This is a genomic window from Candidatus Bathyarchaeota archaeon (genome assembly GCA_023131225.1).
In the GTDB taxonomy this organism is placed as follows: Archaea; Thermoproteota; Bathyarchaeia; order Bathyarchaeales; family SOJC01; genus JAGLZW01.
On record JAGLZW010000010.1, the window covers coordinates 1 to 57,671 of the forward strand.

Below are 57,671 nucleotides of genomic sequence, written 5' to 3' on the forward strand. Positions count from 1 at the left end.
GGCAAATCCAGCATACTTTACGCTATCGATTTCGCTTTGTTTGGCGACCCTTTGACGAGAAGCTATCATTATCTTTTACGTGAAGGGGAAAGTGCGGGAAAGGTGGCTGTCGAGTTTCTATTGAATGGTAGAACCTACCGCATTGAAAGGGGATTGAAGAGACGTGGAAAGGGGATAGGCCAAGACGTGGAGCACCTGAAGTTTTACGAAGAAGACGATTTAATCGCCAGCATGAGAAATGAAGCTGTTGCGGAGCAGTTGAAAAGCATAACGGGGCTAGATAAGGAAATTTTCCGTGAAGTTGTGTGGGTTAGGCAGGAGCATCTTAAGGAATTATTGGATATAGCTCCTCGAGAACGGCAGAAACGGTTAGATCAGCTGTTTGGATTAAGCGACTACGAGGTGGCGTGGAACAACATACGTGGAATCCAAAGAGAATACGAGAGTGAAAAGAAGGCTTACGAGAAGGACTTTGACGTTCTAGGAATAGAGAAGCTTGAGGCTGAGTATCATAAAGCTGTTGAAGAATTCTCAAATCTTGAAAATGAAATTCTTAACTTGACTAACGGGCTGCAAGAAGCAGAAATGGCTTTGCAAGCCGCATCTGTCCAACTTCAGAACCTCGAACAACTTAGAAAACAAACTGAGGAATTATTAAAGAAAGAGGCTGAGCTTCAAACAAACACCGTAAACACCGAAGACATGTGTGCAAGGCTTGCAAATCAGATTCAAAGAAAAATAACGACTATTGGCGAATTGGAGCAGCGTTTGGAAACTTTCAAAGCAAAGCTGAACTTGCAGAGAAAAAAGCTGCAAGAAATCGGTCTGGCTTCAGATTTGACAATTGAAGAACTAAAACACCAACTAACTTCCTTTGATGAGCAGATGACAAGCATAAGAGCTGAACAGGAAGCGGCAAGAAAAGAAAACCAAGTCTCCAAGCAACGAGTCTCCAACCTCGCAGCCGAAAGCAAGTGCCCACTCTGTCTACAGCCTCTTCCAGAAAACTACAAAGCACACATGCTAAAACATATCGAAGAAGAGAAGGCGGAAAGAGAAGGAAAACTCGTAGAACTGCAGAAAAACATTCAAGAACTGGAAAAACTAAGAGACGTTGCAAACAAAGCAGTTTTAGACTTTCAATCATATACTCCCAGAATCCAAGACATAAAAACGCGTGTTCTTGAAGAGATTGAGTCCAAGGAGAAACTGGAAAAAGAATTTGAAGAACACCAATTGCGAGAAAAAATGTTTAGGACCCAGCTTGAAGAAGCCCGCAAAGAAATCGAAAAATTCGACATATCAGAACTGGAAAATGCACGGAACCTCCATGAAACCACATCTGAGCAATATCATACAATCAAAACAAGGCTCGAATTCAGTGAAAGCCGGAAAAAGGATATCTCCTTTAGGATTGAAGAGTTTCGCGAACGGGTTATGCACGCTCAGCAAAAGATTGAAAGAGTGAAAAAAATAGAGAAACTGTTGGAAATCCTTGATGGAATTCGCGATGCTTATAGAGGCATACAGCCCCAGCTGCGAACGGAGTTTGTCAGAATCCTGGAACGAGTGGTTCAGCAAGTGTTAGACAGTCTTGTAGGCGAAGAAGACATTGCGTTGATCGCACGCATTGACGAAACCTACACTCCCTCTATTAAAAGCCAAGAAGGCCATGAACGGGAAGTCTCTTATCTTTCCGGTGGAGAACGCACCCTTCTAGCATTCGCCTACAGGTTTGCTCTGGGTCAGCTTATTATGCAGGCACGAACAGGACACGGCTTGCAAATGCTCTTGTTGGACGAACCCACAGAAAGTCTCGGTAGGGAAGACCGTTCCGTTGACCGCTTAGCGGAAGCAATCGCACGTCTCAAAGCTATAGAGCAGATAATCGCAGTCACCCACAATGAAGCTTTTGCAGAAAAAGCTGAGCACATAATAAGGTTGGAAAAGGAAGCTGATGTAAGCAAAGTTGTCGCTTAAGAATAATCATGGCGTTGTCATATGGTAAAAAGAGGTAGACAACTAGCCCTGTTAGAAGGCATTACAGCAGGCACACTTTTCGGCACGGGGGCAATATTCATCCGCCTTTTAACTAACATCAACGTTTTTTCAATAGCTCTTTGGCGGCTGATGATAGCCTCAGCAGCACTAGCTTTCATAATATTAGCGTTTAGGAGAAAACTCGACACCAGCCTAGTTCGGAAGAACCTTAAACATTTTCTTGTACTCGGGCTGCTGCTGGGCGTTCATTTCATCCTTTTCGTTTCGGCCGTGAAAAATACAACCATCTTGAATGCAACGGTACTTGTGAATACAACGCCTATTTTTTCCATGATAATATCCACATTCCTTTACCGCATAAAACCGTCAAAACTGGCTCTGGCAGGTGTAATATTCTCGTTCATCGGGGCAGGGTTCATAGCTTATAGAGATGCTATGGCAGGAGATACTGCTAGTTTGATAGGAGATTTAGAAGCCACTTTGGCAGCCGTTGCAGAAGGTTTCTACCTTAACTATGGCAGAGAAAAACGCAGAAAGCTTCCACTCTTGCCAACCATGCTCTTCATATACTTGGCAGCAGCTCTTACCGTCGGCGCAACAACACTCTTGACTGGAACAACTTTTGAAGTCTCAGACAGCTTAGGAATGCTTCTACTACTAGTAGGCTTTGGCATCTTCCCAACTGCAGTAGCTCACACCCTCTATTTCTCTTCACTATCCAACCTCAAGTCTTTCGAAACTGCCACTATGGCACTTCTTGAACCCTTAGGCGCAGTTCTTCTAGGTATCGCAATCTTTGCAGAATTCCCCACGCCAGTTTTCGTCTTAGGCGCAGTTCTGGTGCTTGTGGGAATTCTCTCAGTAGTAGCAGGAGAATAACTAAAAGAATAAGATGAAGCTACTCTTCGATGCGCAGCTTCTTCTCTTTGATAACAAAAGCATTTTCTTTTCCAGCAATTACCCGAAATTCTTTCAATTCTGCCTTGTGTAGAAACTTACGAAGAAGAGTTCGCAGATAGGACCGCGAAAACGGCTTCTCTTCCGCTTCATAGCTCAAGATTATTTCGCTGCCAGTCATATCAACTTCTATCTCTTCTAGCTTTTCTTCAAGGAAGTCGGCTAGTTCTTTCACCGTGTCGCCATCGACACTCTTGCGCAACTCCGAGATTTCAATAGGAATTTTCGTCATATTTTTCTCCCTCCTGTCAACGTCTAACAATAATAATTCTAATTTGATCGCAAGCATCTTCGCAAGAATCAGCCGCAGTTTCAATTGCTTCGAAGAGTTGGCTTGCTAAAACGGCTATTCCCGCTTTCAGTTTTGCCTCTTCAACGAGCAGTTGACGAGCATTCTCATGTAGATCATCAACTTTCTCTTCTTGTCGTTCTACTTCATCAGCTGCCTTCAAAGCATCTTCTGGCTTAATGACCATTTTATTCATGCTTCTTTGAAGCGATAAAGCGCACTCCTTAAGACCGTTAGCCATTTCTATAAAGGCTTTCTTCAAACTTTGTTGAACCTCCTTCATTGGAAGTACATTTAGCAACCTTGTAGCTTCTCTACACCAATCTACTACCATATCCACTCGCTTCATCAGATGCATCAAGTCTTCCCTGTCTGAAGAGGATAACTCGCCCTGAGCCAACTCGTCCATAAAGTTCCTCCTTAGAGTATCTGCTTCTCTTTCAGCGCTTGTAATATTGTCAATAAGCGATTTTGATTCTTTTGTCTTGTTCAAGACAGCTGCTTCCACTGCTTTTTCCAAGTCGTCTACAATGGACATTGTTGTTGTAAGGTGGCGCCGCATTGTATTTAATGCATGAGTCTCTCGGCGTTTTTTGAACCAGTCTAGTAATTCACTCATTAGCAAGCAATCCTAGACGCTTTTTGCAATCTCTGAACTATTTCAGCCAGTCCTTATTAACACTTTTTTATTCACAACTGGCTAGTGGCAAAAAATTCGTGTTAGATCGTCCGTCGAGAGCTTTATCACAGCAATGCTCATATGACTCTCTTGCTCATCATCCATAGGCAATGAGGTGTTTTCAAGCTTAAGGATTTTGCGCTCTGAACTCCAATCGTTCCACGCCTTTTCCCTTGGAAGAACGCCCCAGAATCTTTATGAAGTCAAGCTCACCAGTGGTTCTAACATGTGTTCCACCGCAAGCACACGCATGTAAACCCTTAACCTCAACAACCCGCACTTGTGAAATGTTGGATGGAAGTGTTTTCAAGTTTTCATGAAATTTCTCAACGTATTTTTCGGCTTCATCACGATTCATAATAATTATTTCGACGGCTCTATTTTCTCTAACCATGCTGTTGGCAACGTCTTCAATTTTTTGAAACATTGGCCTTAACGAACTTGCTAAAGCTAGGTCTAGACGCGCTTTGTCGACATCAAGTCCTGAACCTACGATTTCTACAGGACTGCTAAGAACACGTCTTACTGCTTCTGCCATTAAATGAGCTGCGGTGTGGTTTTTCATCAAAGAATACCGACGGTTCCAGTCAATGACCCCTTTAATCACTTCACCTTGCTTAATCTCACCAACCACGTTGTCCGCTAGATGCAAAATCCGACCTCTATTCCATTGAACTTCTGCAACGTCAGCCCTGCAATTTTCTCCTTCAATCATGCCCTTGTCTGAAGGTTGACCCCCACCAGTCGGATAAAAGGTCGTATTGTCAAAAATTATACCTACCGATCCATCGTCTCTGGCAACTTGAAGAATTTTGGCTTCGAACTCACGCAAATAAGCATCACCATAGTAAAGAAGCTTTGTTACTGGAATCTTTCCCATCCGATTTCACCACAAGATTCTCATTTCATTTAGAAAGTAAAATATTCTCCAACTTATATAACATATTCACTCAACTCCAGCGAGGAAAAAACATGGAGCTTATGAAAACCCTGGCAAAGGGACTAGATGAAACATTTGGAGACCTTCCTGCAAAAACCATCATTTTAATTATGGGTGAACCCACGCGCGCTAGTTGTCAAGACAGCCATAAGAATATAGCTTGGCACCGAGGCTGAAAATGATGGATGTGTTCAAGGCCATAAGAAACAGAAGAAGCATCCGCGCTTTTGAAAGAAAAATAGTATCCAAAGAAAAAATTGAATGGCTTATTGACGCTGCAAGACATGCACCTTCAGCAGGCAACATTCAACCCTGGGAATTCGTTATAGTGAGAAACCTTAAAATAAAGAAGCAGCTCTCAGCCGCCGCTTTAAACCAAACTTTCATTGAAGAAGCCCCAGTTGTAATAGTGGTTTGTGCAAATGAAGTGCGTTCTAGCCAAGGTTATGGACAACGCGGGGCAAACCTTTACTGCATACAAGACACCGCTGCAGCTACAGAAAACCTGTTATTAGCAGCTTATGCCATGGGACTTGGTGCTTGTTGGGTTGGGGCTTTTCGAGAAGAAAACGTAAGAAAAGCTTTAAACACCCCTGACCACGTGAGACCAGTTGCAATAATTCCAATTGGACACCCCTCAGAAAAACCGACACCTCGGAGAAGAAGGCATATCCAAGAGATTGTTCATCTAGAAACGTTTTGAACTGGTCAACTGTGTTTATAGCGTGCATCGTACAGAATGGTTTAGATTTAATAGCTTGCCTTGTGAAGTTAACCTGAGGAAGTCTATTTGAAGTTCTCTCAGATAGCGGATTGCTATGAAAAAATTGATGCCACAACCAAAAGACTTGAGATGACTGATTATCTGGTGGAACTTCTTAAGCTCACCTCGAAAGACATTATAGACAAAGTTGTTTACCTTACACAGGGAAAATTATACCCTGACTTTGTTGACATTCAGATAGGCATAGCTGAAAAGCTGGCTATTCAAGCTGTTGCAAAGGCGACAGGCAAAAGTGAGAAAGAAACCGGGGAAGACCTTGCGAAAACAGGAGACATAGGTGAAACTGCCCAAAAATTTCTTGCAAAAAAAACTCAAGCAACACTCTTCAAAGGAACGCCCTTAACAGTTGAAGAAGTCTACGATACACTCGACAAGATGGCGAGGGCGTCCGGCACAGGTTCAATGGACAGAAAGCTGAGCCTTCTCGCAGGCCTGTTGACAAGTGCTACTCCAAAAGAGGCAAAATACATCATAAGGACAGTGACCGGAAGCCTCAGATTAGGAATCGCTGACATGACGGTTTTAGACGCATTGGCAATCGCATATGGAGGCGGTAAGGAGGCAAGAGACGCATTAGAGAGAGCCTACAACATTTCTCCAGATCTTGGAAAGGTAGCCAAGATAGTTGCAAAGAAAGGGATGAAGGACATTGAAAAAATTAAGGTGTCGCTCGGAAAACCTATACGCCCAATGCTCGCAGAACGACTGGGTTCACCTGAAGAAATCTTAGAGAAGCTTAACGGCAAATGTATGGCAGAGTTCAAGTATGACGGGGAACGCGTGCAAGCTCACAAACAAGGAGAGCAAGTTACTTTATTTTCACGACGCCTAGATAACATCACAAATCAGTATCCCGATGCTGTAGAGCTTTTCAAGAAATATGTCAAGGCAAAAAACGCTATCATTGAGGCGGAATGTGTTGCCGTGGACTCAGACACTGGCGAAATGAAGCCCTTCCAGGAATTGATGCATCGCAGACGGAAATATGGCATCAAAGAGGCAATGGAAGAATATCCTGTCTCGCTTTTCATGTTTGACATGTTATATGCCGACGGAGAAGACTATACTTTGAAACCTTATTTAGCCAGGCACAGAAAACTTGAGCAGATAATCAAAGAGAACACCCGCGCGAAAACTGCAGAGTCTCTCATCGTAGACAACGCTGAAGATATGGAAAAGTTCTTTGAAAAAGCCGTGGAAAGTGGTTGCGAAGGGCTCATGTGTAAATCAATAGCCAAAGACTCGATCTATCAGGCGGGTGCGAGAGGGTGGATGTGGATAAAATACAAGCGGGATTACAAAAGCGAAATGACCGACACCGTGGACCTAGTAGTCGTAGCAGCTTTTCACGGTAGAGGAAAACGTGCAGGAACATATGGAGCATTACTCTTAGCGGCTTATAACCCTGACAAAGACACGTTTGAAACAGTAACAAAATGCGGAACCGGCTTTACCGATGAAGACTTGAAGAGACTACCGAAAATAATGGAGAAGCATAAGATTCCTCACAAGCATCCGAGGGTGCAGTCGATGCTTGAAGCAGATGTATGGTTTGAACCCGCTGTTGTGATTGAGGTTCTCGGAGCAGAAATCACGTTAAGCCCAGTTCACACATGTGCGATAGATGCGATTCGTAAAGAAAGCGGGTTGGCTATAAGATTTCCCCGATTCACCGGAAACTACAGATTTGACAAGTCCGCAGAAGATGCGACAACAGATAAGGAAATAGTGAAAACTTATAGAAACCAGTTAAAGAAACTGGGTGAAAGCTAAAATTTCTATGCGCGTTGGCGAAAGTTAAAGAATTTCGAAAGATATATGATACCTTAGATACTTACCTTTAATTAAGCTGTGGTGTCAATGGCAAATAGACACAATCACAAGACAGGTAAAAAGGGTTTAAACAGAAAACTATTAACCGGTGTTGTTCTGATCACTACTATTCTTTTGGCTATTTTTGTCGGATATTACCTATTTTTTCAGCATCACACAGAAAATTGGACGGCCGCCATAATAGACCAACTAGTTGTGCAAGAAGAACTGGAAAACCCAATTTTTAATGCTAATTGCACTTCAATACTGAACGCTTCAGGGTTTGATGTGAAATACTATTCCGGTAGCGATGTCAATGTGACGTTTTACAAAGATCTTCCTTCTAAAGGCGGCAAAATAACAATTCTGAGGGCTCACTCAGCAGTAAGAGATAACACAGATTGGGTTGATCTGTTCACGTGTGAAAGTTTTAAGGAAGGACAATATACTGACTTGGCACATGATAGGCAGATCAGTAAGGCTCAGATGTATTCGTCTGATGAATGGTATTTTGCCATTGGTCCTACGTTTATAGATCTAAGCACGACCGGATTGTTTGACAGCAATTGTGTAATTATTTTGATGGGATGCAATAGTCTTAACGAGACGACTATGGCAGAAGCATTAGTCGGAAGAGGCGCTAAAGTTGTTATAGGGTGGACTAGTTGGGTGGAAGCGAGCTATACTGACTCCTTTACTATACAACTGCTTCAACGTTTACTCGCTGAGGATCCCGAGACCATTAAAGGTGCCGTAAGCAAGATAAATCACCAAATAGAACTCTATCATCCAAATCCTTACAACACAACACTGACTTACTATCCAACATCAGATGAAGCTGCGAGCCACATTATTCCAACGAGAAACAATGAAATATCTCCGGGCTTTATAGGAGAATTATTCCAAATTTTGCTCTTTACTACTTTGGCAAAACGGAAATGTGACGTGCAGATGGCCTCTTTAGTTGAGGCGAAGTGATCTGTTTATTCTTTGACTCGAGTCTCTACAGTTCCTTGCGATTGCGTTTTCCCGAATATTATTCGAGTGGGTTTAGGTTTCGTGAAGGTTGCTGGAGTTGAAGGTGGATGTGGGCTTTTGAGGTTTTCGCAATGCTTTGAGACAATTAGGTAAAGTCGGTCTCTGAGGTCTATTCCTATTGGTTTTAATTCTTTGAGTTGTTTGATTTTGCTGGCTAAATTGTTGTCTTCTAGTGTTTCAGTAATCCACTTTTCAAAATCCTTTCTGTAAAGGTGAAACTCCAAAGATTTGATGTCTATATCTAGAATTTTCTTGACAAACTCTTCTAAAGACGCGGCACTTTCTCCAGTATAGTTTCCTATTGAGGTGAAGAAGTAAAAGGCCTTATCTCTGGGAAGGGGTCTTAGAATTCTGGATGTTTTGGGTTCATTCAACATAATTTTTCACCATTAATTATTCTACTCTATTTATAGATGGGTTTCAAGATTTAAAACTTAGGTTTGCGAAAAGCCGTAACTGCTTATTTTTGAGTCAAAATGTGTTTGTCGTTCTTTTGGAACGGTATTGTCACAAGTGTGTATGTGCGATGTTTCTAGTGCTCCAGATTTCATTTTACTCCAAACAGGCAACTAATACACTCCAGATATGAATTGATGATATTTAATGCTAGAATTAAAGGTGATTAAGGGTTGTAATAGGAGAATTTGTGACATTTATTGAAGGTTATTGGAGATTAGAACGATGGTGGTTCTTGGTTTGTACGTATTTTGCTTATTCGGAAGGCGTAAGTTTTATTAAGTATTGCGACAGACGATAATTTGGAGCCGTGTTAAAGAAAATGGGCAGTACTTCAGAACGAGAATACAAAAAGAAAATGAACAAAATACAAGAAAAACTGAACAAACGAGCAAAAGACGTCCGCAACAACGTTAGCAAAATTGAAAAAATCAAACTAGATGCTCTCAAGAAAGCAGAAGAAATGAGACACTCTATAGACAAGGAAATAGACAAAATAGAAAGAGACATCGTAAAATCGAAAGATTTGGCACCAGAATCCAAACAAAGATTACACTCAGAAATAGTTCTGCTAAAAAATAAAACTAAAGACAACTACGCCAAACTGAGAAGGAAAATCGCTGAACCCATAGTACCTATCGTGGCATAATATTGCCAAATATACCTTCATAAAACAATACTACAATTGCTGTACAAGACAAAACTGTGTCAAGAGGTTTTAGAGGATCTTATTTCGTCAAGTAGCTTATCCAAGCGTCTGGGTTTTGATATTTTACTTGCAAGTGGTTTTTCCAGAATGCCCTTGCCAAAGTAATGAAATCTTTCGATGATAACTTGTTGCTCATATCTTGACACTGGATAAATAATACAATTTTTAGAATTTAAGTCAAGTTGTTGTTTTGCTAATATTACGAAAACTGAAATATGTTGGGGCCAGAACCCGAAAGCAACGAAATGAATAACAGAGAATTCTTATGGAAAAATGTTTCATGAAGCCTTTATGTATCATTTGATAATTTCGCAGCACACCACCCCAAAGAAAGGATGTCAGAGGTATTACGTCAATGAAGACAAACTTCTACAAATTCTAGGCAAGGAACACACTCCGTGCAATGCAGTTAGAGCATTCGAAACAGAACTCGAAGTTAACTGGTTTTGAATATGTCGTCAATTCTAAAGAATACAAACTCTTTAGAAAACGGAAGTAAGCCGTTACCCCTAATTGCGGAAAAGTTGATGTAATTCCTTTAATAGGAGAAAATGTGTTCTACTACTGCTACAAGAAGGCCCACAACAATGTTAATTCATGAAGTAATCCTCGAAAACTTCATGTCCTACGAATACGCCAGAATACCCCTTAAATCAGGCGTAAACGTGATTTGTGGGCCAAATGGCGCAGGAAAGTCATCCATACTCTTAGGCATCTCAATAGCATTAGGTCAATCTTACACTGAACGCTCGAGAAAACTAAGCAACCTCATAAGATGGGGAAAAGATCAGGCACGAGTAACAATTGTCTTAGATAATTCTCTGAGAAAAGGCAAGCGCCCAGTTAAGAGATTTAACAAAGACCAAATCTTCCTAACTCGCGGATTAAGGCGTGATGGAAAGTATTGGTTTGAACTCGATAATCGTGCTGCAACAAAGAAAGAAGTTGAAAGACTGCTGGCGAAATTCAATGTAGAACCCGACAACCTCTTGATTATTATGCATCAAAACATGACTGAACAGTTTACAGTTCTCTCCCCTCAGGAAAAACTTGGAATAGTTGAAGCAGCTGTTGGCTTAGAACTTTACCGAAGAAACGTCTGGCAAGCAAGAAAAAAGTTAAGCCACATATTAAGCGAAGAAGAGTCGGTAAGCAAGCTCCTCGAATCGGCTGAACAAACGCTGAACTACTGGCGCGAACAATATGATCGCTACCAGCAAAAAAAACAACTGCAGATAAAAAGGCGATTTCTTGAAAGGGAACTTGCATGGACAGAAGCCTTGAAAAAAGAGACGTCCATGGACGAACTGGAAAATCTGCTTAAAACAGAGGAAAGAGAACTCCAGCAAATCGAAAACAAAACAGAAACATTGCAGATTACACTTGACGAGCTGCAATTAAAGCTGGAACAATCAAAATCACAGTGGCAAAAACTCTTTCAGGAACGCCTATCAATAGAAACAGAAAAAGTGAAAAACGAAGCTTTCATTTCGTTAAGAACTCAAGCCCTAGAAGAAATGAGCCAACTATTGGAAAACAACTGCGAAAAAATAAGCGAATGCATAGCCATGGTTGAGCAGCTGGAAACATCAATCAGCACACAACAAAATCCAAACGACTACATGAAAAAACTTGCAGAGATAAAAATAATATACAAAAATCTTGAAAACATGTGGATCCAACAACATAGTCAAAAGAGCGAAAACCTGAAAGCACAAAAGGAAATCTACGATGAACAGCTTGAAAAAACCGACAAACATCTTTTAGAAACACGAATGAAGACAGAATTTGCTACAAAAGAAATTGAACACCTCACTAACCAAATCATAGACTCGAAAATTGACGCTGCCCTATTAAACTACAGGAAACGAAACATCGAAAAACATCTTCAAAAACTTCGCAGAGAATTGAAAACCAAAACAAGGGAATATAAAGAAGCTGTAGAAAAAGCAAAAAAAACTGGTTCCAGAATAGCGTCAACAAAACATGTTAATGAAATTCTAGACGAAATTCGGTTGACTGATGGTTATCTTGTAGCCCTTGGAGACGTTTCAGAAGACATCGAACGCATGTATGAGTCCTACTCCAAACTCTACCTCGACCTAAAAGAAAAAGCACGAACAGTAGCAGAAAACAGAGAAAAAACCTTGGAAGAAGTTAATACTCGAATGGAAGCATGGCACACAGTCATGCAAAATCTCCTTGACCACGTAGGTCTTCAGTACCAGAGAATTTTGTCGCAAGCTCAGGCTACAAGTGAGATTCATTTGATCAATGGGCATGATATAGAAGCCGCTGGGCTAGAAGTGCTTGTAGGCTTTAGAGGCGCCCAACCAGTCCCCTTAGATGCCTACACCCAGAGCGGAGGGGAAAGAAGCATGGCTACCATGAGCTTTCTCTTAGCTTTACAGCAGCATGTGCAATCTCCTTTCCGCGCAATTGACGAATATGACGTCCACATGGACCCGAAAAACCGTGAAACAATAGCTAATCTTCTCATAGAATCAGTCAAGGGCTTAAACTCGCAGTATTTAATAATAACGCCAAGCCAAATCACCTTTGCAAAACAAGACATCCACATCATAACTGTGCAGAATGTTGAAGGCGCATCTAGAGTGAAAGAGGCTGTCTAGTTGTCAACAAAAAGGCAAAAGAAACGGCTGGGCAGAGAGCATCTTCAACGCATCATCGATTCATGCCGCTCAGTTGAAGAGAGGGGTCTAGACCCATTTCTAGTGGACGTGGACCACATACTTACAATCATCCACGAGTATTTTCCAGAATGGGAAAACCCAGAAGAACTCTGCCTAGACGCAGAGGCTATACACGAATTAGCCTCGGCCATTAAGCATCAAAGCGAATGGATTAAACACCGCTCAACATCACTTTACACAGACCCCTTCCTAATAGAAGAAAAGCTTCGAAAACTGTCAAAAGAAGAAATTGGCACAATATTCCTCAAAAGTTGGCATCCAATAGTGGAACTCGAACAAATTTCGCCCCACAGCCTAATGGAGGCAACCAAATACTGGCAAAATCTAATTCCACTTAACGAAAGATGGCAAGAAACAGCAGGGCTACAGGCAGAAACTGGAACCACAACACACGAAGAACTGCTGAAACAGCAGATCATAACTGAAAAAGAGTTTTCCAAAGAACTGGAAATGTTCTGGCAAGAACTCAAACAAAGAACGATGAGTGAAGAGAAAATGGATTACTGGGATTTTATAGGCGCCAAAACCTATGAAGAAACAGTCAGACGTGCATACATGACAAGTTTTCTCGTTACATATGGTTACGCAACGCTGGAGGTAGACAGGTTAGAAGAAATGGTATACATTAGGTCCTACAAAACTCCCATTCCTACAGTGGGCAATAAGCAGGCGATTTCTCTGCCTATCCCAGTAAGCGTTGAAGACTGGAAAAATTGGATGGAAGGTGTGAAAGATTGAAGAAGAAAACGTATTACGCCACCAAAGTAAAACAAGCTACTCACCTGCTTTTTTTTAAACGTCACAGAAAGCCCGGAGTAAAAGGCTGGGAGTTAAGGAAAAGATTAGGAGTAGGCTATCCAAAAATCATGGCTTTACTAAATAGCCATCTTGAAAATCTAGACCTGCAGGTGAAGACTGTTTTCGAAGAAACAAAGCCACCAGAGAAACCAACTAGGACGCAGTTGGATGGAGCACGATTTTACATAACTCTGCGCGGAGGGCTTACTCCAAAGGAGACAAAGATGATGGGGTGGCGCATTGATGACATAGCAGGCTTGGCTGTAACTATTTCCACAATAATATCGAAGAAAGGGAAGGCCTCCAGAGAGGAGGTGGAGCAGCTTCTACGGGATAAACTGCCAGGTTGGAGAGTTAATGCTAACATAGACCGTTATATGCGAGCAGGCTACGTAGACCAAGACGAGAAGGGACAGCTTTACCTAGATTGGCGGACTAGAGCAGAAATAGACGAGAAAACTTTGATAGATTTGCTAATTGCGAAATAAAGTTCTTCTACGCACAATTGAGTTCCATACTATAAAAAAATGTATAGGTGTTCCTAGAAACAAAGTAGGTTTATTGACGGAAAAGAAAGTTGATAGACTCAAAATCACTAATAAAAGTCAAACCTTTTGGAGTTGTTTTGTATACTCCATTATCGTTAACAATCATGCCACTTCTGTTTAGAAGCTCCAAATAAAGCTTTAGTTGAGAATGGCTCAGCCTTGCTTTATACATTATATGTGTTTTCTTCTCGCCTTCCATAGCAGTCTTCAGAATCTCCGCGATTATATCGTGACGATCTCTTCTAAGCGACAGTTCAAGTGGTCTCGCTCCAAAATTTTCTGAAATTAAAGCTTCGTTTTTTCCTCGAAGTTCTTCGACGATGGAGACAACCTCCTTTCTCTACCACAATTCAGTTTAATGTTCCCAAAAAAAAAATCCGCCGAGTGTGTAATAAGGCTTCGTGTCAACTAGTCAAGGTCATCCGTTGAACTGACTATAACTTACGAATTTCCTATGTATTATTAATACATACATGAAAGTGCGAAAGCAGCTACGATTCTTCCAGAAATGACATCAATAGGAACGCACACTGCGTTAGATTGAGCCTAGCAATCCTGTCTTATATGCGCGTACAGGAATAGAAACAAGAACTTAAAATCCCAAACCAAAGGATTGCTAGGAGAAGAATCCTTCGATGAGTCTCAGCAATTGATATCCAAATAATATTGCAACAAAATAAGTTGGCCACAACATTATTGGCCAATTTCCAGGGATGTAATGCCAAAGATTCAATGATACAGCGAAGATTTCCATGAGTAATAAAGTAAACAAACCAGCTAAAGCCAAAACGAGCTGCTCTTTGACCTCCTTTCTACCTTTAGAACTTTTTCTAAAAATCAATAGAATTAACCATGACAATAGGAAAGCAGAGAACAACACGTACCAATTTTGATTAAACTGCAGGACGATATCCATGCAAATGAACGTATCTTATTTGCCTTAAAAACATATGCACGCACACGCCATTTTAAAAGGAAATTGCATATGTTTAAACTTGCAAGAAACTGTGCAACCGAAAACAACTGCTCAAAATTCAATTTACCAAACTAAACATACCTTTTCTAATTGCATGGATTTTAGCACACAAAGGAAAAAGGGAAGGTTACCGATTCTTCTTTTCCGCCCAAAACGGTTTAGTCCGTAAATACTGGATTTTCGCCTTCAGAAGGTCCATGTAAAATTCGTCTTCAATTCGCATTCTCGCCTCTCTGGACAATGAACCATGATGCACCGCAATATCATCTGTAAGCAAACTAAACCTATGTCCTAACATTTCAGCGTTGGTTCGACTGTTTACGAAGATAAGTGTCGATGAATGTTTTCTAACTAGGTCAAGCATATGTCTAATTCTTGCAGCGGCTTCAGGTGCGGTTCTCAATTTCTGAGCAGAATCATAATCTACATCTGTAGGAGTTGGGTATTCAACAGTGTATATATAGCCTTTAGGTAGCGAAATGCCAAGAACCTTAATAGGTCTGCCAGTGCCTGCGACGAATTTAGCAGCTTTTTCAGGACTTTCTACAGTTGCTGACAAGCCTATCCGCTGAAAATTCCTTCCAGCGAGCTCAGCAAGTCTTTCAAGACCTACCGAAAGTTGTGTTCCATGCTTACTTGTTGCTAGCTCGTGTACCTCATCAATTATTATGCAACGTATATGGCTAAGATGTTTTTGCATTCGTGAACCAGGTAATATCGCTTGAAGAGTTTCAGGAGTGGTAACCTGAATGTCTGGTGGCTGAATTGCTTGTTTTCTTCGAATTTTGGTTTCGGTGTCGCCGTGGCGAACTTGTACGGAAAGGTTGAGTTTTAATGCCCAATAAGACAAGCGTTTTATCATGTCACGATTTAGGGCACGAAGGGGAGTAATGTAGAGAACTGAAATTCCCTGTCTTTTTGGCTGTTCGAGAATTTTTGAGAATAAGGGAAGAAGAACAGCTTCTGTTTTGCCACTTCCAGTTGGTGCGACTAGGAGGATATTTTTACCTTTCAAAACAAAGGGAATAGCTTTGACCTGCGGTTCTGTGGGTTCAGAAAGCCCTAGCTTTTCTAAAATATCTTGAATAGGCTTGGCTAGCAGTTTGAAAACTTGAGCTTCTTCCTTCAAACTAAAACCTAACACTAAAAATTAACATACTTGTTCATAATCTTTTGGCAAGGTAAAAGCTGTTTAAATAGCGAGTCTCTAAGATAAGTTGGAGAAGGAAAATCTCCAAGTTACGGTCTGAGTTGCGTTTAAGGTTCCGAAGGAGCAGTTACATAAGCCCAAACCGTTACTAATATAACTGTCAGAAAAGCGCCGGCAAATCCTGAAAGAACCCATTCCAATCCTATATTTGGAAAGACCAGCATAGTAAGCCATGGAATAGCGTATTTTGCTGTGAAGTTAGCGACAATTCCTGCAACGAAGCCTAGTAACCCGAACATGGCAAATACTCTTATTCTATCACCCACATTAATCACCTTGATTAGACATACTACGAGAAAGCTCCTTTTTAGATTGACTGACACAAAACTGTCTATAATGGCGAACAAACCGTGCTTCTCTGTTAATGTGGAATTTAAAGCCCAAAACACTTTTGAAATAGCCTATGCTGCCACATATATACCTAGGTGTTTAGTGCATAATAACAATGTAATAATACACTTTTAACACTCTTCTTGTCCTTAAGGAGGTAAATTAAATTATGTCAGAAAGATTTGCTAAACGATGGGAAGAAGCCCCAAATCAGCAACCATTCACAACTAAGATTAAGGAATCTTTGAAACCACCAGGTCCTCTGAAACCGCGACTTGACACGGCGATCAGACGCATCGAACTTCAAGTTCAAAGGCTTGACCAAGCAGGCGAACGCTTCTCAGAACGAGACAAGAAAATCTTCGCCAGAATAGTTGACGCCTACACAAAACATGACATGGCACGTGCAAACGTTTTCGCAAACGAGCTTGCTGAAATACGAAAGATGGAAGAAATGATAATGCATGGAAGGCTTGCCTTAGAGCAGATTGTGCTAAGGTTAAGAACAGTTTCTGAACTCGGCGACATTGTAACAACACTTGCTCCTGCAGTTGGAGTATTACGCAGTGTGAAGAGTGGCATGTCAGCGATATTTCCTGAAGCCGAAAGAGAGTTAGGACAAATAGGAAACATGTTGAACGGCATAATGATTGATGCTGGTCAAAGCAGCGGATTGACAATCAACTTTGAATCGGCGAATGAAGACGCTCAGAAAATCCTTGCGGAAGCATCCTCAGTAGCAGAGCAAAAAATCAAAGAGAAATTCCCAGAGCTACCTGCAGCAATCGCCCAAGTTGGAGAAAAGTCTTCCACCAATACAGCTTAGACACACAGGGAACAGGTGATTCACTATGTCTGAATCGACATCCAACCTTTTTACCTATCTCGGCAAGCCGGTAAAAGACGAATACGGCCACATCATCGGCACAATGGCATCATTCCTGGTTACTCCAGGAGGAAGAATAAACGGAGTATTCATAGAACACGGGGACGGTGACATCAAACAATATTCAAGCGACCAAATAAAGACAGAGAACGATGAAGTTGTACTATTTGCGCCACTTAAAATGAAAGCCAACAATTTCTGCAACCAAATCCCGCTTCTTTGGCGGAAAACCCAAGCCATAAAGGACTTGAACGAAAAGAAGAAGATTCCTGAAGACATGTACAGCGACTTGTACTCCAGCTTTGAAGGTGCGTTGAACCAGTTAAAAACAGAAGCAGAAGACACAATTGCAGGCGTTGAGAAAGAAATCCAAGATTGCACTCAACGAGTCAAAGAACTCAATTCAGCCCTAATTAATCTGGAAATCGAACGAGAGATAGAACAAATCGATGAAGAATCCTACCAAACTGCTATAGAGATGGTGAAAGCAGGACTCAAACGAATTAACGCAGAGAAGAACGACTTTGAAACACTAAAAGGTAAATTATCCAATATGCTTCTAGGCGAAACACAAAAAGAAACTCTCGAAGAAAAGATCGAAGAAACACTTCCTGTGCCAAGCAGCGAATCCTTAGACACTTCGCTTCCAGAACCACCCGAATCCCCCGAACCTTCTGGGGAATCCCCCGTCGTAGTGTATGTGAAAAACGTCGACCAACCAAGTCCTTAAACACGAAAAGGCGGGCGGAGGGACAGAACTATTCGAAATTTCTTTCGTTCAGAGCCTCCACCCCTCAACGAAGTTATTGTGAAGTCTATTCGAAAACTTAAAATTCAACATTCAAAGCTGGAACAGGTGTACATAAGACTTCATAAAAGAGATAAAACTCTTTTCAGGGCATGTACCTTCGCGTTAGAAAAAAAGAATAATGCACGCGCCGCGATGTGTGCTAACGAACTGGCAGAGGTTAGAAAGCTCATAAAGCTGCTTTCCCACACGCAAATCGCGATAGAACGCATAATCATCAGATTAGATACTATCAAAGAACTCAGCACCATAATGGTAGACCTCAAGCCAGCGTTGAACGCTCTCAAAAACGTCACAACCAACCTAGTCAGCATAATGCCTGACATTGCCTCTGAATTGGACAAAGTCAACAATAGCATACAAGAAACACTCACCGTAACCAAGCTTTCCTCCGAGCCACCAACCATACTAACTAACATGAAAACTGCTGCTGGACAAGAAATCCTCAAGGAAGTCAACATGGCTTTGCAACAAAAATTAAATGTACAACTGCCCGAACCACCCGTCTCGGAAGTGTTGCCAAAGATCATGCAACCAGAGCGAATCAAGGAAATGGTTGCTTTGGTTGCTGCATGCCCACAATCGAGTGGAGACAAGCAGAAAGAAACAACTGAAGCTTTTCTTTCGATTAAAGATGTGAAAATGCAAAGCATCTCCCTCAGAATTCAACATTCTGAATCCATGCAAGACAAACTGCTCGAGTACGTTAAGCAATGTAATGGCCAAATAGACGTCACTGAATGTGCACTAAAGTTGAAAATCCCACCCAAAGAAGTGGAAAAAACATTGAAAGAACTTGATGCTAAAGGAAAAATAATTATCGGAACATGTTAAAAATGAGTGCTTCTCAAGAACTTGAAAAAGCAGCGACAAACTACGCGTCCGAAGCTGTTAGATTGGACAAACAAGGCTCAAGGGGAATGGCTATCACGATGTACCAGAGAGCCATAGAAACGCTACTAAGAATAGTACACTTGTATCCTGACTATGGCTTAAACAAAGTCTACATACAACGTGCAATGGCATATCAAGAAAGAGTCAAAGTGCTACAAGGCGGAATGCCTCTAAGGCCAGATGTAGAGAAAAGACCTGCCGACACTACAGAACCTCAAGAAGCTGGAAAAGCAAGCTACGATGAACTAATAATGCAGGAAAAACCTAACGTAAAATGGCCTGATGTCGTCGGTCTGGAACCAGCGAAAAAAGCCATAAAAGAAGCAATCGTTTACCCAGTTCAGAGACCAGATCTGTTCCCCCTAGGATGGCCCCGAGGAATACTCCTCTTTGGACCACCGGGCTGCGGAAAGACTTTGCTGGCAGCCGCTGTCGCCACAGAAATAGACAGCAACTTCATATCTGTTGACGCAGCGTCAATAATGTCCAAGTGGTTAGGAGAAGGCGAGAAGAATGTCGCGCAACTTTTTGCATCTGCGAGAAAGTCTGCTAATAATGGGAAACCTTCCATCGTGTTCATTGACGAACTAGACTCTTTGATGGGAAGACATTCTAGTGAAGTTGGCGGGGAAGTTCGTGTACGAAACCAATTTCTTAAGGAAATGGACGGTGTTATTGATAAAGGTAAAAGTCTGCACGCATACGTAATAGGTGCTACGAATCGACCTTGGGATCTGGATTGGCCATTTATCAGAAGATTTCAGAAGAGAATCATAGTGCCATTGCCTAACCATCATTCAAGGCTGCAGATGTTTAAACTTTACACCAGTCATTTGAACCTGAACCCAAACATGAGTCTTCACGAATTGGCCAGGCTTTCAGAAGGGTTTTCAGGAAGTGATATAAAAGACTGTTGTCAGTCAGCCTACTTGAGAGTCATCGGTGAATTCTTCGAGTCTGGACGAGTAAATGATAAACGAGCTAAGCCTAGACCCGTAACTATGGACGACTTTCGACAAATACTTGAAGATCGGAAGCCAAGCGTTTCCCTTGACATGGTTGCATCCTACACCAAATGGTTTGACGCTTTTAAGGCACTCTAGTTTGAAAAAATGGCTTCGGGGAGGCATCGGAAAGATTTGAAGAAATTTGCACCTTACTTATTTAACAGTAAGCGAAACCTCCTTTCTCCCTTCGGCAAATGTCCTCAGATCCCGGAAAAGCCTCTCAAAGCCTAATTTTTTTCTCAACAGCTTCTACAAGTTTTCCTGGTTCTTCAAGAATATCTACGACAGGTACGCCTAGACTTTTTGCTGCCAAAGCTGCAGAACCCGTAAATGCAATTATTAGTCCAAAACGTTTTAATGCCTCTATAGCTTCGTCAAATGTTTTGACAGCTACTATTTTGAGCACTGTTGGTTCTTGTTCAACTAAACTTCCAAAACCTTCAAGAATAACAAAATCAGTGCTGTTTTGGCAGTTTTTAACAATTTCTTTAAGGCTTAGTTTTGCAGTGTCACCTTTCTTGATGATACTCAGTTCTTTAGCAGCGACTATCACTATTGTTTTTGCGCCTGCTTGTGCGTGCCGCCAAGAGTCTTTCCCCTTAACATCTATTGTGAAGTCTGGTTCAGAAACATGCTTGATAGTGGCAACACGATGCCGATGTCTTGTTAAGCCTCTGACGAGAGCCTCTATCGTTGTTGTCTTGCCTGATTTTTTGCTTCCAATCACCGCGATAACAATCATGGGAGAACCAACGTTGTCGATGCACCTAAAAGAAACGGTTTCAATTAAAATATTCGCTCTTGAAAGGCTTCACGGGCGATAACCATCCAGAAGGCTTACGGCTAAAACTGCAGATATAATGTCAGCAGTTGTACCAGGGTTATATTGATTAGTTGGCCCACGCAGCTTCTTATCGAAGCCAGAAAGCTTTTCTCTACCAAGAGTTGTTGCTAAACCGCCCGAAATCAACACTTCATTTGCTTGTTCAGAAATTTCTTTCGCTCTCTCTAAGCCAACTTTTCGGGCGACAAGTGTATCAGGAACCATTGAAAGTATTTTGAGGAAAGTTTGAACTATTGCAGTGTTTAAATTATTTGCCTCCTTGAGTTGCTGAGTGAAATATGGCAAGCCGGCTTCAAAGGTTATAGGATAATTTTCTACCCATTCTCTTGAAACAGAGTCGTAGGGTGCTGAAATTCTGAAAATATCATAGAGAGTTATGTTCTCTTCTAGGATTCTTTCCTTTGAGTATGGGTCGTTCACGTCGAGAGTTGGCGCTTCACCAACTAAACCATTCGGATTGGCTATGTTTATTGCTTCATAGACCGCCACTGCATCTAATGACGTGGTTGACTCTACGACTAGTTTTATGTTTTCTCTCAGTCGGGAAATAGAAAGTTCGTCTCTTTCAGCCAACGTCATTCCGGCTGCTGCAGCGATTGGGGAAAGCAGAAGAACTGTGCCTAGCAACGTGTTGTTCCCATGTTGCCAAGCATTAATACTCACCACCGATTCCTTTATAATTTTTCCAATGCCCATTTCGTTTAGGTCATTTTTTTTATCGAAAATCATGATTCCCTGTTGAGCAGCTCGTGCAAAACTAGGTTCAACGGCTACGGCGGAAGCCAAAAAATGTTCATACCGTGTGCTTTTAAAATTTGCTGTTTTATTAACGTTTCCAGGCTTGTTTGCACTAACTTCTAAGAGGACAGCCAGTTGAAGACAGCTGGAAATGTACTTTGTTGTTTTACAAATGTCTCGCTGCAAGGGACAGGCCTTTCTAAAACGTGGTGCAGAAGTTTTATTAACGTTGTGCAAAAATCTACAAAGCAAGGTAATGGTCTACACTGGGTTGTTTAGCATGAGACTGTCAACTGTTAATATCGCTTTAATAGCCACTTTTGCGGCTTTGCAAGCTCTTCTCACAAGTTTTCCCTTTACAATCACAATAGGTGTTTCGGGTCAAATAACGCTTGGCATTGTAGGGGGTTCTCTTATCGGTATTTTGCTTGGCCCAATTATCGGCGGGTCAGCTGTGTCAATAGGGTCTCTTGTCGGCGTTTTTCTAAATCCTGCAGGTGCGATTTTCGGCATTTTCACAGTGATTCCTCCGTTTTTTGGGGCATTTGGAGCTGGTTGCATCAAAATCAAGAGAGGATACGTAGTTGGGGCAGTTATCCTCGCTTCACTTTTGGTGTTCTATGCACATCCCTTTGGCAGGGAAGCTTTCATGTACCCTTGGCTCCATATTGTCGCTATGATAGTTGCCTTCTCGCCCTTTGCATATCTGGCTGGATCAACTTTTAGTTCGTCTAAATCTGCAAAGTTGATATTCGGTGTTGCGGTTGCTGCGTTCGTCGGTGTTTTAACTGATAATATAACGGGCAGTGCCTTAGCAATGTGGTATTTTTCGCCGATTTTAACACCAGAAATATGGCTTTCAGTAATGTTTGTTTATCCCGTGGAGAGAATGGTTGCCCTAATTCTGGTGACAATCATTACCACGCCAGTTTACCACAGCCTGAGAAAAGCTGGGTTTATTGATCTACTCGAATAGAGATTTTACTATGATCTTTATGGTTTCCTTTTGGAGAAGGTTCTGCAACAACTCGAAAACAGTTCTCAATTCCAAAGGGAATCAAATATAGCTTTAATTGTTTTCAGTTATTTTCTAACGGAGAGTAGAAATGAAAGCCCGAGAAGGTGACTTGCTTGAAACGCCAGACGGAATTGTCTTTGATGTTAAGGGGATAATTCATCCTCCCGACAGAATTATTGCTTTTCCCCGTTTCATTCCAGACCCTCATGGAAACCGCAAACGAGGAGATAGAATTTACAGAAAAGTTTATGCTCTTTCCGAACGCTACGAGCTTCTCAAAGAACGGTTTCCTCAATATTTAGTCTCTGACCTTGTTTTTGGTGAACGCCTTAGTGAAATCCCAAAAGAAGACATAAGATGTTATTATAATCCAGTTGATCGCCTACGGGAATTTCGTGATTGTGGCGAGTTGGATGAATTAGAAGCTGATGCTTTGTGTTTTGCTGAGCTTTTGCAGAACCACTCAGATATTCGTAGGAATAAATTGGGCATTTCCGGCTCTCTTCTAGTTCAGTTGCATACTCTCAAATCAGATATCGACCTAATAGTCTATGGAAAGAGAAGCTGCTTTAAAGTGTATGAAGCACTACAATCAATGATGAAAGAAAAGAAAAGCCTAGTGAAAGCGTATACACAAGAAGAGCTAAGAAACCTCTATGGTTTCCGTTCAAAGGACACAGAAATGTCCTTTGACGATTTTGTCACGATAGAGTGCAGAAAGGTTTTGCAGGGCAAGTTTCTGCAACACGACTTTTACATACGATGTGTAAAGGATTGGAACGAAATAGAAGAACGCTACGGTGATGTTGTTTACAAAAGAGTCGGCTACGCGAAAATTAAGGCAACGATTTCAGATGATTCAGAAGCCATATTTACCCCCTGTCGCTATTCGGTGGACCACGTGCAGCTGCTGAAAGGAACGTGTGAAGAAGTAGTGTCAGAGGTTGCGTCTTTTCGAGGAAGATTTTGCGAGCAGGCAGGAGAAGGGGAAACTGTGATTGCTCAAGGGAAAGTTGAAAGAGTGCAAAAGAAAAATAGTGATACATTTTTTAGGCTTCTTCTGGGAGGCAAACCATCAGACTTCATGGTGCTAGAAAGGTGATTTTAAAAGAACGGGACCTCAGAGACCGCGATTTTATAAGCACAAAAGAAGACCTCCTCTTCTGCGTTGTAGGCCCATACCATCCCGCTGACCGCGTGATTAGCTATTTGAAATACTTGCCCGATCTAGAGGGTAAATGGCGGAAGGGAAAGGACCGGTTTAAACGCATAATGCGGGCATACACAATTCCAAGTTTGCTGGAAACTTTTGACTTTTTGAAAGTCTCCTACCCCAAATACTTGTTTTTCTCTTCGGTCTATAACATTACGATGACTGCTGTTCCACGAGAATATATAACGAAACACTTCAAACCTGAAGAGAAGCTAGCAAGGCTTTTCAGAAAGTCGCGCCTTGACTCTTTGCAAAGGAAAGTTGTTCGTTTTGTGTCTTTGCTATCTGAACTAAGCGGTATTTCAGTTGACGATTTTGGCGTCACAGGCTCGATACTGTTGGGCATTCACAATCCAGTCTTTTCAGACATGGACATCACTATGTATGGAGTGGAGAGTAGCTACGCAGTGAAGGGCGCCTTAACTGGAGTGTGCTCAACTGGGAACTTCGGTGTTGGACGTTTTGAAGAAGAAAAACTTAGGAATTGGTATATAAACAAGACACGTAATCACTCAATTAGTTTAGCTGAAGCTGAACGAATCTACAAGCGAAAATGGAACATTGGTGTATTTGAAGGAACTCTTTTCTCTGTACATCCCGTAAAGACGGAACAAGAGCTTACGGAGAAGTATGGCGATAAAACATATCATCCCGTTAAAACAGTGACTATACAAGCGGTTGTTGTTGACAGCAAGGACAGCATATTCCTTCCAGCCTTTTATCGAGTTAGAGAGGTTGAGGTTAAAGAAGATGTTGAGGCGGATATTGAAGAAGTGGTTTCCTATGAGGGGCTTTATGACAGTCTTGCAGAGAAAGGTGAGGAAATTGAAGTTAAGGGAAAACTTGAACACGTTATTGATAATCGAACTGGAAGGGAATATGACAGGGTTCTGGTGGGTTCACCTGAAGGAAAAGGCGGAGAATATATAAAACCGCTTTAGACCTACTGCCGCATTGTTGCCAGGGAAAACCTTAAATACGCTGTAATATCACAGTATTTTTAATAATATTGCCAAAAGAGGTGCATGAATGTATGTGTAAGGAAGAGAAAAAATGCGAATTCAAAGATGACCTTAAAGGCTGTGCATTGAAACATATAAGCGAAGCACGGAAGCTTATCTCAAACGGCAAACTCGAAGACGCTGATACCGAACTGTCTCATGTTGAGAAGCATTTAGAAGAGACGTAGAAACACCATTACAGATACCTCAGACGAATCTCCACAGGTGACTTTGATGTGCAGTGGTAAATGCAATAGTTGCGACTTTAAGGTGTTCAACAGGCTTCAAAAGTACTTCAGAGCTCTTCACTGTCCCACTCGGTGGATTATTATTCGCCTTTTAGGAGATGAAGCTCGCAGCACAAATGAAATTTTTGAAGGTTTAAAGGAAGCTGGAGAACGACTTTCAAGGTCAGGACTTTATTACCATCTCTCTGAGTTGGAAGAAGCTGGCATCGTTGAATTTGCTGAATACCGAGAGGTTGGAGGAGGCGCTCCCGAAAAGGTGTGGCGACTAAAAACAAAAGAAATCAAGATTAACCTCTTAACTGACTTGCCAGAGGTGTCGGGTCACGACCAGTGAGAACGCTGTAGAGGTTTCAAATCTGACAAAATGCTTCGGTGAGCTGCTGGCTGTTGACAACATTAGTTTTCAGGTTAAAAGGGGCGAGTTTTTTGGCTTCTTGGGGCCTAATGCTGCAGGTAAAACCACTACAATCCGAATGCTCACTGGTGTAATCAAGCCAGATGAAGGTACCGCTTCAATATTAAGTTATGACATTCTAAGAGAAGGCCTTAAAACTAAGCAGTTGATGGGAATCGTCCCTGAAATGGCAAATGCCTATGTGGACCTTTCAGCCTGGAACAACCTCATGCTAGTTGGAGAATTGTATGGAGTTTCTAAGCTGCAAAGACAGGAAAGGGCCAGCAAACTTTTGAAGGAATTTAAATTATATGAGCGGAGGAAGCACCTTGTCCGAGGTTTTTCTAGGGGAATGAAACAGAAACTACTGCTGTGTATGGCATTGATTAATGAGCCTAAAATCCTTTTCTTGGACGAGCCGACCTCTGGCTTAGATGTGGGGAGTCAACGCTTAATGAGAGACATGATTCGAGAACTTAATAGAAATGGCATTACCATATTTTTGACAACACACAATATGGAAGAGGCCAATCAACTTTGCGATAGGATAGCAATTATCAACCATGGCAAAATTGCAGCAATTGACAACCCAGAGAAGCTTCGGTTGCGAAGTAGTGGATTGCAGTCGATTGAAGTTAGCTTTGATAAGGCTGTGAGCATTGAGGAGTTGTCGAAGATTCGCGGTGTCAGTGAAGCAAAAAAGACGGGAGATAAAATACGGCTCTATGTAGACGAGACAAGTGATGTATTAGACAAGCTGATTGATTTTGCACGCTTAAAAAGACTCAAAATAATTTCCCTCAACACTCTCGCACCAACCTTAGAAGACGTTTTTCTTAAACTCGTGAAGGAAAGTTAAGATGGTGACCTTTTCAATGGAAAGCAATCTTTATTTAGAGCAGTTCAAGCGGTCCATTGCAATTGCCAAAAAGAACATTCGCATATACTACTCCAAAGGGCCTGTGGTCATATTTGGAATCATAACACCGCTCTTTCTTTTCCTATCATTCTACATCGGGCGAAACATGCCTGCTGAAACTCTCGTACCGGGATTAATTGGAATGACAGCTTTTTTCACGGCTACATCAGTTGGGCCCGCCATTGTTCCGTGGGAGGCAAGAGCAAAAACCTTAGAGAGGCTCATATCTTCTCCTATTTCCATCTGGACAATCTTTCTTGGCGATGTGCTTTCCTCGTTCCTTTTCGGAGCTGTCGTTTCCATATTTCCTGTGATCTTTGGCGTGCTCATCGGTGTCAAGATGGTCAGTCCATTAATTCTTGGATTTGGAATTGTTCTGGCAACATTCTGTTTTGCATCTTTCAGCATACTACTATCCGCCTATCCCCCAACGAACAGTCCAGCTAGTGTAATGATGCTATCGTCCATGGTCAAGTTCCCACTAGTTTTCATAAGCGGAATCTTCATTCCTATTGAAGATCTGCCCGCATGGGGTAGGACAGTTTCCTTAATTTCTCCATTGACATATTTCACCGATCTGGCAAGATACTCTATACAAGGGCGCAGCTTCTATCCTTTCGAGTTGGACTTTATACTCCTTGTGGCATTTGCAGTCATCTTTCTGGTTGTAGCAATAAAAATTCACGAACGCACCATACAGAAAAGGCTTTAGATATTTCGCTCTAATCTAACTCAAGAACTTCTTTAAGGTAAGCGTGGTAAGGACCAAGCTTTCCACCATAATTTCCAGCAGAAATTCTAGCCACGCCGGGCACTCTCACAGCCGCTTTTATCCCTTCAGCCATCGCTTCTTTCACACAATCTAGATTAAGACCATTGATGACGATTTCGTAAACACACTTGACATCTTTAGGTATCTGCGAGTCTGCCACTAGCTCTTTAAGTTTTGGACAGAAGGGATGGTTAGTAGACGCTTTAAGCTTGTACTTAATCGAGCCTGCTTTAGAGCCTGACCTGCAGATGCCCCCTGGAAATGGCATTATCACGCCTTTGACTTTGCTGCTGATAGCTTCTGCAGCCTTCTCTGCCGCCTGCAAACCAGCTGCACCACTCTGAGCCATGATTATGAAATTCCCTCCTGCAATCGCTTTTACAGCTCCAAACTTGTCTTCTACCATAAACTCGCCTTCCATAACTGGAATTCGCCAGACTTTCCTATTCGCCAAAGTGTCTTTTTTTTGGAATCCGTCTCCGAAAAGTCGAAGGCTCCGCCCCACCTTCAATCTTCTTTTCGCTTCTGGCAACGCGTCAAAAGCCGCAGCTGTAGGACAAGTCATTATACACTGTCCGATTCTAAGGATCATTTGAGCCTTTAAATCAAACCGTGTTCTATGATAAAGCTGAATCAATACACCTGCACGTCCATCTGGCGTGTCCTGTCTTTGTACAGATCCTTCTATTCCAGCTTCTACTGGAGACATAATAATTGAAGAAGCAAAGCCAATTGCCGTCTTGGCTGCTGTGTTCGCCCATTTCTCGTTTTCTGCAGTAATTAAGATCCGCCCCACCCACATTCCAAACATTTCAGCAAATGTGTTCTGAATCTCTACTGAATGTGTTGGGAAACTCAAAGTGTAGAAGTCGGGATCCTTCCCAGTTTTATCCAAATATTGAGATAGTTCTTCGGTCAAGTCATATACACCTCTTTCTGTAGAGCCTAACTCCGTCAACTTCAGCAAACGATTCATGTCATACCGCACTTAATCTTATAGACTCTTCTATTGAGACACCGCTTTGATGGCATGTTACCAGACCCGCGCACGACTAAATTAGAGGTTGGACATCTCCCCAGATCTGTTGCACGCGCAGAATTAGTCACGATTTCTAGTCAGATGTGAGTATATACCGTATTTACTAACATATAAAACACTACGACTAAGTATATATTCACTCGGCAGGGTCTAAAGTTAGGCGAAACAAGTTGAAATCTCTTGAAATCACACCTTTAGAAAACAAAAAACTGACCGTATATTTAATTGAAAAAGAGTATAACGAGCCCTTCTGGCTCATCGAACCGCCCTCCAACGGGACACCCTCCAAAACCCTCACTCACCTATTCAGACCATCAATAGCCTTCTGCGAATTCTTAAAAAAACTAACCAAGAAAGTTAATCCTGACTTGGCAACCGAAGAGCTAGGGATGCGGTCTTCAAAGGAGTTCCACGAAAACAATGTCTTAGCACAACTGTTCCAGGAGAAAGACATCTCCTTCTTTTCAGTTGACATAGATGAAAATGCTCGTGGATACCTATCAGCGAACATCGAGGAAAAGGTTCAAGCCCGAGATCAAGTGCTTGAAGCACTGTCTAAACTATCCAAAAAAGCAGGTGAGAGCGTTGACAGAGAATACTTGGTAGCCTACGGTCAATGTCTGCAACTGGAACTCGAAGAAAAACAGCGTGAAGCAAGTTTCCCAATACGAGAAAACTGGATAGTTATGAGCATTATGGATTATGCAAGAGAAATTGACAAAGAAGAGATTACCTGCATTCACATAGGCAGTCCAGAGCATGTTGTCAGAATCAAGAAACTTCTTGAATCCTTAGATGTCGACGTTGAGGCCCTCAAGCTTTCAAAGAAGGTAGTTTTAGCGCATACTAACACTTCCAGTTCTGAAGAGATAGCAGATTTGCTGCAATCAATGCGAATTTTAGCGAAACCAGTTGTCAAGAAATCTTCAGAAGAGACGCCTTACATTCTGTTTTACTTGGACACCGATAAGAGAGCTAGCTCTTTTGACATTTGCATGGCATACGACGCAGGATTCAAAGCAGTCGTTCCCTACGAGAACGTTACAGTTGAGGACGCAAAAAAAATCGTTCAAGATGCTATGTTTTCCCGAGGCCCAAAAGGAATCAAACACACAACTTTTTTTATTGGAGGAAGAGACGCAGAAAAAGCAGAGGAAATCCTAGAGATGGTAAAAAATACAATGTTTCCTCCTTTTGAAGCAGGCATTATAATTGATCCTTGTGGCGCGTATACTACTGCCGCGGCAGCGGTAGCTAAGGTCGAAGATGCATTATCATCTCGTAAACTTGGAAATCTGGGAGATAAGACCTGTGCTGTTTTTGGAACAGGTCCAGTAGGAAAAATCATTGCAGTCCTTTTAACGCGAATCGGCTGCGATGTGATGATAATAAGTCTTAACCCAAAACGTACAGACGGAGACGAATATGTTGAAGACCTCGCAAGACTGCTCGGCAGCAAGTACGGAGCGAATGTAGAGGGAGTTTTTGCTCCTACAGCAATGAAAAAGTCCAAGGTTCTACGCAAGGCTGATGTGATATTCTGTGCTTCCACAGAAGGAGCTCGAGTTATTAAGAGCGAACTATTGAAAGGTCTTAAGCTGTTAAAAGTGATGGCAGACATAAACGCTGTTCCGCCCTTAGGGATAGAAGGAATAAAGCTAGAAGATAATATGAGAGAAATAGCACCCGGAATTTTCGGAATTGGCGCCCTCACTATTGGCAAGTTGAAGTACCAATTAGAGAAGGAGATTCTAAGAGGTGTACGAAGAAACGGGAAGGAAGTCCACAACTATAGTTATTCTCTGCGACTCGCGCGAAAACTGCTTCGAAAGAAAATATCTGTCAGCAAGCTTGCAGTAACCCTAAACTATTCACATATGCAAAAAGAATAACTAGACACTCAGGCGCACGCATTCTCTGGATTGAGCCTAATAAGGCGCTTTAAAAGAGCGGTTAATCGTAATTTCAGCGATATCTGCAGCATATTCGGAAATTCGCTTTATGCTGTCCCGTATGGAACATGTTGCGCAAATTATCGAAGCATTCTTTTCAGTTAGGCGCGCGCGCGCAATGTCAAGGTCTATTTTTTCAATCCTCTTCTGCTCTTCGATTATTTGGTCGGAGCTCTCTACATTCTTGGAAAAGAACGAATTAACTGCACTATTATATGAGTCAAGGGCGGCGTTTCCAGAGGTCAGTATGAGTTTAAGCAAAGAATCGGTTATTCTTTGACGTCTTCCATTTAGCATTATTATGTTCTTTGCGATGTTGGTAGCATGGTCTGCGACGTGTTCAATTCTATGCACAAGGGTTTGATAATCCAGGCAATCAATTGGCTCGAGTTCAAGTTTATTTGCCAGGGTTGGGTCAAGAGCGGCGCTGCGAAGGAGGCGGAGAAGAAAGAAAGAAAAGTGATCGACATCATCGTCCAGAGTGTAAACAGCTCTCGCCAACTTTGCGTCTCGATTCTTTAATGATTCTAAAGCGTCTCGGTACATAGATTTGGCGATTAAGTGCATCCTACGGATGCCAGACATGACTGAGGCTTTCGACTCGTCTATTAATGTTTGGATATACATGCTCTTAGCCTCAGACTCCATAATGCGCATATAAAGCACCCTAACTATGCGGCGGATTGCCCTTTGTTGCGCGACAGAAAATATCTTTTTTGAAACGAGTTTAATGGAGGAATAGCCATTAAGATAGCAAGCGATAATACTGCGAACAACCATGACCTCCTTCTCTTTTGGATCAACGGAGAGAGTTATCCTTTTAGACTCTTTCTTCTTCTCAGCGCCAGCGAAAAGGACTAGAGAACGGTCGCGTTGAACAGCCATAGAGACGACATCACCCTTGTTCAGTTCATTCAATTTCACCCAATGTTTTGGCAGAGAAACTACAAGAGATGATCTTCCCAAGGACATAATTTTGCGTTGCTCCATTATCTACTACCATCCACAACATAGATTATCTGTTCTTTAGCAATATATACATACTGCACAGGTATATATCGCAACCACCTAATACTTGATGACAATAGACACGCAACATAGCTGCACATGTGCCCAAATACTGTATGCGTTAGTCGTATCTTCCGCCAGCTCTGACGCATTCTGCTTTCAGCCTTTTTGGTTTTGGTGTTGTTCGTTGTTTCTTATGCCTTAGGCATTCTCTCAATCTTATGAGCATCCAACCATGGTCTTCATATTCGCATCCACATTTGAGTTTGACCGTTTTTGGGGATTTCGCCCCCTCGTTCTTCTGTGTCAATTAAAGTCTCCTCTTACTGTCTGTGATCTTGATTGTAGCTCTTTCGGTGCTTTTTTGCGCGCATCGTTACATAGATTGGAAAACTATGGAAAAAACTGTCAAAAAAGCCATCGAAATCCTGTCATTCCCTAAAAATCAGAAAATGGAAAAAACGCAATAATCAAGATAGACTATGTATGCATAAAACCGTGTTATCTAAAGCAATTTATTGAAGAATTACTCCTCTACGACTTTGACACTTTCTATTTCTTTGCACCATGGAATTAAGTCTGCCGAAAGTTCTTGGAGAATCTCACCTTCTATCTCTTCGTTTGTTTTTTCGCGACTTTCTTCAACAAGAGAAATAAGAATCATTACTTTCTTTGTTTTCATTAAAACACCATTGTGAAACGATGTACTAGTCCTTTTCAGAAAAGTCTTGGGATTCACCTATGACTCAAACAGGGTTCAGAACTTCTTTTCTTTTCAGATTTGATACCGTGAATATACCAACAGTAATGTTGTCTGATGGAGTCTTTGACAAAGTCTGCGATGCTGACATATCCGTATTCGGGATGTTCTTTCATTAATTGTTCTATGGCTTCTATCATTTCTTTGGGCAGTTTGATGGTTCTGTAATGTCTGCGCATTCTAGTTCACTCAGAGATTTTTGGTTTTTTCTTCAAAGCTAAGAACATGATAATGAGTCTAAAAATCTTGTGAAAAGATACTAAATATTCTTAAACTCTTATATTCAGACTCGGAAAAGAAACAGTTCACGTTTTTTCAACAACGAATCAATACATGAGGCTTGATGTGCGTGCGTCTACGACTATTATCGTTTATGGCAGCCCGCAGGCGTGCAAAAACTAGAGCTTTCCGGCTCTAATCAACACCCTCTTTTTTTGTTAGATTCTGAATAGAAGATAAATTTTTTAGCTGTAACGTGTCAGTAAAAAACTGATGGATTTCCTCTGAAGAATCAGAACATGGATGTGGTATGGGAAAACATTGAAACGAGTAGAGAAAAGATGACAAAGTCGCCTTAGCCAACACCCTCCTCTCTTTTTGTTTTCTTGTCCATTTTGTCGTAGCATCAAAGTCTTCTTGTGTTACGAAAAATCGTCCACCTTTTCCCTAACAACTTCGTTTACCTAGAAGACTTACGCAGGGAAATAGAGAAATAGTGTGCGCACTTGGAAAATCTCAGAACCCTAAAACGACCCCCCTCTTTTTTCCTATTCCGAACCCGACCTTCCAACAAATCTTTTATTGGCAATAGAAAACAAGAAGTAAGGGAGCCTTCGTTGCCGGTTGACGATTTCTTTGCAGAGTTGCTGCTGGAGGAATTCAACGGACAATGAGCGACAGAGACGACGTGAAGCCAGAAAACAAGAAGGATAATTCTGCTCCAGAGCCGGAGAGCTGAACAAGTTGGACACGACGGAGCAGGTGCAAGCTCTTTTCCCTTCTGAACTGAAGAATCCGCTGCTGGATGAATAAGAGTCAGAGAGATTAGCTAAAACAGTGAAGGAAGCCAGAGCCTTATTAGCTGCTGGCTTCGAATACGTCACGGACATCGATGACCTTAAGCTATTTCGCAAACGAATTTAGTATCGCCACTAAGCAGATTTATCCAAAACTCAACAAATAGGGATTCTTCCATAAGAAGTGGAGACATCTCCCGCAACTTCCATCTTTTTGTGGATTCTAGGCTATACTGTTACTTATAGGATGGAAGCAGCGCATGCTACCTATTTGGTATAATTTTTTTCTGACTCTATTATTTTTAAGGTGAAACAAGAGGAGTGATAAACTGTAAGGATCGGGATAAGTTATGAAGGATCAATGGAGAATAAAAGTGGACATGATAATTAATGGTGTATCTGAAAAAGAGGGGGTAGACTGGAGCCAAGCTAGAGCGATTGTTCACAAATATGTCTGCGGCGGGAAATGTGGTTGGTACAAAACCAACAGCAGGAAAGCAGGCTTCAACAGGCACGATTTATCAGATAAGCAGAAAAAACTGATAAAAGAAACAGTTAAACAGGTCATGAAAGACTTGACAGTTGAAGAGGCAAAATGGCAAATACATGAAATTCTATGTCCTGGTCACCCTAAACCTCCTCCAAAACGAAACATTAGCCAGTCAACTTAGAACTTAATCGACGAAAAGCGTACGGCCAAGGTAAGGCATAAAATATGAGGGTTACAGCTGACCTGCATGGACTTGGTTATGTCTCCCATATCTTCCCTATTTTTCTCTTCGTAAATAGAAGACTATTTCACAAATGATAAAAACTTAGTGTCTATATTGTTGTTGGAGGAAAAGTAGTGAAAAAAACAGCCTTTATGATAATGCTACAACTGCTTTTAATCAGCGTATTCACATTTGCAGTAAACATCCAACCGATAAAGACTGAGACCATAAGATGGGCTAGAAACTACGATACAGTAGCGGATTCACACACACATACGGAATTGATGAATATTTCTCAGCTGCTTTTTTCGCAGATTGACAATTGGAACCTCAATACTATGCGTGTGTTAGGGGCGAAATGGGAAGATATTATGTCTGTCAACCATGATTCTGGAGAGCTTATTATCGGGGTCGATGGAATTAGCTCAGACAGTTACTCGGAGCTCATCGAGCTAATTAGAAGTAGTGGTGGTGAACTCGTTAACAGAGTTTCTATGCGTGGCCGTATTAGTGCTGTTGTTGCCGATATTCCTCAGTTGGAAATGTCTACTTTCGTAATGAAGGCTCATGCTGCAGGGCTGTCAAGATATGTAGAGCCTAATGTGAGATTAAAAGCTGACTTTATACCAAACGATCCGGGCTGGCAGATGCAATGGGGGCCACCTGCAATAGAGGCAGACTTTGCTTGGAATACAACGGTGGGAGATTCTTCCATTATCGTTGCCGTTATTGATTCCGGGATTGATTTGAATCATGAGGATCTAGATGCGAATATTGTTCCATTGGGATTCGATTGGGTAAACAATGATACCAACCCTTGGGATGACTATGGGCATGGAACCCACTGTGCTGGCATCATTGCGGCAATGCTAAACAACAGCTTTGGGATAGCTGGCCTGGCTCAAGTACGATTAATGGCTGAAAAAGTGCTTAACCAGAGGGGTGAGGGATCAGCAGATGATGTTGCGAATGCGATAGTTCACGCGGTGGATCAAGGAGCGGACATTTTGAGCATGAGTCTCGGAAGTCTCGTGGAAAGCACGATAATTCATGCGGCCATAAAATATGCTGATGAGCAGGGTGTGTTGATAATTGGGTCGGCGGGAAATGACGCTTCGGAATGGTATCATTGGCCAGCATCATATAAGGAAGTGATAGCCGTTACGGCCACTAGTGAAAGTGATGATCCAGCTGAATTCACTAATCATGGAGATTGGGTTGAAGTTGCGGCGCCAGGTGTCAACATATACTCAACCTGGCTAGGTGATGAATACAAAAGCTTGAGTGGGACATCCATGTCAGCTCCTCACGTGACAGGTGTCGTAGCATTAATCTGGAGCCAATTCCCTAACATGACCAGAGACCAAGTGCGAGCTCAGCTACGTTACACAGCTGATGACTTGGGCGACCCCACATTTGATGAATATTACGGATATGGCTTGATCAACGCAAGAAGAGCTGTTGAACAGGACCCGCCTGTACACGACGTTGTCTTGCTGCACTGGAAGGCTCCTTACGTCTTGAAGCCATTTGATACCGCTATTTTCAACAGCACTCTGCTGAACTTCGGAACTGCTAACGAAGACAACTTGACAGTGCAGTTGTTGGTTAACGGAACTGTTGAAGCTTCTAAACTCGTTAACAATTTGACAGGTGGTGCATCAATCATGACTAGTCACCTATGGAGTCCAATAGCTGAAGGAACTTACAACGTCACAATACAAGTAATCCCAGTGAACGGAGAAACAGCAACGCAAAACAACGTGTTGTCTGAAAACCTTATAGTCAGAATCTCAAAAACCTTTGAAGTACCCAATGATTTTCCAAGAATACAGAATGCCATAAACAAAGTTGACAATGGATCCACGATTCAAGTTGAACCAGGAACTTACTATGAACATATTATCGTACCAAAATCAATGACTATTCATGGAGAGAACTCCAACACTACGATTATTGACGGAAGCGGTATCAAGTCCGTAATCAAGATATTCGCCAACAATGTGAGTATCAACGGGTTTACCATTCAAAACAGCGGCTCAAAACCGTTGCATGGCGACAGCGGGATTGTCTTATACAGCTTGCACAATAACATCAGCTCAAACATAATTTGGGACAATTACTACGGAATTAGACTTCTTTCTAAGCAAAACACGATTGTCGGAAATATAGTTGCAAATTCTGCAAGGGGCATAAGTCTGGAGGGATCAAATGAAAACATTCTCAGAGATAATCATATGATTGGTAACACCCGCAATCTTGACATAGATTTTCATGGAGGAACACTTTCAGATTACATGAATGATATAGATGATTCAAACACTGTAGACGGAAAGCCTGTTTACTACTGGGTGAACCAACACAATAAATCGATCCCAAGTGACGCGGGATATGTAGCCATCTTGAACTCTACTCAGATTATAGTGAAAGACTTGAACCTCTCAAACAATGGCCAAGGCTTGCTATTTGTCTCTACAACCAACTCCACAGTAGCAAACGTGCAAGCCTTCGACAACTCAATTGGCATCTACATGGTCAAGTCGGACGACAACACAATACACAATTGCATGGTTACAGACAACTTGGTTGGAATTTGGCTAAGTTATTGCAGTGGCAACATAGTCGAAGCCAACACAGCGTCGAAGGGGATGTTAGGCATAGCCCTATATGAATCGAGCTACAACAGCATTTTAGGAAACACACTATTGAATAATACGCTATTACTGGGTATAGGATTCAGTTTGGAGTCAAACTCCAACTGTAACAGTTTTTTCCGAAATAACCTCATCAGCAACTCAATTCAGGTCAATATCATTTACAACTCAGTGAATAATACCTTTGATAATGGTTATGAAGGAAACTATTGGAGTAATTATGTTGGGTTGGACTCTGACGGTGATGGAATAGGTGATTCACCTTATGCTATTGATGAAAATAATACCGATAATTATCCACTAATGAATCTTTACTGGAACCCAGCAGACATCAACCACAATTTGAAAGTTGACATTTACGATGTCGTTTTAGCCTGTAACGCCTATAGCTCCACTCCTTCAGACCCGCACTGGAACCCACACTGTGACATAGCTGAACCCTACGGCTTCATAGACATTTACGATGTAGTAATGATCTGTTCAAGCTACGGAGAAGAATACTTACCATAATTCAGCAGATTGGGATTCTTCCATAAGCTAGGTCTATGGTGAACTTGTCAATGTTTGCTAACTCTGCGTTTACAACTTCCTCTATGCTTTTCTGAAGGCTTTCCAAGGAATTACCAGATTGTAGAACAACCTGCGCGGCAGCAATTGCTGGTTGGTCGATAGGCTTGCCAATTTGGCTAAGTAACCATATGTAAACCTCTTCTAGCCCGGGCACCTGTTCATGTACGCTGTTGGCAATGCGATGCGTCAAGAGATTGTATATTTTTCCAACGTGGCTAACAGGATTTTTGCCTGCAGCGGCTTCGGAGCATGTTGGGCGGTTTAAGGGTATTACTCCATTAACGCGGTTTCCTCTTCCTACCTCGCCTGAGTCGGCGCTCTCCGCGCTCGTGCCAAGCACCGTCAAGTAGACGCCTCCAACGCCTCTGCCTTCGACATCCAACGTGTTTAAGTTAACGTCAACTTCGTCGAATGTCACGTTCGTTTTCACGAACATTTGAACATCTTCAAGAATCTCGCTTTTCTTTCTAAAGTAGTCTCTCTCATTTTTCACATATTGATCAACAAAAGCTATTGAAATCGTCAAATCAAGCGCGTTGTTCTTTCTTAACCCCATAACCTTCACGTCTTCTCCAGCTTCGGGAAACTTCTTTTTAAACAATGGAGAGTTGATATACCGCTCTGTTTTCAGGACAATTCTTTCAAGTTGGGTCATGGGCGCGTATCCCACAGCGGCCGAAGTGTCATTTGCTCCGAGCACTTTGCCTTTTCGCTTGAAAATGTCGACGAGTTCAGGAGAACCTGGTTTCAACTCAACTTGATATCGAACATGTTTTTCTGGATCAACGAAGCGTAGGTTGTTTTTTATCCATTCTTTTGCTGCTTGAAGAGCCAATTCTTTGACTGGTATTGTAACGCCGTTCGCTTCGGTAGTGGCTCTGTCGCCTAGTATAAGAAGCATGGATTCCTTCACTTTTCCTCCGCCAAATTTAGGCTCTACGTCGCCTGCCACTAATAGAGACTTATCCGCGTTATGATGCAGAATAAAGCCGACTTTTTCTAAATATTCCCTGCATAGTCTGACAGAGACATTGTCCATAATAGCGTCACATATCGAATCTGGATGCCCAAGTCCCTTTCTTTCCACAATTTCAAATTTCTGCTGCTCTATAGGTACATGCTTAGAATGATCAACGAGTATGTTCCTCAACGAGAGTTCACCTTGGCAAGGCTTATAAAATGCTTGAGAATATATATCTTGCGATATCTGCCACGAATAAAAAATAACTGTCGGTTATCAAATATGATCTTAACAGGTTCACAGTTTAAAAAACTCAGAATCGACGCAGGACTTACTCAACGACAACTAGCGCAGCTAATCGGAATTTCCCAAGCACACATCGCAAAAATAGAAAATGGAAAAGTAGACCCCAGACTATCAACCGTCAACAAAATTCTTCAAGTACTGACTGAAGGCGAAGGGAGGAAATGTGAAGACATAATGACCCGAAACTTAATTTTCGCCAAACCAAACGATAAGATTTTAAAAGTAAGCGAAGTCATGATGAAAAAAGCAATCTCCCAACTACCTATAATGCAAAATGGCAAAATTATTGGCACGGTAACCGAAGAAAGCATAATAAAAAATCTGCACATTAACATAGCTGATGAAACAGCAAAAAAAATAATGGACCCGCCGCTACCGTGTCTTCCACAGGACACCAGCATAAGCATGATTCGCCCATTGCTAGAAGATTATCCAGGGGTCTTAGTTATGCGGAAAGGCGATGTGGTGGGCATAATAACGCGTTCTGACCTGCTGAAAACGGTTTCTAAGACTGTGTAGCAGCTTTCCTTCTACAGTTTACTGTCAATTTTTGTTTTTGAACATGTACAAAATTGATAAATACTTGCACTTGTAACTGAGAGACATGGATGACTCCGTCGGAATGGAATGCGGCGTATTCAGCGCCATTGATTTCGAACGAAAGCCCATCTTTCCACATGTCTACTGGGGTATGCGCGCCCAGAACCATAGGGGCCACCAGTCCCATGGTTTTTTGACTTTCGACGGAAAATTCAACGTCTACCGCGGTTTAGACCTTATTCCAAAAGTGAAGAAGAAAGAAATTCAAGAGTGGTTAGTTCGGTTGCCGGGGCATGTTGGTATCGGGAATGTGCGGTATACGACGTCTGGGCGGTTGGATGAGGAGGCGTTGATTCGAGGAACTCAACCTGTTACAGTGGAGACAAAGAAGTTAGAATTGGCTATCTCGTTCAATGGGAACATCGTCAATACTGTAGGGCTAAGAAAGGAACTCTGCCGGACTTTCCCCAACTTTTCTTATGAATGTGATGCTGAATTGATTTGTAGAAAACTTGCTGTCGAACTCATGAATGGGCGTGATTTGCAGTCTGCGGTTAAAACTTGCATGGAGGAGGTCGAAGGGGCCTTTTCGGTAAGTGGGATAACTCAAGAAGGCGACTTGTTTGCCTTCAAAGACCCTTATGGGCTGCGTCCTCTTTGCACTGGTCGTAGCTCTAATGGAAGTATTTGTGCTTTTTCTTCTGAGACTGTGGGTCTTGACATCAATGGCTTTAGCCACGCCTTTGAAGTAGAGCCCGGTGAGTTTGTTACAGCTACTGGAGAAGGGTTTAAGCGTGAGCAACTTGTGGCTAAGAGGAGAAAGGCTCTTTGCGCATTTGAGTTTGCTTATTTTGCTCGTCCAGATTCGAAGCTTAATGGCAGATATGTGTATGAGGTTAGAGAGGAATTTGGAAGAAATCTGGGAAGAGAGTACTCAGACATAGTTAAAGATGCTGATTTAATCGTGTCTTTGCCTGAAACAAGCGATGATGCGGCTTTTGGTCTTCATGAAGAGACTGGATTGCGCTGGGAGAGATGTACAAGAAGACATCGCTATGTGACTGACCGAGCTTTCATTTTATTGTCGCAAGAGCGTTATTCAACCATAGATCGAAAAATCAATATTGTAGACCACAAGCTTGCTGGCAAGAACCTCATAGTTATCGATGATAGTATAGTGAGAGGCGACACAACAAGAGTCGTCATTGAAAAGATGCGGAAACTAGGCGTCAAAAAAGTACATTTGTTCATTACGTTTCCCCGCATCATAGGCCCTTGCTTCTATGGCATTGACATGGCAACGTATGGTGAGTTGATAGGTTCTACACGGGAAACTGAGGAAATAGCGCAGGTAGTAGGAGCAGACTCGTTGAGCTACCAATCTGTAGACCGGTTTGTAAAAGCTACTGGCATGCGGAAAGATGAATTGTGCTTTGGCTGCGTTACGGGTAAGTATCCGACACCTCTTGCGCAGAGACTGGCAAACTGGATGCGGAGAAAATTTGATAGCGGACACAAAGAAACAGGGAGAATTTACGAAATAGATGTTGAAAATCTTGTCTAAAGATAAATAATCCCAGTCTACAAAAGAGCCGAGGGGCAAAATTTATGGAAAGGGTGGGCATTTTAGTCGTTTCCTATGGCGCTCGAGAAGCAGCCATGATAGATGCATTCCAACGAAGTTTAGAGTATAGAACAGAAATCTATGTTGTGGATAAGCAAAAAAACCCTTTCAACATAAAAAGAGCGGCAGAACATGTTGTTGTTCCAGATTTTGATGTAAACAAGATTTGCAGGTTTGCTGCAAGACGACAGAACAAAATTGACTTTGGAATAGTTGGACCAGAAAAACCGATAATAAACGGTCTAAGAGATGTCGTGGAAAAGGAAACAGATATACCTATGATATGCCCAACAAAACGATACGCCATCGAAGCAAGCAAGGTGGCGCAAAGATGTCTTTTTGAAGAGGCTGCGCCAGCGGTTAACCCTAGATTTAGGGTTTTCAACCCGAAAGAATACAAAACTGAAATTGATGTAAAAAAAGCTGTTTATGCATGGTTGGATGAGTTGGGCAACCAAGCAGTGGTGAAGCCAGATGTTCCAGCAGCAGGAAAAGGAGTAGGTGTTTGGGGAGATCACTTTAACACGCGCGAGCAACTGTTCAACCACTTTCTAGCTAATTATCAACATGGGCAAGTAATAGTTGAAGAGAAGATTGAGGGCGAAGAATCGAGTTTTCAAGCTTTCTGCGACGGGAAAAACCTTGTAGCCTTGCCTGAAACCCGTGACTACAAGAGAGCCTTTGACGGAGACAAAGGTCCAAACACGGGTGGAATGGGCTCTTACAAAGACGAAGGCAACCTTTTGCCTTTCATGTCAACTGAAGATCGAGAGAAACAAGTTGAAATCGTAAACAGAATCTTCAACCTAATGAAGAAGCGGGGAAGCGGTGATGAATTGAGAGGTGTCCCCTTTTATGTTGCCTTCAGTCACACCGCAAATGGACTGAAAATACTGGAAAATAACAGTCGACCAGGCGATCCTGAAATAATAAACATACTACCACTTCTAAAGGACGACTTCGTCGATATTTGCTTCAAAATGGTAGAAGGCAACTTAACGAAGGTGGAGATTGAGAGAAAAGCTTCTGTAGTAACCTATAAGGTACCGCCCTCTTATGGCGGATACATGAACATGTTTCCGAACAAGGTGAATCATGAAGAAATCAGTAAGCCTGTGAGATTGAAAGAAGCCTACGAGTTGGGAGATGATGTTCGGGTTTATCCCGCTTCTATGGAGCTCAGAGACAACGAAGTTTACGTTCTCTCTTCAAGAGCTGTCGCCGTTGTCGGCATCGCTGATACGATCAAAGATGCTCGCGAACTCTCTTTAAAAGGTATAAGTGCCATTGAAGGCGGTGCCCTTTGGAACAGAAACGACATAGCCTCTAGCGAACACGTTCAAAAAAGCGTAGAGCACATGGAGAGATTGAGGCGTAAGAGCAGGTGAAGAAGGCGAAAAGAGTTTTCATAACAGACTGTGAAGGCCCTATTTCAAAAAACGACAACGCTTTCGAGTTAGCCTGCCATTTCATTCCAGAAGGCGACAAATTTTTCACTCAAATCAGCACGTATGACGATGTTTTAGCAGACGTTGTCAAACGCGACGGATACAAGGCGGGCGATACTTTGAAACTCATTGTTCCTTTTCTTAAAGCATGCGAGGTTACGAATAGAAAGATGATGGAGTTTTCCGCTCAAAACATTTTGTTGATACCAGATGCAAAGGATATGCTGCGATTTGTGAAAGGTAGGATGCCAAGTTTTATTGTAAGTACCAGTTACGAGCATTACATCCAGGTTTTATGTCGCACATTAGATTTTCCTTATAAAAACACGTATTGTACCGCGCTAGACATTGACGCTTATCAAATGGGTAGAGAAGAAAAGGAGAAACTTGACCAGTTTAGACGAGAGATATGCTCGATGCCTTTAATTGAAATCCCTAAAAATGCAACGTCACTGCAAGATTTTTCAGAGAGAGATCAACAGACGATGAAGCGGCTAGACAAGATTTTCTGGAGAGAGATCATGCAGATGGAGTCAGGTACTATGCTGAAGGAGATTAACCCAGTAGGAGGGGTAGAGAAGGCGAAGGCAGTTAGAAGCATCGTTGATGAAGCCGGAAGCAATTTGAGTAGTGTGATGTATATTGGTGACAGTATTACAGATGTTGACTGTTTCCGACTAGTTAGAGAAAACGGTGGTGCGACAGTTTCCTTCAATGGCAACGCTTACGCTATTCGCGAAGCCGAAATCGCAGTTCTTTCAACAAACGCCCTTGTAGTCGCGACTATTGCTGATGTTTTTGAAAGACTTGGCAAGGAGGTCGTTTACGATTTAGTAGATAATTGGGGATACAAGGCATTAGAAAAGTATGGCAGCGACTCGTTATTGCAGGAGAAACTTCAGAACTTGTTCCCAAAAATGTTGCCTAAAGTGAGCAAAATTACCGCACGTAACGTGGAGGAACTTGCCGCTGAAAGTAGCGTTTTCAGGAAGCTTGTGAGGGGAGAGAATGTGGGACGGCTGGGCTGAGATGCGGCTAAGTTTTATTTATCTTCCTTTCAGAGGTATGTACCATGAAAACAGAGGTTGAAAACACGTATGCAGAGGCTTTCGAAGGACTCTATTGCAGAGTTATTGTCACAGCTGACGATGAAGAGGTTTTGCATAGTGCTTCTGAAGACGCAACGGCGACGCCTTCAATAGTTGTAGGCAGAGTTGAGGGTGGAATCGAAAAATGGTTGATTCCAAAAGAAACGCCAGATGGTCGCATGGGGGCAATTTTGCAGTTTTGGGGTGGCATAGATAATAGAAAGCCTGTGCAAAGTTCATTAGAAAAGTTTGAAACTGAACTGTCCTACCGAATCAGACAAGACATCCTCGTAAAACCCTTCACAGCCCTTTTCGACGCCTTGCCAAACGCCATAGGAAAACTGGATATGATGGAAAGAGTTGGTCATTGTGGAGATGGGTTTGAATGGGAAGAAAAACGTTATGACCGCCGCGTTATTGTTGTTCCTTTAATGGTGCCAAACTTTCTCATAGAAAGACAGCTGGGCTATGCGAAGGGAGTTATGGGTGCTAATTTCTGGTACCTGTGTGAAACCAAAGAGGCCGTTATGACTGTGGGAAGAAAAGCTCTTGAAGCAATTGACGAAGTTGAAGGAGTTATAGCTCCCTTTGGTATATGTTCTGCCGGATCAAAACTTGAAACCAAATTTCCGTCGATAGGTCCCACGACTAATCATCCTTATTGCCCATCGCTAAGAAACAAACTTGGGGCAGCATCTAAAGTTCCTGAATGCGTCCATTTCATTCCAGAAATTGTAATTAACGGTGTTTCTCTAAGTGCTGTGAAGGTAGCTATGAAAGCTGGAATCGAAGCCACATGTAGCATAGAAGGGGTCCACGTTATTTCCGCAGGTAACTATGGGGGCAAACTGGGCAATTATAAAATTTATCTACGAGAGTTGTTTTTATGACTAAATTTGACGTTGTCGGTTTTGGCGCTTTAAACATTGATAGGCTCTTTAAGGTAAATAAGATAGCTGGAAGAGATGAGGAGAGTTTTGTTGTCGAATCCAAAGAATCTTGCGGTGGCTCAGCTGCCAACACCATTGTAGGTTTGGCGCGTTTGGGGTTAAAAACTGGATACATCGGCAAAGTTTCAGATGATCGTGAAGGGCAACTCTTGCTTGACGACTTTAATAAAGAGAACGTTGATACAAAGGGCATTGTTATTGCAAAGAGTGGACGAAGCGGTGTTGTTATGGGTTTTGTTGACGAACATGGTGAACGATCGCTTTATGTGGCTCCGGGGGTCAATGACACCGTAGAGTTGAGAGAAATTAACAAAAATTATGTGAGAAAGGCTGGGTTTCTACATTTGACTTCTTTTGTGGGTGAAAAATCATTTGAAAGCCAGAAAGAAATTGTTGAACAGCTTCCAGAACGTGTCAGAGTGAGTTTTGATCCAGGTATGTTGTATGCTCAGAGGGGTTTGTCTTCGTTAAGACCTATTTTGAGACGAACTTTCGTCATGCTTCCTAACGAAGTCGAGATGAAGCTGCTTACAGGCGAAGAATATGAAGATGGTGCTGAAATGTTGATAGCTGAAGGAGTTAAAGTTGTGGCAGTTAAACTAGGCAGGAAAGGGTGCTTTGTAACTGATGGCGAAGAAAGTCATGTAGTAGAGCCCTTTAAGGTAAGAGTTGTCGATACTACAGGTGCAGGTGACGCGTGGAATGCAGGTTTTCTTTATGGCTTACTTGGAGAAAATAGTTTGCTGGAGTGTGGGCGGCTTGGGAATTTTGTGGCGTCTAGGTGCATAATGAAAATGGGAGCGAGAACTGGGCTTCCTCAACTCGCTGACTTGCATTTTTGAAAAGTCTAAAATAGATAAGAATTGGCTAATTGTAACTTGTTGGGCTCAATATGAGGATACTCGTTTTAGGTTGTGGAAATATCGGTTCTGTTATAGCGACCGATCTTGCTGAAAGTATGCTTTCAACTGAGATTGTTATTGCTGATAAATGTCGAAGTAGGGCTGAGAAGGTAGCTGCTCTTATCCAAGAAAGGAATGTTGCTGGAATTCAATTGGATGCTTGTAATTACCGTGAACTGGTCGACAACATGAAAATGTTCGATGTAGTAGTGGGGGCTTTACCAGGGGACATTGGTTATCAATCTGTCAAAGCTGCTATTGATGCAAACGTAGACTTCGTAGATGTTTCGTATATGCCAGAGAATCCTCTTACGCTAAATAAAGATGCAACAAAAGCCGGTGTGACGATCATACCTGACTGTGGAGTGGCACCCGGGATAAGCAATGTGTTTATAGGCCATGCTATCAGCAAGCTCGATAATGTTGAAAGTGTTCATGTAATGGTTGGTGGTCTTCCAGAGGAATCAGTTCCCCCTCTGGGCTATACGCTAACGTGGTCCACAGAAGGCCTTATCGACGAGTACACTAGAAAGGCGAAAATAGTTGAGAATGGTGAAGTGAAGGAAGTAGAGGCATTAACTGGACTGGAAGAAGTTGAATTTCCAGGCGCTGGCAAACTTGAGGCGTTTTATACTGATGGACTTAGGACACTGCTTCATACGATAGAAGATGTTAAGACAATGTGGGAGAAAACTCTCAGGTATCCAGGGCATGTTGAGAAGATAAGATTGCTGAAGGCTTTGGGCTTTTTTGATGAACGTCCTATAGAAGTCGAGAATGCTCGTCTGTCACCGCGAAAAATTACTGTTAAGCTCTTTGAGGCGAAGCTTCGGAGACCTGAGATTAAAGATATTCTGGCTATGAAAGTGGAAATAAGCGGAATGAAAGAGGGATTAAAAAAACGCTACATTTACCATCTTCTAGATCGTTACGATGAAAAACGTGGAGTGACGGCTATGGCAAGAACAACGGCGTACCCTGCCTCCATCTTAGCTCAATTGACAGCTCAAGAAATCATAGAAGAAAAGGGTGTTGTCCCCTTAGAAAAGCTATGTGTTGAAGAAGAAATTTTCAATAAAATCCTAGCTGAACTGGAGAAACGGCATATTAAAATTGTGGAGAGCCCAGGCTAGGTGTCTGGCTAAAATTTTTTTGTTAAATATTCAGCAACTGATTCAAAGATTATTTTTCCATCACCAAAAGATAGCACAGTCTCATTTCTTGTCCAGTCGGGTAATTGCCATCCAAAATACGCTCGTTCAGGATGAGGCATCAAACCGAAAATTGTTCCTGAAGAATCGCAGATGCCTGCAATGTCGTGGAAAGATCCGTTTGGATTTGACGGATATTTCCCATCAGCGTATTCACCGTTACAGTGGCAGTATCTGAATACCAGTTGATCATTGTCCAGCAACTTTTCCAAATATTTTTTCTCGTTTTCTTTTGCAAACATGAAACGACCTTCTGAATGTGCTACAGGAATTCTAACAACAGAACCGGAGGGAAGCCCCTTTGTGAAGACACAGTGGCCTCTGCTTTCATTCTTAAGATAGGCCCATCGGCAATTGTAGCCTGAGGGTATGTTAGTTCCCAGAGCCGCTTCTGGAAATGGGCTAACGCCGTCAAATTGGGGCAGCAAGCCTGCTTCAACTAGAACTTGAAAGCCATTACATATTCCGAGAATCGGCCGTTCCCCATCCACAAACTTGTTAATATCTTCCCCCAGCTTTGCCATAATCCGTTTCGCCCAAATAGCGCCAGCGCGAACATAATCGCCATGGGAAAAACCGCCTGGAATAACAAGAACGTTATAGTCAAGCAGGTTCTGTTGTTTGGCAAGCTGATTGAAATGGACAACTTCCGCTTTCATCCCAGAATCTTTGAAGGCTCGTTTAGTTTCGGCATCACAATTTGTTCCACCGACACGTAAAACACAGACACGAATTTCTTTACGCTTCACGTCTCTGCCTCCAAACCATGTTTCCAAACGTTTAAAAGTTCGTTTAAATCGGCATCTAATACCCTTTCATCTCTCAGACCATAGACACATAGGCAGCGTTCATCTGTTACTTCGCCTACGACAGCGCGAGAAATACCTCTCGTTATAGATTCAAAGTGGCCTGCTTGCCCTTTCAGCACCTCTACTAGAAATCTACTGTTCGACTCGGAAAAAAGCACAAAATCATTTCTACCAGCATCTTCGGTTACTGGGACATTCTTTAACCAAATGTCCACACCATAGCCGCCGCTAAAAGCCATTTCAGCAGCAGCAACTGCAAGCCCACCCTCTGAAATGTCATGACAAGCCCTAACACAACCACCATCAATCGCCTCAACCATTACTTCCATTACGCGTTTCGCCTGAGGAACTCTAACTTTCGGAACCGACCTGCCCATAAAACCTTTCAGTCCATAATATTCTGAACCGCCCAACTCTGCAAAAGTTTGACCAACCACATAAAGCAAATTGCCAGGACACTTCAAGTCAAGTGAAACAGTTTTTCTAATATCAGGTATGATGCCTACGGCGGTGATCAGAAGCGTAGGTGTCACAGGACCTAATGGTGATTCGTTATAGAGACTGTCTTTTCCAGAGATAAAAGGAGTTCCGAATCCCTTTGCGAATTCGTAGCAGGCTTCACATGCCCTGACAAGGCTTCCCAACCTATCTGGCTTTTCTGGACTCCCCCAGACAAAGTTATCCAGCAAAGCAACTCGTCGCCCACCCACTGCAATGTTGTTTCTGATGGCTTCGTCAATAGCTGAGGCTGCCATCCAGTAGGGGTCTATTCTGCCATAGCAGGGGTTCATGCCGCATGAAATGGCGATTCCTTTCCAGCTCTCTTCTAGTGGCTTGATGACTGCTGCGTCGTTGGGTCCGCCAAATTTTCCGTGTAAAGGTTTTAGGACGGTGTTTCCTTTTACCTCGTGATCGTAAGTGCGTACTACTTTTTCTCTGCTGGTGATGTTTGATGAAGCTAATAGTTTTAGAATGTATGGGTTTAGGTTACTTGGCTCTGGGAAAGTGGGTTCTTTGAATGTTACTTCATTCCATTTTGCAGTTCTTTCTGTTTTTGGTGGAGCAAACAAGAAGTCTATGTTTAGATTTGCAACTTCATGATCTTCATAGTAAATCCTCAAAGCGTTGTCATCGGTAAACTCGCCGATAGGAGTGGCTTTGACGTCTTCTTCCCTGAATATTTCTATAACTTGTTCCAAGTTCTTTTTTGGAACGAGAAGTAGCATTCTTTCTTGCGATTCAGAAACATAAATCTCCCAAGGAGCCAACCCTTCATATTTCAAAGGAACTTTTTCCAACTCAACACGGGCACCACAGCCAAATCTACGTGCCATCTCTCCCACTGCACTTGACAAACCCCCTCCGCCTAGGTCGGTTATGGCTGAGCCAAGTCGTCTATCGCGAACCTCGATTATAGCTCGTTTCAGTTTTTCTTCTTCAATCGGATTGGCTATTTGAACTGCAGGACGAGAAACCTCCTCCGACTCTTTGGTGAGTTCAGCGGAGGCAAAAGTCACGCCGTGAATTCCGTCTCGACCAGTTTTACCACCTGCAAGGAGAATTATGTCGCTTGGTTTCGCGTTTTTAACAAATTTGTCCTTTGGAAGCAATCCTATGCATCCGCAGTAGACCACAACGTTGCCCACGTAGCTTTCGTCAAAAAATATTGCTCCGTTTACGGTGGGGATTCCCATGTTGTTGCCGTAGCATCCTATGCCTGCCACTACCCCTCTGAAGAGATATTTTGGATGTTTGACGCCTTGTGGAAGCTTATCGTAGTCGTAGTCTAGAGGACCGAATCCCAGAACGTCGGTGCAGGCAATGGGGTCAGCCCACACGCCTAATATATCTCTAATAACGCCTCCAGTGCCTGTTGCGGCGCCGCCGAAGGGTTCTATGGCGGAAGGGTGGTTGTGGGTTTCCACTTTCGCAGCGATTGCATAGTTTTCGTCAAATTCTATGATGCCTGCGTTGTCTTCGAATACAGAAATGCACCATGGTTGGTTCAGTTCGCTTGTTGCTTTAGCTATGTAGGTTTTAAACAAGTTTTGGATTTTGCCTTTGTCGGTGATTATGTTTCCTTTGAAGGTTTTGTGGAAGCAGTGTTCTGACCATGTTTGTCCGATTGTTTGGAGTTCTATGTCTGTTGGATTTCTGCCTTTCTTGGAGAAGTATTTTTTTACTGCCTTCATTTCTTCTAGGTTTAAGCCTATGCTGAGTTCTTGGCTGATTCTTAGCAGTTGTTTATCGTTTGTGTCTAGGATTTTTATTTCGTGGATTTCGAAAGGTGTTTTGTGACGAGTGAAGAGGGTCATTTAGCTTCTTCAACCTGAAAAGTGTAGTTATCTTTAGTGGGATTGGCCAACAGTTTTTTGCACATGTTTTCTACTTTGGTTTCTGCGTCGTTTCTGGAGTTTGCTTCTAGGGTTATTGTGTACATTTTGCTTACTCCGACGATTCTAACAAGGTAGGCGAGTTCTTTTAGAGAGCGTGTAGTTGTTTCTCCCTCTGGGTCAGAGTGGCCTGGTTTAAGGCTTACTTCCACTCGAGCTTTGTATAGCATGAAATATAGTTAAACAGTTAAAAATTTAAATCTTGTGTAAGCTAGATTTATATAAAAGTATAAAATGCTATTTGAGCACCAACTTTTTCCTTTTGTAAAGCGCTATGATTTTTTCCGTGGAGGTCGCCTTTCCAATGGGTTCTGCTTCAACTTTGCTTTTGTCCAGAACATCTAACACATCATCCTGCTTTCTTCTGTCTACAACTATGGCGAATCCCCATCCCATGTTAAATGTTTTCAGCATTTCTTCATCACTAATGCCGCCTGATGTTTCTGCTGTTTTTTGCAGTAACCTAAAGATGGGTTGTGGCTTGAAATTGTTGAATTCGAATCCTACTCCCTTGGAGAACTTCATGAGCCTGTTAAATTTCAGATAGGCATCGCCAGTTATGTGGACGGCGCCTTTAATTTCGTGTTGCCTTACAACTTCCTGTAGCGATTTTACGTAGATTTTTGTGGGCTCTAAAGCCTCATAAATGAGCTCTTTCTCTAAGCCTTCTGGAACATCATAAGGGTCGAATTTGCCGCCCCACTTCTTGAACAAAACTTTCCTAGCTAATGTGATGCCGTTGCTGTGAATGCCAGAGCTTCTGATACCTATAACAACGTCTTCTGGTTTGATTTCGGTACCAAGTATTATGTTGTCCTTGTCCACCTCACCGATGCACGCAACTATCATGTCGAAACCTTTGCCTTCTTTAAGTCCCTTTATGATTTCCGCAACATCACCAATTTCGCCCCCTGCCACGATACATTGGGACTCGACGGCGCCTTCCACTATGCCCTTCATCCACTCCTCCACCAGAAACGGATCAGATATTTGAGCGTGAATGTTGTCAGCAATGGCTAGTGGATTAGCGCCAGATCTGATCACATCGTTTACAACCATCGCCACGCCGTCAATGCCTATCGTATCGTATTTATCAGCTAGTTGCGCCAAGAGGACTTTAGTGCCAACTCCTTCTATGGCGAGGTCGAGGTATCTATCGCTTATTGGAAAAACATTGCCATAAGGAAGCTGCAAAACTTCTCCGTAAATACTAAACTTGTAGGTTCGCCTTAGCATTTTCAAAGCCGTCTTTGACTTTGCCCTCAGTTCTCTGTCAACACCAGATTCGGCATAAGTTAACTTCTTTGACATGCGGTCCACCCATCACAAGAGCAACAGCTATCTCGTTTGATTATTCTAAGCCTAACATTAAAAACTTTAAACTAGCCTTTTCCTATTTGATGTATGAAGGGTATGTTATTTGAAAATCTTGGCGGCTACAGACTTTCATGGCGATGTTGAGGCATTTCAAAAAGTTTCTTTGAAGGCAAAGCGGAACCATGTGAATATGATTGCTGTGTGCGGGGATGTGACGCATTTTGGTTCTGTGCAACAAGCCAAAAAACTACTTTCCTCTTTACTTGCCACAAAGTCTTCAGTATTGTTTGTGCCAGGAAACTGTGACCCCCCTACATTGGCAGAAGAAAAAATAGAGACAATAGAGTCCATCCACGGAAAATGCAAGCAAATTGGCAACACCAATTTCTTTGGTGTAGGAGGTTCTTCGCCAAGTCCTTTCGATACACCCTTCGAACTTACAGAAACAGAGATTGCCAATATTCTGGAACAAGGCTATAACTCTTGCCAAGCCAATCACAGAACCATTTTGATTTCACACCCTCCACCTAAAGACACAAAGGTAGATGTAACATCTGCAGGCGAACATGCAGGAAGCTTCAGCGTAAGAGAATTCATAGAAAAAACAAACCTGAATCTAGTGCTATGCGGTCACATCCATGAAGCAACTGGAATAGACAGAATAAATGATACCATCATAGTTAACCCAGGACCTGCAAGACACGGAAAATGCGCATTGATTGACTTTGGCGAAAGCATAAATGTCAGACTAGAATCCCTATAACAGCCCAAAACCATCCTCTATTATTAGATTTCCAACATCACGAAACAAAAAGCGTAAAGTATTTTGGGTTCCCAAGACTGCAAATTGAAAAGGAGCACAAACCAGTGCGTGCAGAAATCAAAGCCCTCGGCATCGTTCAAGGAGTAGGATTTCGTCCTTTCATCTACCGGATAGCCACCGCAAACAACCTTAAAGGCTACGTTAGGAACCGTGGCGATGCAGGTGTAGAAATTGTTGCAGAGGGCAGAGAACTCGACATAAATCATTTTCTGAATGACTTGGAAAAGAAGAGACCGCCCCTCGCCTGCATTTACAAAACACTCATACGTTATAAGAAAGACACAGGAAGCTTCAACGAGTTCACCATCCTCAAAAGCTCTGAAGCAAAGGAACTAGCAGGCTCAGCAATTCCACCAGACATCGCCATATGCAACGAATGTCTAAAAGAACTTCGTAACCATTCAGATCCGAGACACGATTACTTCTTTATCACATGCACCAACTGCGGTCCACGCTACACAACAATCCGCAAACTGCCCTACGACAGGCAAAACACCACAATGCAAGATTTCAAAATGTGCGAGTTCTGCAAAACAGAGTACACAAACCCCGCTAACAGAAGATTCCACGCCCAAACAGTGGCCTGCCCCAAATGCGGACCACAAGCATACCTAACGACAAACAAAGGCGAACCTGTACCCCTTAAAGACCCAATACGTGAAGCAGGGTGTCTGCTAGAGGAAGGACATGTACTCGCAATCAAAGGCTACGGCGGTTTTCACGTAGCAACCGCGACAACCAAAGACGACCCCATACGCAGACTTAGAAAGGTTAAGCACAGAACCCAAAAGCCCTTCGCCATCATGGCACGAAACCTACAAACAGTTCGCACCTTTGCAAACGTTAGCCAAAAAAAGGCAGAGATATTATCTTCACATGCAAGGCCAATAGTGCTCCTAGACAAAGCAGAAAACTACTATCTTTCAGAACTAGTCGCACCGAGCCTACATAACGTCGGTGTAATGCTGCCATACACCGGATTGCATGTAATGCTGTTTGATCAAGTAAAAGAACCGGCATTTGTTATGACCAGTGCAAATCCTCCAAGCCAACCAATAATCGCAGAAAATGTCGAAGCTTTGAAGACGCTGGGCTCTACAGTTGACTATTTCTTGTTTCACAACAGAGCAATTGCCCAAAGATGCGACGACTCGGTCATCCGTCTGCACAACACAAAAATGAGCTTCATCCGAAGATCGCGAGGATACGCCCCCACGCCTATCAATCTCAAACATTCATTCAGCAAGTGTGTTTTGGGTGTAGGTGCAGAAGAAAATGTAACCTCTTGTATCCTGTGGCATGATAAGGCTTTCATGTCCCAATACGTAGGTGATGTAGAAAACCTTGAAACTTTCACTTTCTTAAAAAGGACAATTCGCCACTTGATGCTACTGACAAATGCGAAAATCGACGCAGTAGCCTGTGACTTACATCCAAAATTCGCCACGACAAGACTAGCTCAAGAAATAGCAGACCAAGTAGATTGCTCAGTTACACCTGTTCAACATCATCATGCGCACATGCTTTCCTTGATGGGAGAACACGGTTTGGACGAGATTGTCGGAATCGTCTGCGATGGCTATGGCTATGGAGAGAACGGAAAACCTTGGGGAGGCGAAGTTCTCCATTGTACCCAAGACTGTTTTAAACGAGTTGGCCATCTTCAGGAACAACTCCTAGTTGGAGGCGACTTAGCAGCCCGCTATCCCCTTCGAATGGCAGCGGGAATACTAGACGACGTAGTAAACATTGGAAACTGGCTTCTAAAAAGAAGCAAATATCTCCCTCATGGAAGAGAAGAAGCGCAAGCAATAATTAGCCAACTTAACAGCAAACACCCCCCCTTAGCCACCACAAGCTGTGGACGAGTTTTAGACGCTGTCTCAGCAATCTTAGACATTTGTCATGAAAGGACATATCAGGGGGAACCAGCGATGAAGCTGGAAGCAGCAGCAACACATGGTCAGGATGTGCTTAAGCTGCAACCAGAGATTGAAAATGAGGTTCTTGACACGACTGGCATTGTATGGGCTGTTTTCGAGGCAAAAGACGAGTTTTCAGCTGCAGATTTGGCGTACTCCACCCAGTCTTACTTGGCAAAGGGCCTGGCTCAACTTGCAGTTGGAGCAGCGCAGAAAATGGGAATAAAGGCAATAGGATTCTCCGGCGGCGTAGCCTACAACAAACACATAACATCTGCCATAAAGAAGCTTGTGGAAAAAAACGGGATTGGATTTTATGTGCACGAATCGCTCCCAGCTGGCGATGGTGGAATTTCCTTCGGGCAAGCTCTCGCAGCCGTAATTTGCGCTAGCGGCTGATTTGAGTCAACATGCACATCCATTAGAACATGAGGAAAACTGTCACACCACAGAAACCGCACGCCCTTTTTTCACATATTTGTGTATGTAATAAGAAAGAGTTAATTTGAGGATTGTATTCTTCTCCATGGCTTCCTGTCATCATCTACTTTTCAGTGCATTGTGGTTGCTTAATGAATAGTGCAGTTAGAATAAAACATAGCATAATGACAACCGATGCCATGACGAAGGACAATTCAGGATTAACTCGCTCGTAAACGAATCCTCCTAGAAGACTTGCTGGAACGCTGAATGCTGACCAAGCAACGCCGAAAGCAGCGAACACTCTTCCTCTTCTTTCCTTTGGAATCAGGTCTGCTTCCAAAGATGAGTATGTTGGCTCATAAAAAGACCATATGAAGGAACTTGCGGTCCAGAGAGCTAGAACTTGTATGAACATGCCGCAGCGGATAAAGAGAAGGTAGGTGAATATGTCTAAGGCTGTTGTTGCTAACAGAATTTTTCTTCGACTGAATTTGTCTAGCAGTTTGCCAACTATAAGTATCTTCGACGCGATGCTGATTGCACTGCCTATGCTTATGACGATGCCCCATTGTGTAGATGTGACGCCGATTATTTCTTCGGCGTAGACTATCCAGTAGGGTTCGACTAGGCCGTATTCGAATGCCCATAAAATGTAGATGGCTGTTAGGGCGAGGGCTGAGTGGGGCATCCATGACCATGTTTGTAAGTGTCCTTTGAAGGCGTCTTTTACGAGTTTGCTTAATCCTTTAAGGCTGTATTGCTCATCAGTTTGTCTGTTCTGAGGAGAAATGGTTTCTGTGAGCATTGATAGTCGTATTATTCCTGCAGTTATGCCTATTATTGCCAGGCCAACGTAAGCCCATCTCATTGGGGCTAGAATGCCGTGGATGTCGATTAGGTAGCCGCCGATGGAGGGCATTATGGCCCATGGTAGGAAGCTTAGGCAGCTGTAGAATGCGAAGGCTGTTCCTCTTTTTTGTTCGTTTATGGAGTCTGCTAGTATGGCCCAGAATGCGGGTTCGAATATCCAGCACATGTTTGTTAGTATTATGGCTAGGATTAGGAATTGCCAGTTGGGTGCGATTGCTACGAGGAATTGGCTTAACCCAAGGATTATGGTCATTAAGCCGATTAGTTTCTTTCTGCCATACAGATCTGCTATGTGGCCGCCTATGATCGAGAATATGACATAAGTAGTGCTTCCCAAGGCTGCGATTAGGCCTATTGTTATCTCTGTTCCGCCTAGTCCGAAGACGTATAGGGAGAAGTAGGTGTTACAGATGCTTGTGGGGATTCCACATAGTGTGGATGTGAGGGTTAGCACTAAGTAGTTGCGTGTCATGAAGCCAAAGCGTGGCTTGTCCTCTTTTTGGTTCAATTTTTTCACCCTCACAGGTTAGGTTATGTTCTGCTTTCAGATACATGTGAATTCTCTTCCACGATAGCAGTTCACCCTTAAAAAACTAACGCCTTGACATACAAAGCCACATGAAAAAACGCAAATAGAATCGCGGGCTTGTCTGTTGCGTTGCTGGTAGAACGCGAACCAGCAACCAGTGGAGATATCACCCGATATGAGGCTCTAAATGTCTGTTATCTTCCATTCTATATCATGTATTTCGCAGCACAGAATACAGTGGAGATGTCTCCCGCATTTACCCATTTTTCCAGAATATTCATGCATGTTCTATATCAAACACGTGAAACCAGTTAGACGCATGTAGAAACATTATAGAAAAATCTTTCACAAGTCATTTATTCGCCTAAAACAAAAGATTTGTGTAGAGTTGAAGGGGGATTGCTGATTTGCCAATTCCCCAAGTAAAAAAATGGTAAGGGAGGTGAAAAAAGAATGAAGTTGAACAAGAAAATTGTTACTCTGACCTCAGTCATTGCAATTATATCCTTTCTAATTGGAACTGCACTGGTAGCTGCTGGACCAGAAGACCCTCTCACTGAAATGTGGGAAGCCATCTTTGGCATTCAGGACGACGTGGAAGACCTGCAAACTCAGATTGATTTACAGGCTCAAATAGCAGATTTGCAGAGTGAAGTAGATGTGTTGAAGGCTCAGATGGAGTTTCTTGAAGACCCATGGATAGTAGGACCACCAGGACCACAAGGAGAAACAGGACCACAGGGAGCACTAGGGGGATTTGATGCACCAGATTACGACAGCGGATGGGTATCCGCTGCTGGTTGGGTTAACGATAGAAAGTCATTTGATCACGGTCTCGGGACAACCGATTTATTCGTTTACGTTTATGGGCGCCTAATTGAGGGAGGCGATTGGGTTTACCATCAAATTGGAATCGGTTGGGATACGACCATAGACGGCGTGGACATTGCTTTCACTGGAATGAGATGGCTCCTAGTAGATGAGAACACAGTAGATCTCTTAAGAGGATATGAAGATTGGCAATGGGAAGAGGCTCGAGTACTCATCTGGGTAATATCATAAACTCCAATAGCACTACACAAAGAAAAGCGATCGAGGTGAGGTATTTCAGGTCACAGTGGAGATGTCTCCCGCAAACCCCCATTTTTGGGTAACAACCAATCATTTGCATAGAACATTCTTCCATAAATGTTATTTGGAAACAGAATGATATAACTTTTGAAGTTGGGGAGCAATCTGAGGGAAACAGCTTCTTGAATATTGTAGGTATAACACTGTTGCCAACAACTTTTGCTGTCCATTAAGAAAGCGTTTAAAAGAACAAAATGGAGGTGAATAAAATCAAGAAAATAATAATGATGTTCACAATGGTTGCGTTCTTAACACTTCTGCCATTTGCAGTTCCAACAAGTGCAGTTATAAACGAACAACCTAACGAACAACAAATACAACAACCAAGTAGTTTTAGTTATATCGTCATTAACCCTGATGGTTCAGTAACAGGAAATTCACCACACGTTCATAGGCTTTATCATGTTCCTTTTACCGAAACATACGGGTTTATAGGTAACATACATGCCGAGATTTATGTGCAAAGAAGTGGAGTAACAATCGATGGTGACGGATGGACTCTCAATGCCACAGCATTTGACTTTGGAAGTGGATGGTGGGACAATCTAGAATATGGATTCACTCTGAACTCTGTTGACGACGTAACTATCAAAAACGTGCAGGTTGTGAACTTTTTGTGGGCCTTTACTCTGGTAAATACCATTGACATCACAATTGAAGAAAATGTTGTGTTCACTATTTTAGGCACATTAGTACTCAATTCAACATATACTAACGTCTACAAAAACAGCTTCTCAAACTGGTTCGGTATCTTCAACCTTAACTCAAACCATAGCACCTACGCGGTGAACAGCATAACCTGTTACGGTGGCTTCGAACTTGTAGGTATAGTCTTCGAGAACAGTCACTTCAATACCATCCGAGAAAACTACATCCAACACTGGAGGTTTTTAGGTCTAGGAATTGCACCAGATTCTAACAACAATAAAGTTTATCAAAACACGTTCTTCAACAATAGCAAAGGACTCTCAGTTACAGGTAGGGACAATAGGATTTATCGAAACGATTTCCAAAACAACACTATTCACTGCTCGGCTGGAGAATCGCAGAACTACTGGAATAAAAACTACTGGGACACCTACAACGGCACTGACAGTGACGGCGACAAAATAGGAGACACACCATACGTCATTGGTGAAAACAACATAGACTACCAGCCGTTGATGATTCCTTTTGAAGACTACCTCAACTATCCCCAAAAAACAGGTGGTCTTGGTTGGCAACGGAACCTGATGAGATAAGGCAGAAACTGCTAACCGACTTCAAACAACAACTCCCATCTTTTTTGAGGTGTGAGCGGAATCCTCGAAAGGGGACGCACCACAAAAAGATGTGTAAAAGACAAAAAAGGAGAAATCAAAACTGAACAAAAAAATAGCAACTTTGACAATTCTAGTGATGGCATTGTTTCTAAGCATCAATGTGACAAACATTCAACCAGTTAGAGCAAGTGGAACCATTTACATTAGGGCTGATAGCAGCATTGACCCTCCAACAGCACCAATTTTAACTATTGACAACATAACCTATACCCTTACTGATAACTTCATCACTGATGCAGATGGAATCGTTGTTGAGAGGGACAACATCGTAGTTGATGGAGCAGGTTACGCGCTTCAAGGATCAGGGCCGGCATGCCTGCATGGAATAGACCTTTCTGGAAGAAGCAACGTGACAATAATGAACGCACACATCAAACTCTTCGATAGTGGCATTTGGCTCTATAATT

Annotated in this window: 56 protein-coding genes (1 of these 56 running past the window's edge); 35 read left to right on the forward strand and 21 right to left on the reverse strand. The window is 42.5% G+C overall.

Going from position 1 to position 57,671, the window contains the following annotated elements:
- Together KAU88_03045 and KAU88_03050 are read left to right on the forward strand one after the other, a co-directional pair.
- The coding region (locus KAU88_03045; protein ID MCK4477488.1) for an SMC family ATPase at positions 1-1,980 on the forward strand (1,980 nt) is incomplete at its 5' end.
- 21 nt (positions 1,981-2,001) lie between these two features.
- Complete coding sequence (locus KAU88_03050; GenBank protein ID MCK4477489.1) at positions 2,002-2,880, forward strand: DMT family transporter; 879 nt, start codon at positions 2,002-2,004, stop codon at positions 2,878-2,880.
- Positions 2,881-2,899: 19 nt separating this feature from the next.
- Here the strand turns inward: KAU88_03050 and KAU88_03055 are convergent, their stop codons facing one another.
- The 3 genes from KAU88_03055 to KAU88_03065 all read right to left on the reverse strand — a co-directional run bounded on the left by KAU88_03055 (position 2,900) and on the right by KAU88_03065 (position 4,806).
- Positions 2,900-3,190: a 60S ribosomal protein L22 gene (locus KAU88_03055; protein MCK4477490.1), complete on the reverse strand. Its 291-nt coding sequence runs from the start codon at positions 3,188-3,190 to the stop codon at positions 2,900-2,902.
- Between the two features lie 16 nt (positions 3,191-3,206).
- Entirely contained in the window at positions 3,207-3,866 is a 660-nt protein-coding gene (locus KAU88_03060) for a DUF47 family protein (GenBank protein MCK4477491.1), read from the reverse strand.
- Between the two features lie 187 nt (positions 3,867-4,053).
- The gene (locus tag KAU88_03065) at positions 4,054-4,806 is read right to left on the reverse strand and encodes a hypothetical protein (protein MCK4477492.1); all 753 of its coding nucleotides are present in this window, start codon (positions 4,804-4,806) and stop codon (positions 4,054-4,056) included.
- A gap of 241 nt (positions 4,807-5,047) precedes the next feature.
- Between KAU88_03065 and KAU88_03070 the strand changes: the two genes are divergently transcribed.
- The 3 genes from KAU88_03070 to KAU88_03080 all read left to right on the forward strand — a co-directional run bounded on the left by KAU88_03070 (position 5,048) and on the right by KAU88_03080 (position 8,440).
- Positions 5,048-5,569 carry a nitroreductase family protein gene (locus KAU88_03070; GenBank protein MCK4477493.1) on the forward strand — a complete coding sequence of 174 codons (522 nt, stop codon included), beginning with the start codon at positions 5,048-5,050 and terminating at the stop codon, positions 5,567-5,569.
- 87 nt (positions 5,570-5,656) lie between these two features.
- The gene (locus KAU88_03075) at positions 5,657-7,423 is read left to right on the forward strand and encodes an ATP-dependent DNA ligase (protein ID MCK4477494.1); all 1,767 of its coding nucleotides are present in this window, start codon (positions 5,657-5,659) and stop codon (positions 7,421-7,423) included.
- Positions 7,424-7,510: 87 nt separating this feature from the next.
- On the forward strand, positions 7,511-8,440 hold the full coding sequence (locus tag KAU88_03080) for a hypothetical protein (protein MCK4477495.1): 930 nt from the start codon (positions 7,511-7,513) through the stop codon (positions 8,438-8,440).
- Positions 8,441-8,445: 5 nt separating this feature from the next.
- On the opposite strand, the gene KAU88_03085 is transcribed toward KAU88_03080, so the two are convergent.
- Positions 8,446-8,877 carry a hypothetical protein gene (locus KAU88_03085; protein MCK4477496.1) on the reverse strand — a complete coding sequence of 144 codons (432 nt, stop codon included), beginning with the start codon at positions 8,875-8,877 and terminating at the stop codon, positions 8,446-8,448.
- 401 nt (positions 8,878-9,278) lie between these two features.
- On the opposite strand from KAU88_03085, the gene KAU88_03090 reads away from it, so the two are divergent.
- The 4 genes from KAU88_03090 (at position 9,279) to KAU88_03105 (ending at position 13,665) form a co-directional block, all read left to right on the forward strand.
- Positions 9,279-9,605, forward strand: coding sequence for a hypothetical protein (locus tag KAU88_03090; GenBank protein MCK4477497.1), 327 nt, complete (start codon positions 9,279-9,281; stop codon positions 9,603-9,605).
- A 647-nt stretch (positions 9,606-10,252) separates the two neighbouring features.
- Positions 10,253-12,298: an AAA family ATPase gene (locus KAU88_03095; protein ID MCK4477498.1), complete on the forward strand. Its 2,046-nt coding sequence runs from the start codon at positions 10,253-10,255 to the stop codon at positions 12,296-12,298.
- On the forward strand, positions 12,299-13,117 hold the full coding sequence (locus tag KAU88_03100; protein MCK4477499.1) for a hypothetical protein: 819 nt from the start codon (positions 12,299-12,301) through the stop codon (positions 13,115-13,117).
- Positions 13,114-13,665 (forward strand): hypothetical protein, encoded by a 552-nt coding sequence (locus KAU88_03105; GenBank protein MCK4477500.1) that lies wholly within the window; start codon positions 13,114-13,116, stop codon positions 13,663-13,665. Before KAU88_03100 ends, KAU88_03105 begins: the two co-directional genes overlap by 4 nt.
- Before the next feature lie 70 nt (positions 13,666-13,735).
- Here the strand turns inward: KAU88_03105 and KAU88_03110 are convergent, their stop codons facing one another.
- The 4 genes from KAU88_03110 to KAU88_03125 all read right to left on the reverse strand — a co-directional run bounded on the left by KAU88_03110 (position 13,736) and on the right by KAU88_03125 (position 16,177).
- Complete coding sequence (locus KAU88_03110) at positions 13,736-13,924, reverse strand: hypothetical protein (GenBank protein MCK4477501.1); 189 nt, start codon at positions 13,922-13,924, stop codon at positions 13,736-13,738.
- A 417-nt stretch (positions 13,925-14,341) separates the two neighbouring features.
- On the reverse strand, positions 14,342-14,566 hold the full coding sequence (locus KAU88_03115; GenBank protein MCK4477502.1) for a hypothetical protein: 225 nt from the start codon (positions 14,564-14,566) through the stop codon (positions 14,342-14,344).
- 262 nt (positions 14,567-14,828) lie between these two features.
- Positions 14,829-15,830: a DEAD/DEAH box helicase gene (locus KAU88_03120; protein ID MCK4477503.1), complete on the reverse strand. Its 1,002-nt coding sequence runs from the start codon at positions 15,828-15,830 to the stop codon at positions 14,829-14,831.
- Positions 15,831-15,958: 128 nt separating this feature from the next.
- Positions 15,959-16,177 (reverse strand): hypothetical protein, encoded by a 219-nt coding sequence (locus KAU88_03125; GenBank protein ID MCK4477504.1) that lies wholly within the window; start codon positions 16,175-16,177, stop codon positions 15,959-15,961.
- 233 nt (positions 16,178-16,410) lie between these two features.
- On the opposite strand from KAU88_03125, the gene KAU88_03130 reads away from it, so the two are divergent.
- The 4 genes from KAU88_03130 to KAU88_03145 all read left to right on the forward strand — a co-directional run bounded on the left by KAU88_03130 (position 16,411) and on the right by KAU88_03145 (position 19,932).
- Positions 16,411-17,067, forward strand: a complete 657-nt coding sequence (locus tag KAU88_03130) for a hypothetical protein (protein MCK4477505.1) — start codon at positions 16,411-16,413, stop codon at positions 17,065-17,067.
- Between the two features lie 25 nt (positions 17,068-17,092).
- Positions 17,093-17,857, forward strand: coding sequence for a CdvA-like protein (locus tag KAU88_03135; protein MCK4477506.1), 765 nt, complete (start codon positions 17,093-17,095; stop codon positions 17,855-17,857).
- A gap of 78 nt (positions 17,858-17,935) precedes the next feature.
- Positions 17,936-18,769 (forward strand): Snf7 family protein, encoded by an 834-nt coding sequence (locus KAU88_03140; protein MCK4477507.1) that lies wholly within the window; start codon positions 17,936-17,938, stop codon positions 18,767-18,769.
- Positions 18,770-18,771: 2 nt separating this feature from the next.
- The gene (locus KAU88_03145; protein MCK4477508.1) at positions 18,772-19,932 is read left to right on the forward strand and encodes an AAA family ATPase; all 1,161 of its coding nucleotides are present in this window, start codon (positions 18,772-18,774) and stop codon (positions 19,930-19,932) included.
- A 124-nt stretch (positions 19,933-20,056) separates the two neighbouring features.
- On the opposite strand, the gene mobB is transcribed toward KAU88_03145, so the two are convergent.
- Both mobB and KAU88_03155 read right to left on the reverse strand, forming a co-directional pair.
- Complete coding sequence (gene mobB, locus KAU88_03150) at positions 20,057-20,578, reverse strand: molybdopterin-guanine dinucleotide biosynthesis protein B (protein MCK4477509.1); 522 nt, start codon at positions 20,576-20,578, stop codon at positions 20,057-20,059.
- Between the two features lie 69 nt (positions 20,579-20,647).
- Positions 20,648-21,604: a triphosphoribosyl-dephospho-CoA synthase gene (locus tag KAU88_03155; GenBank protein MCK4477510.1), complete on the reverse strand. Its 957-nt coding sequence runs from the start codon at positions 21,602-21,604 to the stop codon at positions 20,648-20,650.
- Here KAU88_03155 and KAU88_03160 point away from each other — a divergent pair.
- From KAU88_03160 to KAU88_03190, 7 genes are all read left to right on the forward strand, one after another.
- Positions 21,591-22,394 carry a hypothetical protein gene (locus tag KAU88_03160; GenBank protein ID MCK4477511.1) on the forward strand — a complete coding sequence of 268 codons (804 nt, stop codon included), beginning with the start codon at positions 21,591-21,593 and terminating at the stop codon, positions 22,392-22,394. The two genes, KAU88_03155 and KAU88_03160, sit on opposite strands and share 14 nt — an antisense overlap.
- Before the next feature lie 130 nt (positions 22,395-22,524).
- Positions 22,525-23,538: a hypothetical protein gene (locus KAU88_03165; GenBank protein ID MCK4477512.1), complete on the forward strand. Its 1,014-nt coding sequence runs from the start codon at positions 22,525-22,527 to the stop codon at positions 23,536-23,538.
- A complete protein-coding gene (locus tag KAU88_03170) occupies positions 23,535-24,590 on the forward strand; it encodes a hypothetical protein (protein MCK4477513.1) in 1,056 nt (351 codons plus the stop codon). The genes KAU88_03165 and KAU88_03170 overlap by 4 nt, the downstream gene beginning before the upstream one ends.
- 92 nt (positions 24,591-24,682) lie before the next feature.
- Positions 24,683-24,838, forward strand: a complete 156-nt coding sequence (locus KAU88_03175) for a hypothetical protein (GenBank protein MCK4477514.1) — start codon at positions 24,683-24,685, stop codon at positions 24,836-24,838.
- A gap of 46 nt (positions 24,839-24,884) precedes the next feature.
- Positions 24,885-25,232: a winged helix-turn-helix transcriptional regulator gene (locus tag KAU88_03180; GenBank protein ID MCK4477515.1), complete on the forward strand. Its 348-nt coding sequence runs from the start codon at positions 24,885-24,887 to the stop codon at positions 25,230-25,232.
- Positions 25,198-26,151 (forward strand): ATP-binding cassette domain-containing protein, encoded by a 954-nt coding sequence (locus KAU88_03185; GenBank protein ID MCK4477516.1) that lies wholly within the window; start codon positions 25,198-25,200, stop codon positions 26,149-26,151. Before KAU88_03180 ends, KAU88_03185 begins: the two co-directional genes overlap by 35 nt.
- Before the next feature lie 16 nt (positions 26,152-26,167).
- On the forward strand, positions 26,168-26,923 hold the full coding sequence (locus KAU88_03190) for an ABC transporter permease (GenBank protein ID MCK4477517.1): 756 nt from the start codon (positions 26,168-26,170) through the stop codon (positions 26,921-26,923).
- A 10-nt stretch (positions 26,924-26,933) separates the two neighbouring features.
- Here KAU88_03190 and fhcD read toward each other — a convergent pair whose 3' ends face one another.
- Positions 26,934-27,959, reverse strand: coding sequence for a formylmethanofuran--tetrahydromethanopterin N-formyltransferase (gene fhcD / locus KAU88_03195; protein ID MCK4477518.1), 1,026 nt, complete (start codon positions 27,957-27,959; stop codon positions 26,934-26,936).
- Positions 27,960-28,192: 233 nt separating this feature from the next.
- Between fhcD and KAU88_03200 the strand changes: the two genes are divergently transcribed.
- Positions 28,193-29,914 carry a hypothetical protein gene (locus tag KAU88_03200; protein MCK4477519.1) on the forward strand — a complete coding sequence of 574 codons (1,722 nt, stop codon included), beginning with the start codon at positions 28,193-28,195 and terminating at the stop codon, positions 29,912-29,914.
- Positions 29,915-29,950: 36 nt separating this feature from the next.
- Here KAU88_03200 and KAU88_03205 read toward each other — a convergent pair whose 3' ends face one another.
- The 4 genes from KAU88_03205 to KAU88_03220 form a co-directional block, all read right to left on the reverse strand.
- Positions 29,951-30,964, reverse strand: a complete 1,014-nt coding sequence (locus KAU88_03205) for a phosphate uptake regulator PhoU (GenBank protein MCK4477520.1) — start codon at positions 30,962-30,964, stop codon at positions 29,951-29,953.
- Positions 30,965-31,103: 139 nt separating this feature from the next.
- Entirely contained in the window at positions 31,104-31,292 is a 189-nt protein-coding gene (locus KAU88_03210; protein ID MCK4477521.1) for a hypothetical protein, read from the reverse strand.
- 216 nt (positions 31,293-31,508) lie between these two features.
- On the reverse strand, positions 31,509-31,664 hold the full coding sequence (locus KAU88_03215) for a hypothetical protein (protein MCK4477522.1): 156 nt from the start codon (positions 31,662-31,664) through the stop codon (positions 31,509-31,511).
- Positions 31,665-31,717: 53 nt separating this feature from the next.
- Positions 31,718-31,921, reverse strand: a complete 204-nt coding sequence (locus KAU88_03220) for a hypothetical protein (protein MCK4477523.1) — start codon at positions 31,919-31,921, stop codon at positions 31,718-31,720.
- A 1,187-nt stretch (positions 31,922-33,108) separates the two neighbouring features.
- Between KAU88_03220 and KAU88_03225 the strand changes: the two genes are divergently transcribed.
- Positions 33,109-33,429 (forward strand): hypothetical protein, encoded by a 321-nt coding sequence (locus KAU88_03225; GenBank protein MCK4477524.1) that lies wholly within the window; start codon positions 33,109-33,111, stop codon positions 33,427-33,429.
- 176 nt (positions 33,430-33,605) lie between these two features.
- Positions 33,606-36,635 (forward strand): S8 family serine peptidase, encoded by a 3,030-nt coding sequence (locus KAU88_03230; GenBank protein MCK4477525.1) that lies wholly within the window; start codon positions 33,606-33,608, stop codon positions 36,633-36,635.
- A gap of 1 nt (position 36,636) precedes the next feature.
- Here KAU88_03230 and KAU88_03235 read toward each other — a convergent pair whose 3' ends face one another.
- Positions 36,637-37,845, reverse strand: coding sequence for a methionine adenosyltransferase (locus KAU88_03235; GenBank protein ID MCK4477526.1), 1,209 nt, complete (start codon positions 37,843-37,845; stop codon positions 36,637-36,639).
- A 93-nt stretch (positions 37,846-37,938) separates the two neighbouring features.
- Between KAU88_03235 and KAU88_03240 the strand changes: the two genes are divergently transcribed.
- The 7 genes from KAU88_03240 to KAU88_03270 all read left to right on the forward strand — a co-directional run bounded on the left by KAU88_03240 (position 37,939) and on the right by KAU88_03270 (position 45,647).
- Positions 37,939-38,481 (forward strand): CBS domain-containing protein, encoded by a 543-nt coding sequence (locus KAU88_03240; protein ID MCK4477527.1) that lies wholly within the window; start codon positions 37,939-37,941, stop codon positions 38,479-38,481.
- Between the two features lie 85 nt (positions 38,482-38,566).
- A complete protein-coding gene (locus KAU88_03245) occupies positions 38,567-40,066 on the forward strand; it encodes an amidophosphoribosyltransferase (protein ID MCK4477528.1) in 1,500 nt (499 codons plus the stop codon).
- Between the two features lie 44 nt (positions 40,067-40,110).
- Complete coding sequence (locus KAU88_03250; GenBank protein MCK4477529.1) at positions 40,111-41,514, forward strand: hypothetical protein; 1,404 nt, start codon at positions 40,111-40,113, stop codon at positions 41,512-41,514.
- Entirely contained in the window at positions 41,511-42,602 is a 1,092-nt protein-coding gene (locus KAU88_03255) for an HAD hydrolase family protein (GenBank protein ID MCK4477530.1), read from the forward strand. Before KAU88_03250 ends, KAU88_03255 begins: the two co-directional genes overlap by 4 nt.
- A 44-nt stretch (positions 42,603-42,646) precedes the next feature.
- Positions 42,647-43,552 (forward strand): formylmethanofuran--tetrahydromethanopterin N-formyltransferase, encoded by a 906-nt coding sequence (locus KAU88_03260; protein MCK4477531.1) that lies wholly within the window; start codon positions 42,647-42,649, stop codon positions 43,550-43,552.
- Positions 43,549-44,454, forward strand: coding sequence for a carbohydrate kinase family protein (locus KAU88_03265; GenBank protein MCK4477532.1), 906 nt, complete (start codon positions 43,549-43,551; stop codon positions 44,452-44,454). The genes KAU88_03260 and KAU88_03265 overlap by 4 nt, the downstream gene beginning before the upstream one ends.
- A 50-nt stretch (positions 44,455-44,504) precedes the next feature.
- Positions 44,505-45,647 (forward strand): saccharopine dehydrogenase family protein, encoded by a 1,143-nt coding sequence (locus tag KAU88_03270; GenBank protein ID MCK4477533.1) that lies wholly within the window; start codon positions 44,505-44,507, stop codon positions 45,645-45,647.
- Positions 45,648-45,655: 8 nt separating this feature from the next.
- Here KAU88_03270 and purQ read toward each other — a convergent pair whose 3' ends face one another.
- The 4 genes from purQ to purM all read right to left on the reverse strand — a co-directional run bounded on the left by purQ (position 45,656) and on the right by purM (position 50,238).
- On the reverse strand, positions 45,656-46,474 hold the full coding sequence (gene purQ / locus KAU88_03275) for a phosphoribosylformylglycinamidine synthase subunit PurQ (GenBank protein MCK4477534.1): 819 nt from the start codon (positions 46,472-46,474) through the stop codon (positions 45,656-45,658).
- On the reverse strand, positions 46,471-48,849 hold the full coding sequence (gene purL, locus KAU88_03280) for a phosphoribosylformylglycinamidine synthase subunit PurL (GenBank protein MCK4477535.1): 2,379 nt from the start codon (positions 48,847-48,849) through the stop codon (positions 46,471-46,473). The genes purQ and purL overlap by 4 nt, the downstream gene beginning before the upstream one ends.
- Entirely contained in the window at positions 48,846-49,097 is a 252-nt protein-coding gene (purS, locus tag KAU88_03285) for a phosphoribosylformylglycinamidine synthase subunit PurS (GenBank protein ID MCK4477536.1), read from the reverse strand. The genes purL and purS overlap by 4 nt, the downstream gene beginning before the upstream one ends.
- A gap of 67 nt (positions 49,098-49,164) precedes the next feature.
- The gene (gene purM, locus KAU88_03290; protein ID MCK4477537.1) at positions 49,165-50,238 is read right to left on the reverse strand and encodes a phosphoribosylformylglycinamidine cyclo-ligase; all 1,074 of its coding nucleotides are present in this window, start codon (positions 50,236-50,238) and stop codon (positions 49,165-49,167) included.
- A 109-nt stretch (positions 50,239-50,347) separates the two neighbouring features.
- Between purM and KAU88_03295 the strand changes: the two genes are divergently transcribed.
- Positions 50,348-51,007: a metallophosphoesterase family protein gene (locus tag KAU88_03295; GenBank protein MCK4477538.1), complete on the forward strand. Its 660-nt coding sequence runs from the start codon at positions 50,348-50,350 to the stop codon at positions 51,005-51,007.
- Positions 51,008-51,111: 104 nt separating this feature from the next.
- Positions 51,112-53,388, forward strand: a complete 2,277-nt coding sequence (hypF, locus tag KAU88_03300; protein MCK4477539.1) for a carbamoyltransferase HypF — start codon at positions 51,112-51,114, stop codon at positions 53,386-53,388.
- 145 nt (positions 53,389-53,533) lie between these two features.
- Here hypF and KAU88_03305 read toward each other — a convergent pair whose 3' ends face one another.
- Positions 53,534-54,790, reverse strand: coding sequence for an MFS transporter (locus tag KAU88_03305; protein MCK4477540.1), 1,257 nt, complete (start codon positions 54,788-54,790; stop codon positions 53,534-53,536).
- A 474-nt stretch (positions 54,791-55,264) separates the two neighbouring features.
- Here KAU88_03305 and KAU88_03310 point away from each other — a divergent pair, with 474 nt between their 5' ends.
- The 3 genes from KAU88_03310 to KAU88_03320 form a co-directional block, all read left to right on the forward strand.
- Complete coding sequence (locus KAU88_03310) at positions 55,265-55,873, forward strand: hypothetical protein (protein ID MCK4477541.1); 609 nt, start codon at positions 55,265-55,267, stop codon at positions 55,871-55,873.
- Between the two features lie 263 nt (positions 55,874-56,136).
- Entirely contained in the window at positions 56,137-57,183 is a 1,047-nt protein-coding gene (locus KAU88_03315) for a right-handed parallel beta-helix repeat-containing protein (GenBank protein MCK4477542.1), read from the forward strand.
- A 154-nt stretch (positions 57,184-57,337) separates the two neighbouring features.
- Positions 57,338-57,671 carry the 5' portion of a hypothetical protein gene (locus KAU88_03320; protein ID MCK4477543.1) on the forward strand. 44 nt of this gene lie beyond the right edge of the window, so only the first 334 of its 378 coding nucleotides appear in the window; the start codon lies at positions 57,338-57,340; its stop codon lies off the right edge, out of view.

What these genes read in the sequence shown, in the direction of transcription:
- KAU88_03050 (MCK4477489.1), top strand. Translation starts at nt 2,002, where the DNA reads ATGGTAAAAAGAGGTAGACAACTAGCCCTGTTAGAAGGCATTACAGCA.
- KAU88_03055 (MCK4477490.1), bottom strand. Translation starts at nt 3,190, where the DNA reads ATGACGAAAATTCCTATTGAAATCTCGGAGTTGCGCAAGAGTGTCGAT.
- KAU88_03060 (MCK4477491.1), bottom strand. Translation starts at nt 3,866, where the DNA reads ATGAGTGAATTACTAGACTGGTTCAAAAAACGCCGAGAGACTCATGCA.
- KAU88_03065 (MCK4477492.1), bottom strand. Translation starts at nt 4,806, where the DNA reads ATGGGAAAGATTCCAGTAACAAAGCTTCTTTACTATGGTGATGCTTAT.
- KAU88_03070 (MCK4477493.1), top strand. Translation starts at nt 5,048, where the DNA reads ATGGATGTGTTCAAGGCCATAAGAAACAGAAGAAGCATCCGCGCTTTT.
- KAU88_03080 (MCK4477495.1), top strand. Translation starts at nt 7,511, where the DNA reads ATGGCAAATAGACACAATCACAAGACAGGTAAAAAGGGTTTAAACAGA.
- KAU88_03085 (MCK4477496.1), bottom strand. Translation starts at nt 8,877, where the DNA reads ATGTTGAATGAACCCAAAACATCCAGAATTCTAAGACCCCTTCCCAGA.
- KAU88_03090 (MCK4477497.1), top strand. Translation starts at nt 9,279, where the DNA reads ATGGGCAGTACTTCAGAACGAGAATACAAAAAGAAAATGAACAAAATA.
- KAU88_03095 (MCK4477498.1), top strand. Translation starts at nt 10,253, where the DNA reads ATGTTAATTCATGAAGTAATCCTCGAAAACTTCATGTCCTACGAATAC.
- KAU88_03110 (MCK4477501.1), bottom strand. Translation starts at nt 13,924, where the DNA reads ATGGAAGGCGAGAAGAAAACACATATAATGTATAAAGCAAGGCTGAGC.
- KAU88_03130 (MCK4477505.1), top strand. Translation starts at nt 16,411, where the DNA reads ATGTCAGAAAGATTTGCTAAACGATGGGAAGAAGCCCCAAATCAGCAA.
- KAU88_03135 (MCK4477506.1), top strand. Translation starts at nt 17,093, where the DNA reads ATGTCTGAATCGACATCCAACCTTTTTACCTATCTCGGCAAGCCGGTA.
- KAU88_03145 (MCK4477508.1), top strand. Translation starts at nt 18,772, where the DNA reads ATGAGTGCTTCTCAAGAACTTGAAAAAGCAGCGACAAACTACGCGTCC.
- mobB (MCK4477509.1), bottom strand. Translation starts at nt 20,578, where the DNA reads ATGATTGTTATCGCGGTGATTGGAAGCAAAAAATCAGGCAAGACAACA.
- KAU88_03160 (MCK4477511.1), top strand. Translation starts at nt 21,591, where the DNA reads ATGTCTCGCTGCAAGGGACAGGCCTTTCTAAAACGTGGTGCAGAAGTT.
- KAU88_03165 (MCK4477512.1), top strand. Translation starts at nt 22,525, where the DNA reads ATGAAAGCCCGAGAAGGTGACTTGCTTGAAACGCCAGACGGAATTGTC.
- KAU88_03175 (MCK4477514.1), top strand. Translation starts at nt 24,683, where the DNA reads ATGTGTAAGGAAGAGAAAAAATGCGAATTCAAAGATGACCTTAAAGGC.
- KAU88_03180 (MCK4477515.1), top strand. Translation starts at nt 24,885, where the DNA reads ATGTGCAGTGGTAAATGCAATAGTTGCGACTTTAAGGTGTTCAACAGG.
- KAU88_03190 (MCK4477517.1), top strand. Translation starts at nt 26,168, where the DNA reads ATGGAAAGCAATCTTTATTTAGAGCAGTTCAAGCGGTCCATTGCAATT.
- fhcD (MCK4477518.1), bottom strand. Translation starts at nt 27,959, where the DNA reads ATGAATCGTTTGCTGAAGTTGACGGAGTTAGGCTCTACAGAAAGAGGT.
- KAU88_03205 (MCK4477520.1), bottom strand. Translation starts at nt 30,964, where the DNA reads ATGGAGCAACGCAAAATTATGTCCTTGGGAAGATCATCTCTTGTAGTT.
- KAU88_03215 (MCK4477522.1), bottom strand. Translation starts at nt 31,664, where the DNA reads ATGAAAACAAAGAAAGTAATGATTCTTATTTCTCTTGTTGAAGAAAGT.
- KAU88_03220 (MCK4477523.1), bottom strand. Translation starts at nt 31,921, where the DNA reads ATGCGCAGACATTACAGAACCATCAAACTGCCCAAAGAAATGATAGAA.
- KAU88_03225 (MCK4477524.1), top strand. Translation starts at nt 33,109, where the DNA reads ATGAAGGATCAATGGAGAATAAAAGTGGACATGATAATTAATGGTGTA.
- KAU88_03240 (MCK4477527.1), top strand. Translation starts at nt 37,939, where the DNA reads ATGATCTTAACAGGTTCACAGTTTAAAAAACTCAGAATCGACGCAGGA.
- KAU88_03245 (MCK4477528.1), top strand. Translation starts at nt 38,567, where the DNA reads ATGGATGACTCCGTCGGAATGGAATGCGGCGTATTCAGCGCCATTGAT.
- KAU88_03250 (MCK4477529.1), top strand. Translation starts at nt 40,111, where the DNA reads ATGGAAAGGGTGGGCATTTTAGTCGTTTCCTATGGCGCTCGAGAAGCA.
- KAU88_03260 (MCK4477531.1), top strand. Translation starts at nt 42,647, where the DNA reads ATGAAAACAGAGGTTGAAAACACGTATGCAGAGGCTTTCGAAGGACTC.
- KAU88_03265 (MCK4477532.1), top strand. Translation starts at nt 43,549, where the DNA reads ATGACTAAATTTGACGTTGTCGGTTTTGGCGCTTTAAACATTGATAGG.
- KAU88_03270 (MCK4477533.1), top strand. Translation starts at nt 44,505, where the DNA reads ATGAGGATACTCGTTTTAGGTTGTGGAAATATCGGTTCTGTTATAGCG.
- purL (MCK4477535.1), bottom strand. Translation starts at nt 48,849, where the DNA reads ATGACCCTCTTCACTCGTCACAAAACACCTTTCGAAATCCACGAAATA.
- purS (MCK4477536.1), bottom strand. Translation starts at nt 49,097, where the DNA reads ATGCTATACAAAGCTCGAGTGGAAGTAAGCCTTAAACCAGGCCACTCT.
- purM (MCK4477537.1), bottom strand. Translation starts at nt 50,238, where the DNA reads ATGTCAAAGAAGTTAACTTATGCCGAATCTGGTGTTGACAGAGAACTG.
- KAU88_03310 (MCK4477541.1), top strand. Translation starts at nt 55,265, where the DNA reads ATGAAGTTGAACAAGAAAATTGTTACTCTGACCTCAGTCATTGCAATT.
- KAU88_03315 (MCK4477542.1), top strand. Translation starts at nt 56,137, where the DNA reads ATGGAGGTGAATAAAATCAAGAAAATAATAATGATGTTCACAATGGTT.